Raw genomic sequence first — 57,671 nt, 5'->3', positions numbered from 1 at the left:
TACCTGTGATGGAGCTTTTTTTGAAGGGAAAACGGTCGCTGTGATCGGTGATTCCGAGGAGGCGCTGGAAGAAGCGCAGGCGTTAAGCAAGTTCACTAAATCCATCCACTTCGTAGTGCCGCGTCCTGAACTGCAAGGTGTTCATCACGTCCCGGAGTTGAAAGGCACGGATATCCTCTACAAAACTAAGCCGCTCGAAGTATTGGGAGACAAGCAGGTGCAGGGTCTCAAAATTCGTACAAGCTCTGGCAGCGAGGAAGTATTGGACGTGGATGGAGTCTTCGTTTTCCTATCTGGCAGTAAGCCAGGTACCGATTTCTTACAGGATCAAGTACCTCTCGATGAGGATGGTTTCATGATCTTGGATAGCTCCATGCAGTCGCCGGTTGCTGGTGTGTTTGGAGCAGGAGAAGTTAGACGTACCCCAGTCAAACAAGCTGTTGTTGTTGCTGCAGATGGTGCGATTGCCGCTATGGCTGTCGATAAATTTATTAATAAACGGGCTCAATTGATCCCCCAATACAAATAATCCAAACCTACTAGGAGATGACCAAACATGTCTAACGTAATCGTATATTCCAGTTCCAATTGCCCTTATTGCCAACAGCTGAAGAAATATTTAACGGAACAGCAAGTCGGTTTTGAAGAAAGAAACATCGATTTGAATGATCAATTTGGACAAGAGCTGCACGATATGGGCTTAATGTCGTTGCCTGTCACCGTGATCGGCGAGCATAAAATTCTAGGTCTCAACGTCACCAAACTCAAAAAAGCACTAGCCGAAATCGCTAGCTAATCCATAACACCAAAGGAGATTACACCATGACACAACAACTAACCGTTCAATCCAATGCTACTTTTGCTAAAATAGGGCTGCCAGCACCGAGCTTCTCCCTGCTCTCCACGAAAAATATGGACACGCTCGAGGAAAAGATCTCGCTCGAGGACTACCGCGGCAGATGGCTTGTGTTCTTCTTCTGGCCGTTCGACTTCACCTTCGTGTGTCCGACGGAAATCACGGCGTTCAGCGACCATTACGAGCAGTTCCTTGACCTCGACTGTGACATCGTCGGTGCGTCTGTTGACAGTGTCTACACACATCGTGCTTGGACACAAACGCCGCGCGATCAAAGCGGCATAGGCCCTGTGAAGTTTCCTTTGGTCAGTGACTTCTCCAAAGAAACAGCACGTGCCTATGGCGTCCTAGATGATGAAACGGGTGCTGCGCACCGCGGCTTGTTCATCATTGATCCAGAAGGCGTGCTGCGCTATCAAGTGGTCACGGACATGAATGTAGGACGCTCGGTTGACGAGACGCTGCGAGTGCTTCAAGCACTGCAAGCAGGCGGTCTTTGCCCAGCGAACTGGAAGCCAGGCGATCGTACGTTATAAGTTAATGAAGCCCCAATCGGCATGATGTCGGTTGGGGCTTTCCTGTATTCTGATCGCCGTTTGAAGTATAATGTATAAACTACAGTTAGATAGTGAGGTTGAGTGCAGCATGGCGTCCATTGCGGACAAGGTATTTATGGGTTCTTTGATTTTAATGATGGTATCCGTTGTCATAAGCGGGGTTGGTTTTCAATTCGTGAATTGGAAAACACAAGTGAATGATGAGTTAGAGGAAGAAACGAAAACGAGCAGTAATCGAAAGAAATCGGTTATGGAACGCCAAGATAAAAGTCTGAAACGAATCGGGCGCTCATACTTATTTTGGATTGCGTTTGCGGGTATGCTTATATCCATTGGTCTTAGTTATTTATCAAATAGGTAGTTGAAGAAAGCGTATAGCTGCTCATGTTCATGATGAGTGCTGTACGCTTTTTTTGGTAGGCGGTTAGCCGGAATCCCGTGCGATGAAGCGAGCGGATAACACAACCTTCTCCACTTGTCTGCCAGGGTGTTGCAGCCGGTAAAGCAGCGTTTCTACGGCTCGAATGCCGAGGGCTTCCTTTCCGAGTTCAATGGTGCTAAGCGAAGGTGTCGCGTAGGCGGCCGCTTCGATATTGTCCACCCCAATGACCTTGACTTGACTAGGTACGTCGAGGCCGTGACGCTTCAAAATAGGAAGTAGGGCTAGTGCTAGGTGATCATTGGCGCAAACAAAACCATCAGGCATAGTTTCCTCGGATAATGCCGCCACTTTGCGTTCCAATTGGTGAAGCATGTGAGACTGATGACAGTATGCGATTTGCCATTTCTTCAAATGGTAGGGCTCAGCGGGCCCGGCCATATCCTCGAGCGTCATGCGGCAGCCCCACCATCGCTCTTTAAAGCTAACGGCGAAATGATCATCGCCAATGAAAATTACGCGCTTCGCGCCAGCGGAAAGCAAGCGTTGACAGGCCATTTTGCCAGCGTCCAAATTATTATTGAGCACAATATCCACTTCGATGAGCGGTTCATTATGGTCTATGAGGACGAGCGGAATTCCACTTTGCTTCAAAGAAATGACGGACTGCGCGGGGAAGGTTCCGGCCAGCAGCTGCCCAATGCAATGCGATGGATCGAGATAGGACGGCATCTGCAGGCCAGACTGGTGGTGCGGTGAGATAGGAACGATGAGATGCTCATAGCCTAACTCTTTGCTGGCTGTGGCAATGCCGGAGAGCACCTTTCCCCAGAAAGGGTTGTCCTGCAAATAGGTAGACTGAATCCAAACCAAAATATAGGGAGTCGTTTCGTCTGTATGATGCGGACCTTCTTTGGCATGCTGGTTAGCTGCTTGAAGGCTCTTCTGTGAGCGCTGCGCTTGCTGGAGCGTATAGCCCATGGCTTTCGCTGTCTCCTGAATACGAAGCCGGTTCTCTTCACTAACGCTCGATTTACCTGATAAAGCTTGGGAGACTGTGTATTTGGACATGCCAAGTCGGTCGGCAATTTGCTGCATGGACACTTTTTTACTCATGGTAAACATCCTTTATGTTGAAGATACTTCTTAATTTCGAAGCGAACCTAACAAATCTATTGTTCCTGATCAGAGTGAGATTGTCAATGATCGCTTATTTTATGGATTTACTCAAAAAAAGATTGACCTCATCTAAGAAAGTGATTAAATTATGTTCATAATCAATGCCTGTTAGCCTAACAAAAATAACAATTTATAATTGAGATTTCTTTTGAACAAACACCCGCTTGGAGGATGAGAGCATGCTTACAACGATCATATTTTACGATCCAACGTTTCCATATGAAGGGATTCGTCCTGACGACAAAGCGGTTGCACAGTTAGGAGAAATAGGAAGATTGGTTGGAGCGGAGGGGCTGAAAGAGGCGCTGCAGCAAGGGGCGGATAATTTCATCCATCTACATGGGCGTTACTTTCCAAAGTCAGCTTGGCATGGAATCCTAGCTCATGCGCGTAAGGGCAAAGGATTCGTACATCTAGGCAGCGCACCCTTCCGCGTACCGGTTTACCAAGGCTCAGAAGGCTGGGAATTGGAGATTGAGCAGACGGCTTACCATCAGCAGCTTCAAATTCATGAAATCCTTTCCGTTGATGACGCACCCATTGCTCGATATGCCGCGAATGCTGAGTTACCATTGCTTGCTGGCATGGAGGAGCTGTTTGCTATCCAACCGACAGTTGGATTTGCCTTACATGTTACACGGACCAATGATCACCCGGGGCAAATTGGTTCCAGCGGTCCGATGGATGCTCACTTCACGCCACTTCTGAAGGGGATTTCAAAGGAGGGACGAGAGGTCGCGGCACCGATCGTGCTTCTTGAGAACACGAAGGGAGCCTATGCGGGCAGCCGTTGGATTTTCGCCAATGTGGTCACTGATGAGGACTTCTGGAGTAACGGAGGGGCTGCGCTAGTGGGCGAGCTGGCTGCTTATACTAAGCGCGGTGTGACGGAAATTTGGTTCAAGCCGAACTATGCCTGTTATGACCCTGGTGACCGTGCTGCCTTGACGGTTCAATTGCAGACGCTAGCGAATCGTACTGGGGGGACTTCAGAGAATGTTGCGTGGACGTTCTATGTCCGAGTATCCAAAGACGGTGCATCAACGCCGATCTGGACGACAGAATTCCAAATGAACGCGTCCCGGGAGCTCTCTTTTAAAAAGGTAAACATGCCTATCGATATTGAAGCGGGTTATTATACCGCGGTATGTCAAGCTGTTGCTAATACGGGGGAAACACGCACATTTAACCAAGGCTTCTGGGGGTATGATGCAGAGCTGCTTCGCGAAGGAACGCCGATGTCCTGTGATCGCGACTACTTCTGGAAGGACGGACGTCCGCTTCCGATCGTTGGGATGACGTATATGACGAGCGATGTGGCAAGGAAATTCTTGTTCCTGCCGAACGTTGCCGTGTGGGATCGAGATATTGCGCAAATGGTCAAAGCGGGCATCAACCTGCTGCGTACTGGCGTGTGGTCGGCGTGGCGTCAAATCATGTTCGTGGACGGGCATCCTTATGAGGAAGTGCTGCGCAGCATCGATGCTTTCATTTTGACATGTAAAAGACATGGGATCGAAGTCACTTTCAATTTCTTCTCTTTTACACCGGAGCTGTGGGAGGGCGTGAATCCGTATTTGGATCCGCGCAGTGTGGAAGCGCAGAAACGGTTTATTTCTTCCGTGGTGTCCAGACATAAGGAAACGACGAATGTGCATTGGGATCTGATCAATGAGCCATCGATGTTTAATCCGAGTAAGCCTTTCAGAGGTCCGCAGTCCGCTCATGATCCTTTTGAACGGGAGGCCTATGTAGCTTGGCTGGAGGAGCGTCATGGGGATATTCGCAAGCTGCAAGAGCGTTGGAATATGTCTCCTGCGGAGCTGCCTAGCTTTGCTAGCATCCGATTGCTTGATTCTTCCGAGGTGAACATGAGCACTACGGAGACCGTGGAGAAAAAAGGCGCACCATGGCTGGACTACACCCTGTTCACCATGGACATGCACAATCGGTGGGCGAAGGAATTGATCGCGACAATTCACAGTATTAACCCGGCCCAGTTGGCCACAGTGGGCCAAGATGAGGGCTTAGGGGCTCAGCGGCCATCGCCTTTCTTTTACGCAGAAGCTGTGGATTATACAACGGTGCATACATGGTGGTTGATGGATCAATTGGTGTGGGATGGGATTTTCTCCAAGGCACCAACGAAGCCGAGCTTGATTCAAGAAACGGGCATTATGTACGTAGAGACTGCGGATGGACGCGCGAAGCGTTCGGAGTATGAGCTGCGTAATATTTTGGAGCGTAAATATGCGTATGCATTCTCGACAGGTGGCGCGGGAGCTGTTCAATGGATTTGGAATATCAACTTCTATATGAACAATATCAATGAGTCGCATATCGGAGCGCTTCGTGCAGACGGTACAGAGAAACCGGAGGCGGATGTTTCCTATGATTTCGGGGCATTCATGGGGGAGATTCGTGATCTCTTCGTTGGGCGCAAATTAGAGGACGTCGTTGCTGTGTTCCCGTATTCGAATGATTTTTCCACGCGAAAAGTAGCCGGTGACGCAACAGCTAAGCTAACACGCACATTAGCTTATAGAATGAATGTACCTTTCCGCGGCTTGAGCGAATATCATCTGGAGGCGTTGGCGTTTGATCAGCCGAAGCTGGTAATCGTGCCAAGCGCACACAACTTCAGTGATGCCGCGCTTGAGAAGTTAACGGCGCATGTGCGTGAGAATGGAGGGACGCTCCTCTTTACTGGACCTCTTGGCTTGAATGAGTATTGGGCACCAACTGCTCGTTTGACGGATATCGTAGGCGAAACGGTGCTGAGCAATATTGTACGTGAAGAGGCGATGGTTCTGGACGGTGAGATGGTTCCTGTGTCTTTCGGTGGAGCACGGATCGCTCAGCTGAACAAAGAGGTAACGCTCTCCGATGACGGAGGCTGGAACTCGCAGCATGGTGTTGTTCGCAGCTATGGGCTAGGGAAAGGTCAGCTGATCTGGTGTCCACTACCAGTAGAGCTGGGGGAGCGCGGCGATGTACTTGAGAAGCTATATGCTTATGCCATGAAGCAAGCTGGCGTTGAGGCAGAGCTTACGTGGGTGAAGGGCGGACAGCTGCCGGGCGTTTATGGGCGGAAGCTGAGCTTCGATGCCGGCGCGTTGTTTATCTTCGTCTCGGAGTTCGGCGTCGACACGCAGATCGAAGTGACCGATCCGGCAACGGGTCGGAGCTACGCGTTCGAGCTGGAAGCGGAACGTACCGTGATGTTCGCCGCGAATACTGAGGGCGAGTTGTTGGCGGTGTATCGACCTGATCAGGTTCATGTGGAGCTGAAATAGCAGCTGGGTGGCATAAAAGCTAGGTTGATGATTACTTCAGAAGTTGTTACTTTGCATGGTCTCAGCACGCGAAGCTTTTTCGCCAAGATGTATAAGGAATACGAGATTAGGTTCGGCATAGAGGGAGGCGTCGTTGCTAGTTACGATCTTCTTTTGATCCAAGCTTTGGCAGATGGATAGCAAAGAAAAAGGGTTGCCGCAGCAACCCTTTTTTGTTTACTATTTCTCACGTGTATAGGGCGTGGCCAGCTTTCTTAAACTCTTCCGACTTTTCGCTCATCCCGTTTTCGATAGCTTGAGCTTCTTCAAGGCCTTGTTGCTTGGCGAAGTCCCGGATATCTTGGGAAATTCGCATGGAGCAGAATTTAGGACCGCACATCGAACAAAAATGAGCGACCTTGGCACCTTCTGCAGGTAGAGTCTCATCATGGTATTCAATGGCTCTTTCTGGATCTAAGGATAAGTTGAATTGATCATGCCAACGGAATTCAAAGCGTGCCTTGGATAACGCATTATCGCGATCCATGGCGCCTTTATGTCCTTTGGCTAAATCAGCGGCATGAGCAGCAATTTTATAAGTGATCACGCCTTCACGAACGTCATTTTTATTGGGCAAGCCCAAGTGTTCTTTGGGTGTTACATAGCAGAGCATGGCCGTTCCAAACCAGCCAATCATCGCTGCGCCAATGGCCGACGTGATATGGTCATAACCCGGAGCAATATCTATTGTAAGTGGTCCTAAGGTGTAAAAAGGAGCTTCGTTACAAATGTCAAGTTGTTTATCCATGTTTTCTTTGATTAAGTGCATTGGCACGTGACCAGGGCCTTCTACCATGACTTGTACGTCATGCTCCCACGCGATTTTGGTTAGTTCACCTAAAGTTTCTAGCTCTGCAAATTGGGCTTCATCATTAGCATCTGCAATGGACCCCGGGCGTAAACCGTCGCCTAGTGAAAAGGATACATCGTAGGTTTTCATGATGTCACAAATTTCTTCAAAGTGTGTATACAGAAAGTTTTCCTGGTGGTGAGCGAGACACCAGGCTGCCATAATGGATCCACCGCGTGAAACAATACCTGTTATCCTCTTGGCAGTAAGAGGAACATAACGCAGTAGAACACCTGCGTGAATCGTAAAGTAATCTACACCTTGCTCCGCTTGTTCAATTAGTGTGTCACGGTATACTTCCCATGTTAAATCTTCTGCTTTTCCATTCACTTTCTCTAGTGCTTGATAAATAGGTACGGTACCAATAGGAACAGGGGAATTACGAATAATCCATTCCCGGGTGGTATGAATGTTTTTACCCGTAGAGAGATCCATAATATTATCAGCGCCCCAGCGAGTAGCCCATCTCATTTTTTCCACTTCTTCTTCAATGGAGGACGATACAGCAGAGTTTCCTATATTCGCATTGATCTTCACGAGAAAGTTACGTCCAATAATCATAGGCTCACTCTCAGGGTGATTAATATTTGCGGGGATAATCGCTCTACCACGAGCGACTTCGTCTCTCACAAATTCCGGAGATACATTTTCGCGAATCGCGATATATTCCATTTCGGACGTGATGATACCTTGACGTGCATAATGCATCTGGGTTACATTACGACCTTTTTTCGCTCGCATAGGGTGACGATGTAAGCCTGGAAAAACCTCAGTAACGTACTCGCCCTTGGAATATCCGTTATCTTCCGGTTTAATCGTTCTTCCTTCATATGTTTCAACATCGCCGCGTTCTACAATCCAATTTAAACGATTAGGCCCAATACCTTCACGAATATCGGTTTGGATCTCCTCATCTGTATATGCGCCACTCGTGTCGTAAACACGAAAAGGAGCGTTTTCCTGTTCACCATAGGCTCCAGTGGTAGGATTCAAAGTGATTTCACGCATAGGGACCCTAATGTCCTTTCGTGAGCCCTCGACATAAACTTTTTTACTTCCCGGAAAAGAGGATGTTGATGAAGCGACGTTTTCTTTACTTGTTTCCATTTCCATTTTATTCCTCCTATTAGTTGATTTTGATCAAGCGGAGGATTCATGCAGCGAAAAAGAGACCGCATCTATATTAATAGAGGCGGTCTCCTGGTATACAAAGAGATCTTGTGTTCCTCCGCTGGCATTATCCAGATCAGGTTTAACGGTCGATAGTTATAACTATCCTCTCAGCCTGGTCTCACCAAGCTCCCGTGACTATGCACTTAGATATAAAATCTACAACTAATTCCCAAATTTTGCAATGGTTATTTTGTGAAAAAAAGCCCATCAGGATCATGGAACATCCCTGAAGGGGCTTACTGTTGACTGTGTGCCTTGCTTACGAGAACTGCTAAACAATCCCATCAATACAATTGCCGCAAATGAGCTTCCCTTTGAAATAGGTCATATCCTCAAAATTACCACAGAACACACAAGCAGGCATATATTTCTTAAGCGTAATACGTTCAGGATCCACATAAACCTCGATGGCGTCACCGATCTCAATATGGAGTGTCCGTCGCAGCTCAATTGGCAGAACAATCCGCCCCAGCTCGTCTACTTTCCTTACAATTCCCGTTGATTTCACACGTTAGCCCCCTCTTCGTCATTAACGAATTACCTTCATCACCAAGTCACTGAGCCTCTATTTCTGTATATACTTCTATTCCACATTTGCACTCAAATTCCTTTTATTTACTGAATCTCTTTTAGAGGAGGAACCCATGTCTTTCACCCTGCTGAAAGCGAAAAAAATGTAGCCTGTGGCAATTACCGTCAATGGTGGACGGATTGCTGAAGTGAAGCAGTTTGCTGAGTCACTCGCAGGGGGAATTGCCGATTGCCGCCCCAGGCTTGGTTGATCTACAGATCAATGGGTATGCGGGCTGCGACTTCAACCAGCTTCCATTACACGCGGAAACGGTTAGTCAGATTATCCGCCTGCTCTGGGGGGGACACTTTACACGCCTTCACACAAGGGTTGTTCTATTCCGCCAATTGGCATATGCTTGAATGAAATATGGCTTCGGACAGGTGGTAATCGTATGAACATGGAGAAGGGAATGTCCTATTTTCAACCGCTACTCCAGTCACACGCTGAAGCAGCCCTTGCATAGCTCATTCAGCGCAATATGCATACGATTACCCAGATTGGCTTTCAGGTCGGGTTTCATCATCTCAGCCATTTCATCCGAACCTTCAAAAAACGAACAGGCATCACGCCTACTGAATATAAGAAAACATTTGGACATACACCCTGAATCCATGAAAGAAAGAGGTAGTTGCGATGACTAAGAAAATTGTGAAGGTAGGTATTATTGGGCAAGGCCGCAGCGGGCGCGATATCCACGGTAATTTGCTCGTACAGCTTCCGGAGCATTACCGGATTATGGCGGTTGCCGACTCTATACCGGAGCGTCAGGAGCTTGCGACGAAAGAATACGGCTGCCATGCATACGCGTCCTGGGAGGATATGGTGGCTAATGAGGAGCTGGATCTGATCGTCAATGCCTCCCCGAGTCATCAGCATTTTCCGATTTCGCTGGAGCTGCTAAATCGCGGACTGCATGTCTTGTGCGAGAAACCACTGGCCAAGTCACCCGAGGAGGTGGACCAGCTGATCGAGGCATCCGAGCGCACCGGCAGCATTTTGGCGGTTTTCCAGCAGTCCCGTTACCAGCCAGCCTTCGTACAGCTTCGTAAAGTCATCGAATCCGGCGTGCTTGGACGCATCGTACAGGTTGATTTCAGTCTAAACGGCTTTGCACGCCGCTGGGATTGGCAAACACTGCAGAGCAATAATGGTGGAAGCCTGATGAACACCGGACCTCATCCGCTCGATCAGGCGCTGCAGCTGTTTGGGATAGATGAGCACCCAGAGGTCACTTGTATCATGGACAGAACGAATACCTTCGGTGATGCAGAGGATTACGTGAAGCTGCTTCTGCGCGGACGAGGCAGACCTACAATAGATTTGGAGATTTCATCCAGTTCCGCCTTTCCACATGAACAGTTTAACATTCAAGGGACGAACGGAGGACTTCACGGAACAGGAGATAGGCTGGAGTGGAAATATTTCAAGCCGGAGGAAGCACCTGAGCAAAAGCTGATCAAAGAACCGTTATTCACCATCGATGGAAAGCCCGCCTATTGCAGCGAGATGCTGCCATGGCAAACCGAAAGTTGGGAAGTTTCAATTCCAGGCGGGAAGACAGCTTTCGAGCATATGACAGAGAAGCTGTATCTCATTCTGTATGATACCTTAACAGAAGGCAAGGAGCTGGAAATTACGCCTCAGCAAGTGCGCAGACAGCTGTGGGTCATGGAGGAATGCCGACGCCAAAATCCACATATTTATGCGGAATGAGCGTAATTAGCAAATAGGATAAAAGGAGGCACTATGGATCAGATCAGATTGTTAAAACAGGATGAATTGAAGGACAATCTTGCCTTGTCGGAGTTTGCTTTTCAATTAACGGTATTGCCAGAGGAGCGGGAAGAACGGCTGGCTGTCATGAAGTCCGAGCAGATATGGGGATTTTTCGTTGAGAATCAACTAGCAGCCAAATTAATGATACTGAAGCTGAATATATGGATTAACGGTAAAGCATTTGAGATGGGAGGTATTGCTTCTGTTGCGACATGGCCTGAATATCGCCGTCAGGGAATGGTTGGGCAACTATTGTGCCAAGCGCTGAAGTCGATGAAAGAATCCGGGCAGGTCGTATCCTTTCTAGCGCCGTTTTCCTTCGCATTCTATCGCAAGTACGGTTGGGAGGCTTATAGCGATTACATTCGTTATGAAATTGCGTCCAACCAACTTCCCAAGCCAGAGGTTGCAGAAGGGAGCACACTCCGTCGGATTGAAGCGGATGCTGCGGTGCTGCATCCGATCTACGAGGCGTATGCGAAACGCTTTAACGGCATGCTTGTTCGGACTGAGGCATGGTGGCGCAGGAGAGTTTTCGATAGGAAGAAAGGGATCGTAACCCTATATCTAAATCCTGCTGGTGAGCCAGAAGGCTATATTATTTATCAGGTAAAAGAAAGGGTGCTTACCGTTCATGAGCTAATTACCCTAACTGAGGATGCCAATCGCGCTCTATGGCGGTTAATCTCCAATCATGACTCGATGATTGACAAAGTGGTATGCCAAGCGCCTCTTGGCGACCATCTGCCTTATTTGTTGGCAGATCCCCGAATCAAGCAAGAGATTATTCCTTATTTTATGGCACGGATTGTCGATGCTGAAGCCTTTCTACGGTTGTATCCATTTAACGCAGTTGCGGATGGTACTGAGGTAAGCAAGCCATTTTATCTTCAACTGCGTGATGGACAGGCTGATTGGAATAACGGGATATTCCGAATTCAACTCGGAAGTAGCGAGGGGAACGACATCGTAAAGCTGAATGAGGAACAAGTGTTCCACATCAGCGGAACCACCGAGCAGGAAGCGGAACGGGACGTCATTTCATGCGATATTCAGACGTTAGCGGCGCTGTTGATGGGCTACAAGCGAGCATCTTTGCTGCATCGCATTGGTCGCTTGCACGGTAACGCAGCTGAGATCGCGAGATTGGAGCGATTTATTCCAGAGCGAACAACATATTTGACGGATTTCTTTTAATTCTTTTAGCTTAATTGAGGTCATCTAGTTTGTTAGACATTCTTTCGCATGTTAACAGCCCCATGCCGCATACAATGATAATGCGGTATGGGGTTTCTGGCGTTACATACAGTGTGAATACTTACGTAGCAAGTTTCAAATGAAACTTTAAGGAGGATGTCGAATGAGTGACCGTTTGAGCATTCAAACGAATCGGGCAAATAATGTGAATCCTAGTGAATTTAGAATGCTAGCCCAGCGTTTGAAGGAGGAGCATGTGCAAATGCGTGAGCAGCTCTCCGACATTCGAACGCTAGCTGCAGCTTTGTACACCCTTGAAGATTGCTCAATTGGAATGTGTCGGCTGATCGAACTTCAGGATGGTATATTATCCCTGGTGGAGGAGTTGGAGCAGCATTCGGAATGGGAGGAGCAAGTCCTGTTCCCGAGTCTGCAGACCTATTTACATCCGACGATGGCCATCTCGGTCTCGCGGTCCATGCATGTATTAGAGCAGGATCATGATTTGGCCAAAAGAGTCGTACAGTCATACGTCAACGGTGTTAATGCCATGAGCGTGCCAATTGACATGGACTTCGTCCATGTGATGGCCTCTGAGCTGCTGACCGCTTGTCTCATTCTACTGAAGCACTTCACGTTGGAAGAAGAGCTTGTCTACCCATTAATTGATCGGATTATGGAACAGATCGCGGAGTAGCGTAGCTATACGGCAAAGAGGACCTTCCTAAGTCAATCGACTTTGGAAGGTCCTTTTGCACAGCTAGCGCCGCTTCTCTGTACTAACTGTAAATATTACATCTATTTCGGGAAAATCCGCCTAGCTCGACGCCTTTTCCAGCTTCCCACTAAGCCTCCAGCGAGCTCAACGTTTTCTCCTCGCACTCCTTGGAACAGAAGCTGTCATGCTCCTCTTCACAAGCCTCGCAGCAAATATGCTTCAAGTGGCACAGATCATTGGCACAGTTGATATAACGATCCTCTGCGGTTCCGCAGTGGTAGCATTTGCCTACAACGATATCTTCGTCTGTGCGGTTGATCGGCACAGAGATGCGCTCGTCGAACACGTAGCACTTCCCATCGAAGAGGCGACCCTGCACATCTTCGTCTTTGCCGTAGGTAACGATCCCGCCGTCGAGCTGGTACACTTCTTTGAAGCCTTCGTTGATGAGGAAACCAGAAAGCTTCTCACAACGGATGCCGCCTGTACAGTAGGTGAGGATAGGCTTGTCCTTAAACTCCTGCAGATTGTTGCGAATCCACTCTGGGAATTCCTTGGTCGTTTCAACCTCAGGACGAATGGCGCCACGGAAATGTCCGATATCATACTCATAGTGATTACGGCCATCGAGAACGATGACATCTTCATTTTTGAGCTTCTCATAGAATTCCTTAGGCTTCAGATGCGTGCCTGTCAGCTCATTCGGATTCACATCTTCCTCAAGACGGAAGGTGACGAGCTCCTTTTTCGGACGGACAAAAAGCTTTTTGAAGGCATGCCCTTCATGCTCATCAATCTTGTAAACCATATCTTTAAACAATGGCATGAGATTCATCATCGCCATGTAGGCTTCCGTTTGCTCTACGGTCCCAGAAAGGGTGCCGTTAATGCCTTCCGGAGCAATCAGAATGCGTCCTTTCACTCCGATCTTTTTACAATAAGCCAGATGTTCTCGCGCCAATGCTTCATGATCAGCAACAGCGACAAATTTATAATACAACAAGATGCGGTATGGAGCGCCATGTTCAGTCATAACAATTAACCACCTATACGTATAAAATGACACACTCCATCAAGATGGAGTATACGCATATAGTGACATAAATTTATGTTTTTTTCAATCAAGCAGCAATTTTTGGATCATTTGAAAAGCAGACTTTAGCTCATCCTCAATCAATTGAAGCAAATGGTTCATACCAGGGAGATCTCTTTCTGCTTGTTGCAGCTCCCCTTGCTCCTTCACATAATCCTCCAACTCGCTGGCCGCGGCAAACACTCGATTAGCGGAAAGGTTGCTAGAAGAACCGCGCAGGCTATGCAGCAAGCGAAGCGCTTGCTCAAAGTCCTGAGCATCAATGGCATCTTTCAATTGCGCCATGAGGGGTTTGGTTTGCTCCTGGAATTTGCGCAGTATCTCACGGTAAATCTCGGTTTTGCCGCCAATGCGTTTGAGCGCTTCCGCAATATCAAGATGAGGCACTTCCCGATTCTCCATATGCTGATAGAGCGTGGCTTCAATGGCCCCAAGCAGTCGTTCGGGAATAATGGGCTTGGAAATCATTTCGCTCATGCCAGCTTCCATACAGGCCAATCGATTGTCGAGTGTCGAATCCGCTGTTATGGCAATGATGGGAATGTGCGCCCATTTCGGCTCAAGACGAATACGCTTGGTCGTTTCTATGCCATCCAACTCAGGCAAGTGGATATCCATCAGAATCAAATCATACGTATGATTCTCCAAATCATTCAACGCCTCGAAGCCGTTGCCAGCCAATTGGATGCGGCAGTTCATCATACTTTCCAACAGAGAACGCGCAACAGTTTGGTTAATTTCATTATCTTCTACAATCAGAATGCGAAGAGGATCTTCATCCGGCGAGGATAAAGGGAATAACGTTGACGCATTTTCACTAGTTTGCTTACGCGTCTCAGACGGAGTGGTAGGAACGATCTCCTTTTCAGCATGAAGAGACTCTAGCGTCTTGTATAACAGACTTCGGGAAATGGGCTTGACCAGAATGGCATCTGGGGCTGCTTCGGCGGGAAGCTGTTCGAGCGCATCTCTACCTGATAAAGAGGTATAGATAATGGTTCTAATCCCTTGACGTTGACTAGCTGCCAGCATGGTCAGCCACACGTCCTCCCCGTACATATCATCGGCTTCCATATCTAACAAGAGGATGTCAAATGGTATATGGGCAATGACTTGCAGAGCTTCCTTCCACGAGTGGACGCCAGCCGCGTCCGTACACATGGACTGAAGGCTTTGGACGAGCACCATATTGAGTTCAGGATGGTCTTCCACGACGAGTAAGGCGAGCGGCAAGGGAATGAACGATTTGCTGATCGGTAGGTATAACGTGAAAGTGAGAACGACTAGAAATTCACTCCCCGTACCATGCGTACTGGATACAGAGATAGAGCCGCCCATATTTTCGATAATGTTTTTGGAGATCACAAGCCCAAGGCCGGTTCCCCCGTATTTGCGACTAGTCACTTCGTCACCTTGGACAAAGGGTTGAAACAAATTGACCATTTGCTTCTCATCCATACCAATTCCGGTGTCTGTGATGCAGAAACGGAGTGTAACCTCATTCTCTCGCAGCTGGTCCACTTGAACACGCAGCGTGACAGTTCCTTGCTCGGTGAATTTAATCCCATTGCTGGATAAGTTCAGGAGCACCTGATAGAGTCGCAAGGAATCTCCGATGAGTCCGACAGGCACATGGTCAGGTATGTCGCATATGAAATCCACAGGCTTATGACCGAGCAGCACGCTAAGTGTTTCACACACGCGATCAATGGTTTCATCCAGCTGAAAAGGGTGATGTTCAATCACCAGCTTATCTACCTCCAGCTTAGAAAAGTCCAGAATGTCGTTAATGATATGTGAAAGTGATAGGGAGGAACGCGAGATTTTGTGTATATAGTCCTTCTGTAATTCCGTCATAGCTGTTTTCTCAAGCAGATGAGAAAGTCCTACGATCCCATTGAGAGGTGTTCGTATTTCGTGGCTCATTCTCGCAAGGAACACGCCTTTGGCCAAATTGGCCTCATCCGCTTCCTGCTTTGCTAGAATTAACTCCTCTTTGGCGTGGACTTGCTCCGTTATATCTCTCGTAATTGCCGAGAAATACAGCTCTCCATTATCGAGGGGGACGTGAGGGACAATGATAAAAGAAACAATAATGCGACGTTGTTTCTTCGTCACGACCTCATCTTCGAATTCCCAGAAGCCATCTCGGATGGCCGTTTGAAGACCTGCTTCGAAATTAATGTCATTCAGAATTTCAACAATCTCATGGAAATGTGTACCTGCATAATCGGTGTCGTCCAACCCCAACGAATGGATGCCAGCTGGGTTTATATAGAAGATATACCCAGTCTGATCAAAGGTGAGAATGGCGTCCCGTGCGCTCTCCACGATGGTGAGTAGTCGATCTTTCGTCTCATTACTTTCTTTAATGTCACTAATGTCGCGTGCAATCAGGACGTATCCTTTTAAGTCACCGTTCGGATGCGTGATGCAGCTAACACTAGCTTGCACATAGATGCGAGTGCCGTCTTGGTGATACCAGGTCCATTCGGAATCCTCTTTCAGGTGGCGCAAGGAACGAATCACCAGTGTTGTACAGTCAGCAGGTATCGTCTCTCCTAGTTCAGCGGAATACTGCGCAGCTCTTTCGTTAAGTTGCTTTTGGTCCAACCAGATAATTGGAGAAACAATCTTCTGTACATCAGCTAAGCGATACCCGAGCATCTCAGTCGCTCTGCCGTTAAGATGGTTAATTAGAAAATTCGGATCCATGACGATCATGGCATATTGATTGTGCCTGATAAAAGCTTCAAACGGCTCGAAGAGCTCGCGGATATTCTCCATCATGCCATTAACAGAAAGGGCAAGGGCACCTAATTCATCTTTGCTGGTAAACACGATGGGCTTCGTGTGGAAATCACCAGCAGCGACTGCTTCGGTCACTTGGAGGATTTGTTTAATCCTTTTGATAATCAGGTTGTTCATTGTGAGATAAATAAGGAAAAAAATGAAAAGCGCTGTCATCGCGATTATGCTTACGGTCGACCAAAGGAGAGGACTCGTGGGGGCTTCAATCGCGGCGATCGGCATGGAATAAGTAAGGAACCAGTTTAATTGGGGGATACGTGCATAGAACCATCTAGTCTTGTGACCGCGAAGAAAGGATTCGTCAATAAAGCCACTTCCCTCACGTAATGCCTTTTGAAAAGAGGGTCCGAGTTCAGGATATTTAGAGAAAATGTTCATCTTTAGAATATTAACCGTGTCGGTAGCATGTAGAGTGAGGCCTTCTCGATTCACGATCAGCATCTCGCCGTTTTCAAAAGGAGCAACTAAATGTTCTTCAAACACAGGCGCGGCTTTCAGAGAAACATCGATGATACTAACGACATTATGTTGATCATCAAAGATGGGGACCGTGATCGAGATTACGTAGACGTCATTCATTTTACTAAAATGGGGATCGGAAATGAAGGTGTTTCCTTGCAAGGCTTGTTTGAACCTGGGCTCGTCTGAAATGGAGATCGTTATGCCAGATGTAAATTGAAGGGTACCTGACAAATCACCAATAGCCATAGCGTGATAGCGATTATCAACGGATTGTAACTCATGGCTCAGGAAATTAAGTCGTTCGGCTTGTGTACCCTGTTTCATAATACTTACCCGACTGATGAGCTCTACTTCAGCCAAACGAATGGACAAGAAATCATACAAATTTCGAGCAGAGTTAGATACAGAGGTCATGGATTGTGTATTTATTTGCTGTAACAGCTTATTTCTTGAGAGTGTATAGTTGGTAATTCCTACGACAATAAGGGAGATCGAGGTGATAAGAACGAGCCAGGCAACCAGTTTAAAGCGCAAGGATGATAACATGAATAGCCTCCGGAAGCATTGTAATTGTTAAAAAAACTCATAGTTTAAACATGTTTAGAACAGAACAAATTTAATGAATTCTTTCTATGATATATCCAACAGATGAAAGGGGTATACACGAGGCTTTCGATAAACATACAAGGTATAGGGGGAATTTAGAAATGCAATTTACCGTACGCACAAAATTAATTATGGTATTTACGATCATTTTACTGATGGTTGGGGGAATAAGCTGGACGGATATGAGTCGTATGGGCGCGCTTAAAGATAGCAATAAGAAGCTCGTGGAGAATTGGATGATGGGTATTCAAGTCATAGAGGAAATTCATTATAACTCCGAGCATGCACTAACCGTGTACAGGGGGAAGAGGCTAGAGCCTGATGTGAAAAAGCATGAACCTTTAGACAAGGAATTAACAGCAACACTTACACGAATCGACAATTTGTTAGGAAAATATAAGGGAACTTTAGCAAGTGAAGAAGATGCTGTGCATCTGCAAGAGCTTACACTGAATTGGGAAGCGTTTAAAGCTGCATTTCTAGCGAATACACAACAATCTGGTGATCCAACGAGTAAAGCAGCAACAGATAGTCAACTGGCCATGTCGGCTGCATTCGTGAAGGCTCAAAAGTCGATGTCTGACATGGTTTCCTTCAACCAGGAGGGTGGACTTCTAGCAGAGCAAGACAGTCAGAAGGTGTACCGTGAGAGTGTGAGAATGTCGGTAACTGTATTGTCAGTGATGATCCTGTTCATGATCGCAGCCTGTTATATGCTGGTAAGAATGATTTCCGTTCCTGTTCGCACAGCTTCCCTATCATTGAATCGTATTGCGAATGGTGATCTAACCGTTGAGCCCATTAGTGTCAAAAATAAAGATGAGATTGGACTGCTTGTTGGAGCTGTCAATCAAATGGTTCATCATTTGCGCCATTCTGTGGAGCAAATGCAGCAAGCCTCAACCAGTGTCGCAGCTTCATCACAGCAGCTATTCGCCAGTTCCGAGCAGAACACATCGGCTTCGCAGCATGTCGCGGTTTCGGTGCAGGATTTTGCGAATGGGGCTGATGTACAAGCTCAAAGCTCTGTTGAGTGCGGCAGAGCCATGGAAGAAATGGCAGCAGGGATCTCGCGTATTGCTGAAACGACCTCAGATGTTTCGGAGTTATCCATGACGGCTACGAATATCGCTGAGCAAGGCACACATGCAATGGGACGTGTAGTTAATAAAATGCAGGCCGTAAGCACATCTGTTGATGCAGCCAATCAGGTGATTCAAGAGCTGGAAAGACATTCACAGAGCATCGGTCAGATCTCAACGCTAATCGGGAATATTGCCTCACAAACGAATTTGCTTGCTTTGAATGCAGCGATTGAAGCTGCGCGTGCGGGCGAAAGCGGCAAGGGTTTTGCTGTTGTAGCTGGAGAGGTTCGTAAGTTGTCTTCTCAAACCGATGATTCGGTTCGTGAGATCTCAGAGCTCATTACTTCGATACAAAGAGATTCAGCACGTGCGGTTGGGGTTATGAACAATGGACGGACTGAGGTACAGGAAGGACTGCATGAGGTAAGCATTGCCGAGAAGGCCTTTGGTCAAATCGTACAAGCCTCGCAAGAAGTGGCGAGCAAGATTCAAGAAACAGCGGCTGCAGCGCAACAGATGGCAGCTAGCTCCGAAGAAGTGGCGGCCACAGTTGCCCAAGTAGGCTTCGTTGCACAGCAAACCTCAGGTACAGCGCAGTCCATCGCAGCAGTTACCGAAGAACAGCTGGCTTCTGCCGAAGAAATTACAGCGTCAGCCAAAAATCTTGCCGTAATTGCCACAGATCTGAATCAAGTGGTGGGTACTTTCCGCCTTTCATGAAAACTATTTGTGAACAAAGTGTGACGGTCGGACTTTTTCGAATGATGGTGCGTCTTGTTATCGTGAAGGTTAGAACAAGAGAGAAAAACACGATAACTTAGAAGGAGCGAATAACAAATGAAAAAAAATCCGTGGAACATGTTGAAAATGGGTGTTGTTGGTTGTGCGATGCTTGTAGGTGTGAGCGCATCTGTATTGCCTGTAGCAAGCCTTGCTTCGGCAGATACCGTAGTAGCCATTTCTGCTGATCTCGTCGCGTCAGTCACGATTAAAGAAGTGGTGCTTACTTCGAAGAATGCAGATTTAAAAACAAACATCAAAGTGCCGCAGCTGACAGGCATGCAGGATACAAGATATCAGGATGAGCTGAATGACATTCTGCTTTCACATGCCAACAAAGATTTAGCAGCTTGGGAAAAGGATGCTACAGAGGCTGCAGCTGCAGCGAAAGAGCATGGATATACGTATCGTCCTTACGAGCTTACGATCACGTATGAACTGAAATCCGACGGCACAGGAAACCCAGCAGGAGTTGTCTCACTTGAAGTTACAACATACGGCTCAACAGGCGGTACGGGCATGCCAAGAGTGGATACGTATAATGTCTTGAATGCAGTTGAGGCTCAACGTGTCACACTCCAAGATTTACTTGGTGCGGACTACAAGGCAACAATCGATGCAGGTGTTACTGCCAAAATAAATGAGAACCCGAAAAATTTCTTTAAGGATCAATTTAAAGGAATCAGCATAGAGCAAGGCTTTTATGTAGAAAAAGGGGAAGCAGTCGTGGTATTCCCGAAATATTCGATCGCTCCCGGTTCATCTGGAAGCCCAGAATTCCGCTTCAGCTTGCCTGAAAATATGACAATCAAGCCAAATCCTGTGCCGCTGCCTGGTGCAGATAAAGTGAAAGTGGATCTGGTAACAAGTGACGTTGTTCAAAATGCGGACGGAGTTTTACTCATTCCTTTCCGTAAAGTAGCCGAAGGGCTTGGCTACACCGTGAAATGGAATCAAGATAAGTACGCTGCTGAACTGACGAAGGGTGCGCAGTGGACGAGTGTGAGCGTGGGGAAAGACAGCTATTTCTTTGCCAAAATGGCGCCAGTTGCGCTAGGAACAGCTCCAGTCATTCTGAACGATTCCCTCTATGTACCTGTTAACTTCGTAACGGATATTCTCAAAGCCGATGTGACATCTGTTTCGACAGGACTTCATATCGAGCAATAAGAGGGAAATAGAATAAGTGAATCAAGGGGGTTGGTTGGTCGTTAGACTAACCAACCTTTTTATGTACGAACAATTCGACTAAATTGTAGGCGGCAGTGGCGAAATAGTTGAAAGAGCCTTAAATTGCTGCATATCCGCTGCGTCTGGCGGGATCACTCCCTTTACGCCCTTTTTGAGCGTAAAGGGAGTGATCTCAAGGCACGTGTGCGTCAATAAGGCCCGAAAAGGGCCTTAAAGTGCTGCAAACTCGCAGCGTCTGGCCAGATCCCAAGCTTTAACGACCTTTTTGGGCGTTAAAGGAGTGATTTCAAGGCACGTGCGTGCCAATAAGGCCCGAAAAGGGCCTTATAGTGCTGCATATCCGCATCAACGGTTGGGATCCCAAGTTTTTAGGGGGATTTAAGATAATCAGGTACTATTTCTGGCACACAACTTGTAAGCGTTTGCATATACTGTAACATCCCGCATTTAGGAGGTGTGATCGGTATGTATCTCAAAAATAGTTTGTCGGCGCTCATGGGTCTGTGGTTCTTGTTGACTCCTTGGGTGTTTGGATTTGGAGATGTAACCAATGCGCTTTACACCTGTGCACTGTTCGGAAGTCTACAATTCGTAAGCTCGATGCTAGCTCTGGGGAAAACTGGGAAGCATATGTGGCAGAACTGGGTTTGTGTCGCCACCGGCGCCATTTTTATCGTATTCCCCAATGTATTTCATCTTTCATTTATGGCATTTCTCTCATTCGTTGCACTTGGGTTTATGACGATTCTCATTAATTACGACAATCTGTACCCGGATTCGTAATAATTTCGCATATGTCTGTTGAAAAGCGAATTCTATTATGTCATAATGAAATTATCGAAATGATAATATGGAGCGAAGCGCCAGCTTTCCGATCCTGTGCCTCAGCTGTCGATTTACAGTTAGGCTTTTCTTTTTAGTTAATGATAAAGTCGTTATAATAATATTACATATACAATATAAGGAGTGGTGAACATGAAAGCTTTGATTCTCATTGATTATACAGTGGATTTCGTCGTTGGAAAGCTGCCCTGCGGGGATCCAGCTGTCGCAATTGAAGCTCGGATGTGTGAGCTAACCAATAGCTTTATTACACAAAAGGATTTTGTTGTGATGGCCATTGATTTACATGAGGAAGGGGATCCCTACCATCCTGAGACGGCCTTGTTCCCACCTCACAATATACGTGATACGGAGGGGCGGGAGCTCTACGGTCGGCTAAGAGATGTGTATGAAGATCATAAGATATCGATCTATTGGATGGACAAAACGAGATATAGTGCTTTCTGCGGGACAGATCTTGAGCTGCAGCTCAGAGCGAGAGGTATTCAGGAGCTTCATCTAGCAGGCGTATGTACAGATATTTGTGTCTTACATACGGCGGTGGATGCGTATAATAAAGGTTTCTCCCTCATCATTCATGAGGATGCGGTTGCCAGCTTTGATGCGCAAGGCCATGACTGGGCGTTGAGGCATTTTGAACATACACTAGGGGCTAAGGTTGTTCGGGATTGGGAAAATTAACTAACGAGGTAATGCGCAATGGAAGGGATGAATCCGATGAATTGGCACGCGATGCATGCAATGAATAACTTAACGCTGCATACCGATAAATATCAAATTAACATGATGTACGCCCACTGGTTACAAGGGACACATACGGAGAGAGCTGTGTTCGAGGTGTACTTCCGCAAGCTGCCTTTTGATGGGGGATATGCGGTCTTCGCTGGGCTGGAGCGGGTGATTCATTATGTGCAAAGCCTGCATTTCGGCGAGGAGGAAATCGCTTATTTACGCATCCAAGAGGAGAATTATCAGGAAGAATTCCTTGATGCGCTTCGTGCTTTTACGTTCAAAGGCGATATACAAGCCATCCCCGAGGGAACGCTTGTATTCCCCAATGTGCCGCTAGTGCGCGTTATCGGCAGTATTTTTGAGGCTCAGCTCGTTGAGACGGCGATTCTCAACTTCGTGAACTTTCAGACGCTCATCGCGACCAAAGCCTCGCGTATGAAAGGCGTTGCTCCGCACGATGTGCTGATGGAGTTCGGCACCCGGCGCGCCCAAGAGGCAGACGCCGCCATCTGGGGCGCAAGAGCAGCCTATATCGCGGGGTTCCACGCGACATCGAACCTCAGAGCCGGGATGCTGTTCGGCATCCCGACCAAAGGCACGCACGCTCATGCGTGGGTGCAGGCCCACGACACGGAAGCGGAATCCTTCCGTGCGTATGCCGAGGCCCTGCCCGAGCAGGTAACGCTGCTCGTGGACACCTACGACACGCTGCGCAGCGGTGTGCCGAATGCAATTGCTACGGCGCGGCTGCTCGCGAGCCGCGGCAAGCGCTTGAACGCCATTCGCCTCGACAGCGGCGATTTGGCGTACTTGTCCCAGCAAGCGCGGCGCATGCTGGATGAGGCGGGCTTTCCGGAGGTGAAGATTGTGGCATCCAATGACTTGGATGAGCACATCATCGCCGGGCTGAAAGCCCAAGGGGCTAAGATCGACAGCTGGGGCATTGGCACCCAGCTGATTACAGCGGCCGACCAGCCTGCGCTGGGCGGCGTGTATAAGCTTGTTGCCCGTGAGAAGGACGGCGTGTTCGTGCCGGTCATTAAGATTTCGGGCAACCCGGAGAAGGTGTCGAATCCGGGCTTCAAGGAAGCCTACCGGATCATGAACCTGACGACGGGCAAAGCGGAAGCTGATTATTTGGCTTTGCAGGATGAGGTGGATATTCGGGAAGGCATGGAAATAAAGCTATTCGACCCCATCCATCCGTATCTTTTCAAATATATCGAGGATTATGAGGCGATTCCGCTTTTGAAACCGATTTTCGAGAGCGGCAAGCTGGTCTATGAGCTGCCAACCTTGGAGCACATTCGTGACTACCATGCAGAGCAAATGAAAACGGTTTGGCCGCAATATCTGCGGATGCTGAATCCCGAGGTGTATCGCGTCAATTTGAGCGCAGCCTTATGGCAGCTGAAAATGGATTTAATTCATGCGCATCAAAATTAACTAGATTCAGCCTGCAGGCTTCAGTCGGTTCCGCTATCCTCTCTCCTGCTTCCTTCTAGCGTAGATTTTGGAAAATCCCGACTTGGGTGGTATGATTAATAGGAGCTACACGGTAAAGATGCGCTCATTCTAATCTTATTCCGATGGAGGTTGTTAGCAATGTCTACGCAAGCGAATCAAGCATTAACAGCTGGAGTTACACTCAACAATGGTGTACATATGCCTTGGCTGGGGCTCGGTGTTTATAAAAGCAAAGAAGGTCAAGAGGTCATTGGAGCGGTTCAAACCGCTTTGCAATTAGGGTATCGAAGCATTGATACAGCTGCTGTATATCGCAACGAAGAAGGCGTTGGTCAAGGTTTGCGTCAAAGCGGCGTTCCGCGTGAGGATATTTTCGTCACCACGAAGGTGTGGAACGCGGATCAAGGCTACGAGTCTACACTGCAAGCATTTGAAGCAAGCCGCAAGCGGCTTGGTTTGGAGACGATTGATCTTTACTTGGTGCACTGGGCTGTGTCCGCGACGTACCGAGAAACCTGGAAAGCGCTGGTCCACCTTTACAAAGAGGGGCATGTTCGTGCGATTGGCGTGAGCAATTTTCAAATCTCTCATTTAGAGCATGTGATCGAAGATACGGGTGTTATTCCTGCGGTTAATCAAGTGGAGTATCATCCGGAGCTTTCGCAAAAGGAGCTGCTCACGTTCACACGTGAACGGGGCATTCAATTAGAAGCGTGGAGCCCGCTTATGCAGGGTAAGCTGAATCAGCCTGAATTGGCGCAGCTCGCTGCTAAATACGGCAAATCAGCAGCGCAAATTGTGCTGCGTTGGGACATTCAGCATGGCGTCGTGACGATTCCGAAGTCTGTGACCGAGCATCGTATTCGTGAGAATGCGGACATTTTCGATTTTGAGCTGAGCGCTGAGGATATGGCTTTGATCGATTCGATGAATAAGAATCAGCGTATCGGTCCGGATCCGGATAACGTAACGTTCTAGATGGTTTTTCATAAATATCAAAGAGGAAACGCCCGCTTTCGTGGGGTTTCCTTTTTTTATTGCTTGGGAAGGTTTCTCCTCCCTCCGCTTATTTCAATAGAGCAATCATTTGATAGACCTCGCGATGATCGCCTGGCAGTAAGAAATTCGCGACCTTCAGCTGTGAGGAGCCGTCTCCATCAAGGAAAAGCCCATCGACGAGTTGATTCTCCCCTACTTGCTCCTGTACCGCTGTACGGAACTCTTCGCCTGTACATGGCGTTGGTGCTACAACAAGATACACATTGTTGAATCGATCATACACGATACCAGAGCGCATGCGCTTTTCGTTAATCACGGGCATTTCTTCTGAGATCGCTTGCTCGGCCCAGCCTAATGGGTTCGTAAGTCCCATGCTTACACCGCCCTGCGCCCAATATCGCGTGCGGTCCATCACCTTCAGCTCGCTCGCATTTTCAACCACTTGGACTGTAAAGGTTTGCGCCTTCTCGTCCCACACCAGTGTTCCTCGTTTCCGATCCGTATTGTACCAGCCAGAGCCGTAATCGCCGGGTTGCCCCTTTACAGGCAGATCATTGGTCACAGCGATGCTCAGCAAATACCCCTGCCAGAAAAAACCGCCATTAATCCCATTGTCCTGTCGATCGGTCACATTATCTTTAATTGCTTTGAGTCCTATGTTTTCAGGTGATGTTTGGATAACGTGAAGAAGGACGCCATTCGTTGCGGGTTTGATGCTGTACTCGGTCGTCGCTAGTGGAGGCGGTTGTGAAGTCGTGTGAAGACCCCAGATTAAGGTCCATACAAAGCTAGTTAACATGATGAGTAGATAGATTAGTAGCTGAGCAGCATGATCTTTGAAAAGGCGGATAACGTTCATAGAGTTCTCCATCCCAGCTGTAGTGGTCTCTTTCTATTAGTCTATGAATAGAGTAGAGGCAATATGCCTATTTATCTACGAAAAAAAAACGCTTACGAAGGAAACTACCATTCGTAGGCGTTGGTCACCAAACATCTATGTAACGACTTAAATTAGAAAATAGGTATACGTGCCTTATTTCCATCTGTGGCATATAAAATCGCTTCCGAGCTAAATAAATCTACACGCTCTAACGAATTAACTAAATTCATGGTGGTGAATTTGTTATGGCGAAGTGCGTTGATCAAGGAAGGAATTAACTTATGGTCCGTGCCGACGAAATTAACAGAAATCGGCTTTTTATTAAATAAAATATTCATTCTCACTTCAACACATCTCCTTCTGAAATTGATTAAGTAGATATTAAGATTATCATATCTTTCTCAATAAGTTCGTCGATTGACGGTGTCGGAATTTCACTAGTTCTGTCAGTAGAAGTTTGAGAGATAGTTGTTTTGGAGAGTGCTCCTCTATGAGAAAGTGTAACTGTGCGTTCATTTGTTATATAATAGGGTGAGTTAGTAAAAAATGGAAGAGAAGGGGGCTAGCTTGATGGAGTCTTCACATATTGTTATTGAAGCGGATGGTTTAATTAAAAATTATGGATCCTTCCAGGCGGTGCGAGGTGTTAATTTTCAGGTCTATCAAGGCGAGGTATTTGGTTTGCTTGGTCCTAATGGCGCTGGGAAAACGACAACGATGGAAATGATCGAAGGGCTGCGGAAGCCTGACGGCGGGCGCGCCATTGTGGCCGGATTTGATACGCAGAAGGATTTGAGCAAGGTCAAGGAAGTCATCGGTGTTCAGCTGCAGTCGACGTCATTATTTGAGCTGTTGACGGTTGAGGAAATCATGAGGATGTATGCTAGTTTCTACCCGAGCTCAGTTCCGATTAAGCCGCTGTTAGAAGATATGACGTTGGTTGATAAAAGAAACGGCCGCGTCAAGCATCTATCAGGCGGGCAAAAGCAGAGGCTTGCCATCGGTCTTGCACTTTTGAATGATCCTAAAGTTATTTTCTTGGATGAGCCTACAACGGGGCTAGATCCGACGGCAAGACGAACACTGTGGGAGATCATTCTGAAGCTGAAAGAGCGAGGCAAAACGATTGTGCTGTCTACTCATTATATGGAAGAAGCGCATGTGCTTTGCGATCGCATTTGTTTAATGGATCAAGGCAAGGTCGTCGCCCTGGATACGCCTCGTAATCTAGTGAGCAGCTTGCAATCCGATAGCGCGATCGAGTTCAGACTGCAAGAATTGGCGGAAGTAGACAAGGTATCAGTTCTTGAAGAGCTTCGCGATATCCGTGAAGTAAAGGGAATCGATGTGCGTAAGGACGTATTCGTCCTCTATACAGATAAGCTTCAGGAATCATTAATCGATCTCATTGAGAAAAGCGCTGGCGGTCGATGGCAATTGGCTGACTTGCAGACACGTACGGCTACGCTGGAAGATGTGTTTATTTCCATGACAGGAAGGAGCTTGAAAGAAGAATGAATGCCTATATCCAATTGACGTTAAGCCAGCTTCGGTTTTTTGTGCGTAATCGACAAGTGCTTGTATTTACCTTATTCATGCCGCTATTCTTCATGATTATGCTCGGCTCCTTTCTAGGCAAGGGGAATGATATCATCTTAGACGGCGTTGTCATTGACCAGGATCAAAGTGCGGAATCCAGAATTATGGTGGAGGCACTTCAAACCAATAGTATTCTGAAGCTAAAGCCCTCCGATGACATGGATAAGTCGCTGGAGCAGCTGAAGCATGGGGATCAGAAACTGGTTGTGATTATTCAGAAGAATTACGGTGAGGCTGTTGCTAAAAAAGGAGCAGATAACTCGAAGGCTAGTTTCCTTCAGGTTTACTATGATCAAACCAACCAGCAGAGTGCACAGATCGGATTGCAAACGGTCGGGCAGGTGGCTGATGGTGTTTCTAAGCAAATTTCTAACTACATCCCAATTGTTAAGATCGAGCCCGTGGGCGTTCAAGCTTTGCAGCTTCGCTACATCGATTTCCTTGTTCCGGGGATCCTGGCGATGATGATCATGACCAACAACTTAAACGGCGTCTCAGGGCAAATCGCTTCCTGGCGGGAGCGGGGGGTGTTGCGACGGATGCAAAGTACACCACTGAAGGCCTCAACGTTCATCGCCGCGCAGATTACCGCGCGCCTTGTGATGAACACGGCGCAAGCCTTGATCGTGCTGCTAGTAGGCGCCTTGATATTCGGGACGCAGGTGAATGGCTCGTGGTGGCTGCTTCTGCTGTTTATCGTCATGGGTACCTTGACGTTCATGTCCATCGGTTTCATCATTGCCGGTGTGGCCAAAACCCCTGAGAGCGCCGGGCCGATTTCCGGGTTGATCTCGTTTCCGCTCATGTTCTTAGGCGGCGTGTTCTTCTCTGTATCCAGCATGCCGGAGTTCTTGCAGCCGATCGTGAAATCGATCCCGATTACTCAGCTCAGCACTGCCCTTCGGCAGGTTATGAATGTTGGCGCAGGCTTCGGGGAGCTGTGGCAGGAAGGGCTGATGCTGGCCATCTGGCTGGTCGTGTCGTTCATTGTGGCTACGTTCACGTTTAAGTGGGAGTAGGAGTAGGCTGAGCCACTGGAACACCAATTTTAACTTGAATTTAATCGCCGTCCTGCTGCTGTAAGGATGTTTTTCACCGTTACAAGCAAGCTAACCGGCGGATTTCTCGCCGTATTCGAGCTGTAAGCGTGTTTTTCACCGTTACAGCAGGCTAATCGGCGGATTTCTCGCCGTATTCGAGCTGTAAGCGTGTTTTTCACCGTTACAGCAAGCTAATCGGCGGATTTCTCGCCGTATTCGAGCTGTAAGCGTGTTTTTCACCGTTACAGCAGGCTAACCGGCGGATTTCTCGCTGAACTCGAACTGTAAGCACGTTTTTCGCCGTTACAGCAAGCTAATCAGCGGATTTCTCGCCGTATTCGAGCTGTAAGCGTGTTTTTCACCGTTACAGCAAGCTAACCGGCGGATTTCTCGCTGAGCTCGAACTGTAAGCGTGTATTTCACCGTTATAGCAGCATTTCTCACCAAATTGCACAAATAGCGTATCTAAGGTTTGTAATTATCAACTACATCATTTATAAACGGAACCGATCAGCTTTGTTCAGCTCAGAATAAAGGAACGCCAAAAAGCCCAACCCTCCACGGGTTGGGCTTTCTTTCACAAAAACCGTCGATGATGCTTCTTCCCATCAAAACTAAACAAAACCGGCTTATCCTCCACAACCGTATGCATATGGACGGTTTTACCCCACAGCTTATAAATATACGGCAGCGTTCGCTCCACATATTTCAGATCCAGCTCCACGCCTTCAAAAGCGTGCTTCAAATACAATTCCCCATTGCGCTGATAGTCCCCATCCTCGACAACGATGTAGGGGAAACCACCATTCACCCTGGAGTAGATGAGCTGATCCCGCGTATTTTCCCACGTTTTATCGGTGATTTTCCACTCGGGTCCTTTCTTCTCAAACACGTAGAGGTCTAATTCTTCAACCAGGTTTTTATTCAAATAGTTGCGGATAAACGATGTATCGGACTCGTATTCGCGTACTTCGAAGATCTTCTTCCTGCCTTGCCCAGGCGACCGTCCGAATCTGCGGATTTCCTCATCCGTCGGTGCATCCCAGTGCTTCTCGATGTCTTCAAATATTTTGACACCCAAATAATAAGGATTCAAAGAATGGCGAGAGGGAACAACGACGGAAGAGTTCAGCTTGGAGTACTCGATCGTTTCTTCCTCGGTCAAATCCATTTCTCGCAGGATATGTTGATGCCAGTACGAAGCCCAGCCTTCGTTCATGATTTTGGTTTCGAGCTGTGGCCAGAAGTAGAGCATTTCATCGCGCAGCATGGTCAAGATATCGCGTTGCCATTCTTCCATGTAAGGGGCATTTTCTTCGATAAAAAGAAGAAGGTCTTTCTCCGGCTTCGGCGGAAAACGCTTCGTATCTTCCTTATCCAGAGAAACAATGGGTTTGTTTCGGCTATCTAAGTCCCATAAATCCTCATATCCGTATGTGGCTTCGCCTCGAACTGCTGGTGTAGCCGCTTTATTATTTTCTTGGCGCTTGCGAGTTTGGCCATACGTTAGCGTTAGTACAGGATCTATGTGCTCTTGGATGGCAAGTACGGCATCTATGAATTGTTCCACCTCATCGATCCCATGCTCAATTTCATATTGGCGTATACGTTCAGCCGTTGCGGACATGCTTTCCACCATATTGCGATTCGTTTTGGAGAAGCGGGCGTTATTTTTGAAAAAGTCGCAGTGAGCCAACACGTGCGCGACGATCAGTTTATTTTGAATCAGGGAATTTCCGTCCAAAAGGAAGGCGTAACAAGGGTCCGAATTGATGACCAATTCGTAAATTTTACTGAGTCCAAAATCATACTGCGTCTTCATGCGATGAAAGTTTTTGCCAAAGCTCCAGTGACTATAACGTGTTGGCATCCCGTAGGCACCGAAGGTGTAGATGATTTCTGCCGGACAGATTTCGTACCGCATCGGAAAGAAGTCGAGCCCAAAGCCTTTCGCGATCTCCGTAATTTCATCAATGGCATATTCCAGCTTTTGGATTTCGGATTTACTCACTGTGCAGGCACTCCTTCCTTTTTGGTAAAAAAGGTTTTCAAAGCTTTATACACTTCACCTTTTTCACGGATGACGTAATGCAGGAATTTAGGATTGTTAATATGACGGAAGGCAGACATCAGCGTAGAGCTGCGGTTATATTGATTCACTTCCCCGTAGCCAAACATGTTCGACCGTTCCATTAATTGCGTAATCAGCTTCACACAGCGCTCGTTATCTGAGGTTAAATTATCGCCGTCCGAGAAATGGAAGGGATAAATATTGAACTGAGAAGGGGGGTACCTTTTATCAATAATATCAATAGCGGTCTGGTAGGCTGAGGAACAGATCGTCCCCCCGCTCTCTCCCTTGGTGAAAAACTCTTCCTCCGTAACCTCTTTAGCCTCCGTATGGTGCGCGATGAATACAATTTCAACGTTCTCATATTTCGTGCGTAAGAAGCGGGTCATCCAGAAAAAGAAGCTGCGAGCTATGTATTTCTCGAATGAGCCCATGGAACCAGAGGTATCCATCATAGCGATAATAAGCGCATTGGAATGCGGCTTTTCGATTTCTTCCCACGTCTTGTATCGCAAATCATCGGGTGAAATATGATGGATGCCCGGTGAGCTAGAACGAGAGTTGCGGCGCATATTTTCGAGGATCGTCCGCTTCTTGTCGATGTTGGACATGATCCCTTTTTTACGAATATCGTTAAAAATAACTTCGGTGGTGGTCATGTTACGCTTCTCTTTTTGCTGCAAATTAGGAAGCTCCAGCTCTGAAAATAACATCGCTTGCAGCTCTTCCATGCTCACTTCCGCTTCGTAATAATCCTCGCCGGCTTGGTCCCCAGCTCCTTCGCCCTTGCCAGGACCTTGTGCAGGCTGCGGATCTGTTCCCAGCACATCGCCGACCTGAGAGTCGCCGTCCCCCTGACCAACATGCTTGCCTTTGTTGAAGTTATAGCGGAAGCGATATTCGTCCAAGCTTTTTATCGGTACCTTCACGACTTGTTTACCATTGGACATAACAATGCTTTCATCTGTCACCAGATCAGGAAGGTTCTGTTTAATGGCATCTTTGACCTTCTCTTGATGTCTGGTTTGATCTTGGTATCCTTTGCGGTGGAGTGACCAATCCTCTTTGGAAACAATAAATAAGGGCTCTGTCATGGGGACACCTCCTTGGTGTTTATGATAAGCGGAACGCTATCAGGCATAGGGAAATAAAGCTTGTTATTAAATATATTCAAGTGTGCGGGGGATATGTAGTGAATTGTGTTTGAATGTTTTGTTTTAGGGAAAAGAAGATGAGATGTTTGAATGTAGAAGCACATCTACTCTTTCCAGACTCCTGTAAGCAGGAGATCAGGCAGACTTTTATTTTTCATATCGTTCGATTGTACTATTTCCTTCATGTTCGCCAACTTTAATGATATGCTTATCATTATGGAGCAAGAGGTAGAAATAGGGATCCAAAGCATACAAGAATACCACATTAGATGCAGCAGGGTGATAATTTTTGAAAAATGTGTTAGTTCGTAATATGAAATCGACAGTTATAATCGGCATTCTCCTAGTCATTGCCATAGGATCTGGAGTATTAGGATACTTCGGACTGCACCGAGACAGCGATGGGGGATTTACGCTGCATACTCAAACTGCCTTTCAGCCAGATGTGGTTATTATGGGGACTGAGCTTGAAGGCATGTATCTCGCACAGAAGGCGAAACACGAAGGTCTCGATGTTCTGATCCTCGAGACGAAGGGGAGTCTAGGCGGCCAGCTCATCCAAGGGGAGATGCTTTATCTTGACGGAGTATACGATGATGATGGTAATCAACTCATGCAAGGCGGCATGAAAGAGCTGTTCCATCAGTATACGAAAGGGAGTATTCGCAAAAAAACAGAGTTTGCCCATTATTTTCACAAGCTTATTGACGGCATTCCTCTAGAGAAGAACGTTGTGCTGGAAGACTTGAAAGTGACGGATGGTAAAGTGGTTTCCCTTGCCTATCTAGGTGGAGATGGGAAAAAACGAATTGTGATGCCTTCCTACTTTGTTGATAATTCGGATGACGCGGCGCTGATACGCAAGCTGAATGTACAGCCGCTTCCAGGACTGGAAGCCCTTTATGGGGCGAAGGAACGCGAATATATGAGCGGCACGTACATGATGAAATTTAAAGGTGTCGATTGGGACAAGTTTCAGACTCATTTTTGGGCAATGGATAAGATCGAGCGCGCGCATAAATATGGACCAGAAAGTTACGTGAATTCACATATCGCCTATGGATTTCCGCCGATCGTATCGGCTTATAATCTGCGCAACAAGAACGAACTCAATCTCCGAGGTTTGAACATCCTCTATCAAGGCGACGGGGAGATCATTATTAACGCACTGCAGGTATATGGCATCGATCCGAGCAAGGAAGCAACGATTAAATGGGGGATTGAGCAAGCGAAAGCGGAAATGCCCTTCATTCGAGATCATCTACGAAAGACTATGATTGGCTTTGAGCAGTTGGAGCTTAATGGGGAGCCGAAATCCTTGTACATTCGGGAATATAATCATTATCCAACAGATTATGTACTGCAAGCCTCGGATTTGATGAGCGGAAGAATGTTCTGGGATAACGTCAGCATCGGTGGTTATTTCATGGACATTCAAGGCTCGCGCTCCAATAGGGAGGGTTTGGCCATTGGGCGGCCAGATAAATATGGGATTCCTCTTCGAAGCTACTTGCTTCACGATTACGATAACGTCGTCACCACAGGGAAGTTGGTAGGAGCAACTGCAGTAGCCTATGGAAGTGCGAGAATTCAACCGAACGGAACAATGGCTGGGGAGACCATCGGTGTGCTCATGGCGCAGATGCAAGGTAGAAGCTTGAAATCGACGACGCCGGAGGGAATGACTCGACTTCATGAGCGAATGGAGCATAAGTATCATATCAAGCTTCGTGATGTAATCGCAAAGGATAAGATTGCGCATCTTACTGCGACAGAAAAAGCAGAGTTGGACCAAGGCATGATCACATTGCTGAAAGGGACAAAAGTCGCTCATCACCTCCCTTTTATCCGATTTATCTTCGAGGGTCAAGCACTCACATACAACGGGATCAAGCCAATAGTCATTGGAGGCATCCCTTGGGTGCCACTTAGTCAAACGTTTGAGAAGCTCGGCCTTGGAGATGCTACGTACGACGAAGAAAACAAACGTATACTATACACGTCAAAGGGAAGTGCAGGAACGATTCCATCGGCAGACATACAAGTGCTGAACAATTTTGTGCTCGTTAGCTGGGCAAAACTAGCTGAAGTGCTGGGCTTTAGTTGGGAGTGGAACGAGGCTGGTGACGAGGTTATCGTAAGGCGATTATAGAAGCTGATAAGAAAGTCTGCTTGAGCATATGGGCTCAAACAGACTTTTTTCTTTCGGGAGCTTTACCCGCACATCCGCGCAGCCCACACACTCCCCCGACCTACGCAATAGTCTAGACTATATAGGTCTGGGGAGTGTGCGTAAGCATGGAGATCTACCGAACGGGTCATAGACGCGTAAAAATAAATTCGAAAGTTGCTTTGAAGGCTGCAAAGCCAATAAAACAAAGGGTGTTCGCAATCCGTAAGGTCGCTACGGTGATGTTGCCCTTTTACCGCAAGTTGGCAAATAACCGTACATTTTCCGTCCAATGGGCGAAGGCCGTACGCGAAGCTGATATTGCGCGCATGAATACGCTGCTGCGTTCTGTTATCGGCTCAAAACCACTGTCGGCCTTGGCGTCGAATGGGGTGGGTTGGTTTGTCGATTTTCCGCTGCCCAAACCGCTTCTCGTGATCACGAATGGGACGACGATTCGTCCTGGTCAAGTGCAGTTCACATTCAACTCTACGATTAATCGCGCGATCGCGAAGGCGGTCATTCCGCTATATCGGGAATTCATTTGCAATCCCAATTACGCGGCGCTTGTCGTGAAGGCGATCAATTCGCAGAATGAGGCATTGTTGAATCATTTGGTACGGAGTACGGTAACGAGTCGGAGATTAATCTCTGTTCACATTGATTTCTCGGGATTCTTTCTCGGTTTCAAATATCCAGCGAGTAAGTACGTGTATTTAAATGAAGTATTTCGTGAGTACGTGATGTGATAGTTTGTTCAAAAGCACTTCGATCCCTGCGTTTCCGAGGATCCTGGTGCTCGATTACAAACGCCATAAATTTCTAGGCATTCCACTAATCACTAAGAAGCATTTCGTAGTATAATGTTCCTATTGATTATTGGAGGCACACACATGACATTAATTAAACATTTACAAGCACCAGATGAATTTACAGGGTTTTACTTAATTAAAGAATTGGAAGTTAAACAAACGAATACAACTCCTGCCAAGGATTTCATGGATATTGTACTCTGTGACGCGACAGGGCAAGTTTCCGCTAAAATGTGGGATGTCAGCATTTCGGATAAAGAGACCTTTTTCCCGATGACCTTAGTCAAGGTACAGGGACTCGTTCAAATGTACCGCGAACGCTTGCAAGTAAAGATCGGGAAGATTCGCAAAGCGCTGCCGGAAGATGGCGTGCAGATCACTGATTTTATCCGCTCTGCACCGATCAGTCCAGCGGATCTAATTCATACAATCAATAGTGTTTTAGCGAGTATTACGAATCCAACGATTCAGTCGATCGTCGCGTTTTGCGTGGCGAAGGTTGGCGATAAGCTGGACCATTATCCTGCTGCCAAAACGCATCACCATGCGTACTTCGCTGGACTCGCTTATCATATTGTTCGGATGCTGGAGCTTGGTGAGTTTGTTTGCAAACAGCGGCCATTCCTTAATCCTGACCTGATCAAAGCGGGCATTATCCTTCATGACATCGCGAAGCCGGAGGAAATGATCGCGCAGCTGGGTATCGTATCTGATTACAGCGTGCAAGGGAAGCTGCTGGGTCACATCTCCATGGCGTCCAATTGGATTACAGAGGCAGCGCTGCATCTGGGTCTAGATCTCCAATCGGATCTCGTCATTGGATTACAGCATATTGTGCTGTCCCACCACAACTTGCCGGAGTGGGGAAGTCCTGTGCTGCCGCAGCTTCCGGAGGCCGTTGCGCTTCATTACATCGATTCGATGGATGCGAAGTTGCAAATGGTTGAGGATACACTACTCATCACACCGGAGTCCGAGGTATGGACACCAATGATCCGAGGGTTGGAGAACAAGGCGATGTATCGATTGAAGCTGTAGGGTTGAGGAAATGGGAAGCTGAACGGAAGATAGGGCCGTTTCCAAGTGGAGGGAATCTACTTGGAGATGGCTTTTTTGTTTGGAGTCAATGGTTTGGTTTCAGGCGGTGAGCTCGTGTGAATGCGACGGCCTGTGGGCGCTTTATTTTGTTTATATAATGTTTACCTTGGTAAGAAGGAAAGCTGCGAACCCCGTCGAATTAAATTAATGTAAATTACTTACAGTCATCTATGGGGGATGTGAATACATGCAACGATTGCTTCAAATACATCATTTACGATGGAAAACATGGTTGGTTATTATAATTGGCTTATTCTTCATGGCCAATCATGCGATTGCGGAGCAGCCAGAAAGCATGAAAACGATTTCGAAATGGGATCTTCTATGGGGGGGGCCCGATGATAAGATCCAAGATGTCATTGCTGCATCGCATTTAGCTGAGTGGAGGACAATAGAGAGCGGAGCAGAGGTGCCGGATAAACCAAAAGATACTTCTACTGCGTGGGTTCGAATCCAGCTGCCACCACAGCTTCCTAAGGATTACGGCATGTATATTGATGGTATATATACGCAGCAGATGTCGGTGTACATTGGTGATCGTTTAGTACGTGAAGTCAAGTTTGACTTTCCCTATGATGAGCAACGAAGCTTGTTACCGATAAGTTCAGAAGAAGGGGGAGAAATTGTTTATTTAAAGCTTCAGACATCCATGGGGCGGCTAGGTATACATTCGGACATTCGATTAGACCATTATGCTACCTTGACGCGCACATTCATTCTTCGAGATTTACAGAACATCATACTTGGATTTGCCTTTCTTTTTATCGCTGTGATCATGCTCATATGTTCGTTCTTTCTGAAGCAGATCCAACGGTCGAGTTGGATTTCACTTAGTTTAATCATACTTACACTAGGTACGATCTTTCTTACCTATTCCCCCTTCCTCTATGCTAACTTTGCTCGTTTTGGGGACTTATTCCTGAATATCTTTGATATTTCCTTAGCTGTGTTTTTACCTTCACTCATTTACTTTTTTGAGAAAATATTTGATAATGGGAAGTTTAAATGGATCCGAATTTTCCGTAAATTTCAGGTAGGGTATTCGTTTTTTTCCATTATCTTAATCTTATTTAATCAACTTAATCAGTATCGATTTATTGAAACGTATTTGTTTTTCACACTTACCTTGCTAAGTGTGATCATGATTCTCCAATTCATTCTCATTATTGGATTGTCCATCATTTTTGTGATACGCGGCAATAGAGAGGCAGTTATTTTCTCCTCAGGCTTCGCCATATTCGCGTTGATGGGGACATTTGACCTTATTCTTTACTACGCAAATAATCAAAAATATCAATTCTTCCTATGGAAGTTCGGTGTGGTTGGATTTATTATCGCGCTCATCGTTATTTTGGGCAGGCGGTTTGCAATTAATCAAGAGCAGATGTCCAACTATTCGAAGGAGCTTGAATTTTACAATCATCAGCTGCAGCTTTCCGAAAAAATGGAGATGATTAGCTCCTTAGCAGCTTCAGTTGCCCATGAGGTGAGAAATCCTTTGCAGGTCACACGGGGGTTTCTACAGCTTGTAGCGGCTAGAACAGATGACAAGAACAAGGAGTATATGACCATTGCGATCGAAGAGTTGGATCGTGCTTCTGTCATCATTACAGATTTCCTTACATTTGCTAAGCCACAGCTGGATGAAATCGTGCAATTGAACGTGAGTAAGGAAATTAGTCAAATTGAAGGAATCATTATGCCCTTAGCCACATTGAATGGTGGACGGATTACAGTCAATGTGCCGTCTGAATTGCATATCAATGGGAATTCTTCGAAGCTCAAGCAAATCTTGATCAACATTATCAAGAATAGTATCGAAGCGTTTCAAGTCGATGGGCAAATACATGTTTGGGCCTATGAAAAAAATGACGAGGTATTCATCCATGTTAAGGATAATGGTGAGGGAATCGAGCCCATGCAGCTGACAAAATTAGGTGAGCCTTACTATTCGACGAAGACGAAGGGTACAGGACTAGGCTTGATGGTTACTTTTCGGTTGATCGAGATCATGAAGGGGCATATTGAGTTCAAAAGTCAAAAAAATTTGGGGACAGAGGTCATTATGCGTTTTCCTAATGCGAGTGTTGAATGAGGATTGGATCCTGCTGGAAAGAAAAAGGTGTTCACGCGAACTTAGCGGAACACCTTTTTATATTTTACCAAACTGCTTGTAAGCCATTAGATGTTACCAAAATTTTAGCAGGATTTGTAGGAATTACAAGAACAAACTCTGTCGATGTTTCTTCAACTGCTGTTACCTTAATGTCATTAGGAAGTGAAATGTTAAATGCTTGTTTTAGCGCTGCTTTAGGATCGGATAAAAGTTGTTGTTTAAAGGCTTCATCTTCCCACGCTTTTTGAATAATTTTGGCTTTTAAACTTTCATTTGTGGACACTAGTAATCACTCCTAGTCATTTGGGTAATTTTTCCTACATGTATGAGTATACCATGGAAATACCTATTAATCTATCAAAATCCATCAGAATTAGACAAAAAATAGTAGAAGCCGCCAGAGACTAACGCTGCTCTCCGTTCTTTAATTTCGTGGGCTACACGATGGATATTTTTAACAAGTGAATTATGGAATGCTTCGAGCTGATCCATGCCAACAGTGAGGCATAACAGATGCTCATGATGGGTGTCAGCTATAGCGCCATAAGCGGTCAAATAATCGTGGACATAGAGCTGCTTCTTGACCATTTCATGGCTGAGGTCGTCTGCTGTAGAATGCTGTAAATGCTTGCGGATAGAGGCAAGTAAGCAGTTATACGCCCCTTCCTCTAGATCCTCTTCCCAGTCCGACAAGTCATCTAGCATTTGAAGGGTAACAAGTGTTTGTTCAACAGCTGCGGTGACAGCTGGGATGAGATGAGCTTGATTGGCGAGGAGAAGAGCCCCGGTGCTGGCATTTTTGACAGGACTGGCCTTCTTGGCAAGTTGCAGCTTGTCATGATGAAAGTAATCGGATTGCAGCTCATTGGTAACACTCTGGGACCATTCTAGAATGTATGTTTCATAATAGTTCCAGAAAGGGGAATTGGAAGGAAAGAGTTCCCGGTAAATGGACAGAAATTGGAGGTGAAATAAGTTGGCTAGCGGCAGCTTGCTCGTGTGTTCTCCTTTGGCGGCGTCCATAATATCGTCTTGAATGAAGTAATAGAGCATGACGAATATATTCGCCAATGATAGCTTGTTGAACTCCTCGATAGTCAGCTCACAAACATCTTCCATCCAATACGGAAGGAGATAACAAATATAATTTTTGGTGCTTCCTTCATGACTCGCATCAAACTTAGCTAAATAGGCAAGCCCTAACTGGTCCAGTGGCGCAGGATATTGGTGTACAGCTTCCTTTGCTTCGGCAAAAATTACATTCAGTTGGTTTTCGTGAGCACTTAGCCACTTCATCTTTCTTCCATCCCTTTCTGGATGAGGGTATTTTCGTATTTGAGCTGCTTGCGGAAATCATTAGGAGTGATGCCATTGTATTTTTTAAACAATCGATAGAAGTAAGAGTCACTCGTAAAGCCGGTCTTCTCTGCGATTTCTGCAACGGAAAGCTGTGTGTGTAATAGCAGATCTTTGGATTTATTCATGCGGACATCTTGAATCACATCGGTAATAGCGACCATCGTATGTTGTTTATATAAGCGGCTAATATAAATGGAAGACATCGCAAGTTCATCAGCAATGGAGTTGAGTGACAGATTTTGATTCGCATAATCCCGATCAATGATGTCATTCATTTTCTTGATGAGCTCTACATGCTTGGAGCTTCGTTTCTCATCCAGCTTTTTCTGAAGCTGCTTGAATAAGTCAATGAATTGCGTGTTAACTTCTTCAATCGTCTCTACATGGGTTAGGGAAGCGACAGCTGCGTCCAAATAGAGGGGAAAGGCATGCGCGTTATTCTTGTTGATGGTCGTAAGTACGTTATTGACGGTTAACGTCAGATGGGAAATGGCCAAATGAACGACCGTGTATGGATATAGGGATGTTTCATTAACGATTTCGGTATAAATGATTTCGGCTTCTTCCGCATCACCTGTCATGAGGCAATCGACAAGCTGTTTTTCTTTCTGCGACGGGAACTTGTACTCTTTGGTGCGGTACGCAATGATTTCGTCTGACCAAATGATACATCCATGGCCTCTAAACAAGCGATGGTAAGAAGCTTCTAGCAGCTGTTTATATAGCTGGGAGCACTGTGTCGCTTCGTCCTGAAGCGGGCTTACCGTTATCGATACAGATAACTTAATGAAGGAAGAGATCGAGGCTTGCATATTATGAAGCAGCTCGGTGAAAGCATCAGGCTGCCACTGGAAATCAGCTTCCTTCGCGGAAAGCAGCAAAATGATATGATCATCTCCCATATCAATACCTTCCGCGTGGAAGGTGAAGGAGCTGATTTCGGTACAAATGTTCATGACCGCATAGCGCAGCAAGGTGAGCTGATCCTTATAGGTTCGAATGTTTTCTTCATAAGAATCGATTTTAACCATGAGAAGTAAAGAAGGATGTCCAATGGTGATTTTGGAGCCGAAATAGGTTAATTTCGATTGCAGGGCTTGAGGGTGATAGGCATCTCTTCCCAGCATAATATTTCTCAGGAAATTTTGTCGTAAAATTTGAAGATTATCACGCTTTTCGATTTCTAACGTTTTTAGGCTTCGAATGACTTTATCAATGGGATCGAATAATCGTTTGGACATGAAGAACGAAGTAAGCAGCCCCACAAGAAGAATGCTAAGCGAGATATAAATCGTCTTGGCACGCATGTTCCTGATCTCTTTGGTGATTATCGTGTAGGGGGTCGTGCGAACGTAACGCCACCCTAGAGAGTCAGGAGCTGTATACGAAATTAAAGATTTCGTCTCATTCACGTTGTCTACCAAATAGCCCGGTGAAGAAGCATTGGCGATAATTTTTTGGATATAGCTTTTATCTGCATAATTGGATAGTACAGGATTTGTCCCATCTGTGGAGATCAACATGCCTTCTTTATTAATAATAAATTCATTGCTTGCCCGATTGTTTGAAACGTTTTTCAATGATTTATTGAAGAACGATTCTGAAATATTGACGACAACGGCAGAATTCAAGGAATTATTCAAATTGATGGCATCATAGCACAAATAGGAATAGATCCCGATAGACGTGGATTGGAGTGTACTTACATCAGTTGTCTTGAAAGACCTTGGGATCGGTAAAAAAGGAATATAATCCTGAAAATGATCAAGGATATTGACCATGCTAGGATCGCCTAAAGTCGCTTTGGTTTGAATACCGCTCTGAAAGTTGTTCGAACTGACATAGAAAAGCTCTGATTTTCCGTTATACACATAGATGGATTCGATAAAAGGCATCGCTAGCCGATATAAATTCAGTTGTGACATGCTGCCCTGGACATCATAGATATCTGGTTTATCGTAGAACAACAATTTACTGATTACGAAATCACGATAAATTTGAAAGGACAGGGAGGTTGCGGTCTCCGTTATGGTCCGAATTTCTTGGCTAGTTTGCAGCAAGGAGTTGGAGTCAGATCCATACACTTGCTTGAGTGCAATATTATCAAAATTGACGTAGAGGATCGTAGAGGAGACAAGCAGTGTAATGACAATGGACAAAACAATACTAAGAAGTATGTTGCGATACATAAATTTGCTCTCTTGATTTCGAAGCATCATGTCAATCGTCTCCCCCTTTGGTAGAAAAAGTATATCCCAACTATATACTGCATGCAATGGAATCGGATAGCCTGGAGGCTGAAAAAAGTACTAGAAAAGCCAGATTATCCATGAAAGTTTAATTTGTACATATGTGAATTGGGCTTTTTCTAGTCGGTTCGTTCATAAATGTTAGCAGATATTCAGTATCCGAGTGGGAACCAATCTGTTTATAATTCGAGTATGGCAACCGACAAGCTAGACAGGACATATTAACGCAGGGAGGTTTTACAGCATGATCCGGAAGAAAGGATTCTTCTATGAGTTAAACAAAAATAAATTGTTGTTTCTCATGATAGCGCCAACATTGATCTTCTTCTTTATTAATTCGTACGTACCGATGGTTGGGATCTACTTCGCATTCACCAGGTTTGATTTCAATGGAGGACTCTTCGGCAGTCCATTTGTAGGATTGGAGAATTTTGAATTCCTATGGAAATCAGGTGTTTTGTGGACTTTGACACGAAATACAATCGCATACAACATTGCATTTATCGTTTTCTTAAATGTGACTGCTATCTTTTGTGCGATTCTATTAAGTGAAATGGCAGGCAAGTTTTTCAAGAAATTAACGCAATCCGTGATGTTCTTACCTTATTTTATTTCATTTGTTCTACTGAATGCAATCGCTTACAACATGTTTAATTATGATACTGGTTTTGTGAATGCAACGCTGAAATCATGGGGTTCCACTCCCATTGATATTTATAACACACCATCTGCATGGACATTTCTGCTGGTGATGTTCTACGTGTGGAAAAATGTCGGCTATACGATGGTCATTTATCTGGCTACGATTACAGGCATTAGCGATGAGTATTACGAAGCGGCCACGATCGATGGAGCGAACATTTTTCAACGGATTTGGTACATTACAGTTCCAATGTTGAAGCCAACTTTCATTATATTGCTCTTATTTGCACTAGGAAGCATCATGAAGGGGCAATTCGATCTCTTCTATCAGCTAATCGGAAATAACGGCATCCTGTACAATGCAACGGATATTTTAGATACGTATGTGTTCCGCTCCTTGAAGGTGACATTCGATATAGGGATGGCGACATCTGCTGGATTGTATCAATCCATCTTTGGCTTCGTACTGATTATGACAGTGAACTATTTTATTAAAAAATCAAATGATGAATATGCACTTTTCTAGGAGGTGACAGCACTTGCGAACCAGAGGAATTGATTCCGTTACATTCAATATAATTGCCTATCTCGTTATTATCGCGATTTCTATAATTTGTATATTTCCCTTTCTACTCATCATTTCGGGCTCCTTAACAGACAATGAATCCATAATACGTGATGGTTATCACCTCATACCAAAAGATTTTTCAGTAACAGCTTACAAAGCGGTACTTACCTATCCTGAAAAAGTATTGACAGCCTACGGCGTCACCATCTTCGTTACCGTGGTTGGGACGGTTCTTGGATTGTTCATGATGACCATGGCCGGCTACGTGCTCCAAAGGAAAGATTTTAAATATCGCAATAAGCTTTCCTTCTATATTTACTTCACCACGCTGTTCGGTGGAGGCCTTGTCCCATGGTACATCATGATAACGAAATATCTGCAGTTAACAGATACCTATGCGGCACTGATTTTCCCAGGGCTTATGTCTCCCTTTCTTATTATATTAATGCGCAGCTTCATTAAGTCTTCGATTCCTGAAGAGCTTACCGAGTGTTCTAAAATTGATGGCGCGAATGATTTTACGATTTATTATCGTGTCGTGCTGCCTCTGGCGATGCCTGGGATTGCCACAGTTGGATTATTCCTTGCCTTGCATTATTGGAATAGCTGGTTTTCGACATCGCTCTTTATTAATGATCAGAGCAAATATGAGCTGCAGTATTTCTTGTACAACATCATCAACACAGCAGCAGCAGTTTCTTCACTGGGAATTAGCACAGGTGCAACGATGAGTCAGGAAATACCGACGGAATCTACGAAATTAGCAATGGCTATTATCGTAACAGGTCCAATTCTATTCTTATACCCATTCGTTCAACGCTTCTTCGTAAAAGGCCTAACCATAGGCGCTGTCAAAGGTTAGAACTGTAACGGAATCATTCCGTCAGCTAACATAGATTGTTTCATCCATTTTAAATTTGCACAAATAAAGGGAGGATTTACATGAAAAGAAATGCGAAGAAGATGTATAGTGTGTCTATGGCAATTGCACTTGCCGGCTCCGTTGTTGCAGGGTGCAGCAGCTCCACATCCACAAGTTCTCCGAGTCCTTCCGCAGCAGCAGAAGCAACGAAAGCACCTGAAGCGACTGCAGCAGCGTCAGTAAAGCCAGCAGGTCTTGATACATCCAAGAAAGTAGAATTGCAATTTTATATGCTAGGACCTGCACCGAAAGATCTTCCTGTCATTGAAGAAGAAATTAACAAGCTGGCTTTGAAGGATTTGAACGCGACAGTTAAATTCAACTTCACAACATGGACGGATTGGGATCAAAAATATAAGCTTCTGCTATCATCGGGCCAAGCGGTGGATCTGATCTTCACAGCGGAGTGGACACAATACCAATCCTATGCCAAAAAAGGAGCCTTCCTGGCACTGGATGAGCTGCTTCCTAAAGCAGCCCCTAAATTAAATAGCTTCGTACCGAAGGATATGTGGGAAGCTGTCAAAATTGACGGCAAGATCTTCACTGTTCCTGCCACATATAAAGAGTATGTAACGACAGGTTTCATCTGGCGTGAGGACCTCAGAGAGAAATTCAATTTACCGAAACCGGATTCCCTTGCTAATTTCGAAGCGTATCTAGCTGGTATCAAGAAAAATGTGCCTGATATGGTACCATTGGCAGCGAATAGTGATGTAAAGGGCAGTCTTTCTGATCAATACAAAAACTTGACAATCGATCCAATTGGAGCCGTTCCTTACGGGTTGAACATTGGATATAAAACGCCATCAGAGGTTGGCTTGTATTGGGGCTCCCCAGAGCACTTGAATGAGCTGAAAGCCATGAAGAAATGGCAGGATGCCGGCTACATTACGAAGAACGTCCTGAATACGAAGGATGCCATGACAGACCTGATTACAAGCGGAAAAGCAGCAGCGAACTTAGGTGATAATCCTACTCGTTTTAACGATCAAAAGTTGAAAATTGCTTCTACACACCCAGATTGGAAGCTTGAATACTACCCAGCACCAATGATCAAAGGCCATGCGGAGCCGGTTCACCCGATTCACAACGGGTTCGCGATTCCAAAAAGCAGCAAAAACGCTGAGCGTGCACTTGCGTTCTACGAAAAAATGGTAACTGACAAAACTTACAATCAATTGACAGAGTACGGTATCTTAGGTAAAAACTATTCAGTTGATAATGGCTATTATTCCATGATCGGTGACAGCAACAGCAACGGTTTCCCTAGAGAAGCTATGCAAGGCTGGGCTTGGAGAAATCCTGAGTTTATGTTGTTTGACAAAGGTTATGATGGCGTGAAAAAGATCTTCACTGATCTGGATAAAATTGCGACACCTGATAAATACACAGGCTTTGCAGAAGACTACACAAGCTACCAAGCTGAAAGAGCGGCATTAGAGCAAGTGGAGAAACAATATCTGTATCCACTTCAAGCAGGTCTAGTTGCGGATGTTGAAGGCGGACTGAAAACATTTATGGAAAAAGCCAAAGTAGCAGGACTAGATAAAATCCAAGCGGAATACAAGAAGCAATGGTTGGAGTATGTGAAAAGTCAAAATATTAAATAAGTAAGCGTAATAAGAGGAGGAGCGCCCAACGTAGGGGCGCTCTTTTCACTTTGTATTGACAGTCGGAGGCATTTTGTTTAAATTGGAAGCAAATCGATTGTTCACAATATGACGGAGGGAAAGGAAACGACAATGAGCAGCAGTGAATTTTTGAAGCTGGAGAATCAGCTTTGTTTTAGCTTATATGCGAGCTCCAGAGCGATTACTCGCATGTATCGCCCTTTTCTCGAAGAGCTCGGCATCACCTATCCGCAATATCTCGTTCTCCTTGTGCTCTGGGAGCAAAAGGAAAGTACGGTTAAGGAGCTTAGCGAGAAGCTTGATTTGGATTCAGGGACGCTGACTCCGATGCTCAAGCGGATGGAAGCGCAGAAGTTGCTTGTTAGGAACCGCTCACAGGAAGATGAGCGGGTCGTACTCATCCGCATCACGGAGTCGGGTCTAGCACTCTACGAGCAGGCGCTCTGCATTCCACAGACGCTGTTTGCTTCAAGTGGATTGTCACCAGAGGAAATTGCGAATTTCAATGAGCAGTTGAAACGAATTATTACTAGCGTGAATGCCTCAATGTAAGGAGCATCATGGGGATTCTCGATGAATCGAGGCTTTGAAATGAATTATTTCGTATATATTCTTATCAATAATATTGTACCAATTTGCATTATGATCGCGATTGGCGTGACCATGTATCGCGCCTTTCGTATTGATATTCGAACATTATCGAAGCTCAATTTCTATGTGTTTTCCCCTGCGCTTGTTTTTGTGAAGCTCTATGAATCCGAAATGAGTCTATCGATCCTTATGCAGGTGCTCTTATTTTTTGTTATTTTCTTCAGCTTGTTATTCGCGATCATTGAACTGATCATTCGCATTCAGAAGCTGCAGCGCGGCATGCGGATTGCCATGCGGAATAGTGTTATTTTCTATAATAGTGCGAACTATGCTCTGCCGCTGAATCAAACCGTATTTGGCGGCAATGCCTATACGTTAGCCATTCAAATTGTTATTATGATTATGCAGACACTCATCCCGAATACCTATGGGATTTATACGCTAAATGCACATAAAGCCTCTTGGAAAGCTACCGCGAAAACGATACTATCGTTACCAGTTATTTATGCGATTCCCATAGCCCTGTTGCTGCGTTATTACCATATACCGGTACCATCGTCCATACATATACCGTTGACTTACATAGCGAATGCCTTTATGGCAACTGCATTGCTGACCTTGGGTGTACAGCTTGGAGCTATGAAATGGGAATTTCACTTCTCGAATGTGCTTCTATCGAATATGCTGCGCTTGGCGATTGGGCCGCTGCTAGGTTTCTTCGTAGTTTGGATGTTGGGGATTGAAGGCTTGACGGCGAAAGCGTTAATTCTGTCCTGCGCAGTACCTACATCACTGAGTAGTGTACTTCTTGCCATTGAATATGAAAATGAGGCCGAGTTTTCGTCACAGGCGGTCTTTACATCAACACTATTTAGCATGTTTACAATCCCAGTTGTCATATATTTGTTGGATTTTATTTGAACATTGTAGGGTATCATGAAACTAGCAGGAATATCGACAATTTTCGGCGAATGGGTACTTATACCTAAACTTATCCAATTCAAGGGGGATACATGCCATGCGCTACGAATTTTGCCAGTATGTTACGATTGTCGATATGAATGATGAGATTTTGTCTGAGGTGCTCTTTGAACATGGGGAATATGAGTCTAATGCAGTTGCCATTGGTTCCTCCGTTCTAATTCATCAGCTGGGGTTGAGGCAGTTCGATGTCGTCTACGACAAGCGAGAAGGCAAGACGACTCGGTATAAAATCGAAGATATTGAGGTTAATTTAATTGAGCAGCCCACGGTGACACGTGTTTTCTTGGAGCCTGTTCAATTGATTGTAGGCCAACATGATATTGGTGAAGTCGAGTAATCCATTTTAGCTGTGAAAGGAAATAAAGTCTTATGATGAAATTGTTTATGCTGATTGGAAGCTTGAATGCTTTCCTATCCGTTGCTTTAGGTGCTTTTGGAGCCCACTATTTAAAAACGAAAATTCCCGATAAGATCGATGTGTTTCAAACAGGGGTTCATTATCACATGATTCACGCGGTTGCGTTACTTGTGATCGCGCTACTGTCGGACAAGCTGGGAAATACTTCACTGGTGAATGCCTCTGGATGGGCAATTTTCATCGGAATTATCTTGTTCTCAGGTAGTCTGTATGCATTGAGCTTGACAGGACTTAAGGTCTTCGGACCTATCACACCGCTAGGTGGATTGAGCTTCCTAGTAGGTTGGATCCTACTTGCTCTAGCTGCGCTTAAAATAAGATAGGAAGAAGAGCCGGAGAAATCTGGCTCTTTTTCGCATTTTATGGCAGGTTAGCAGGAAATGGCACAACCTTTGTAGAAAGAAAACAATGAATGGAAATGAGACCGTGATTAAAGAACTACATCTGGGAGCAAGATCGGAGATCAATGAAATGCTTCCCTAACGAAGATTGAACAATATAAGGAGGCCAATTTCGTGAAAAATCGGCTCTATATTGGCGTATATGTCGTTGCAGCCATATTCGTTAGCCTTTTCGTAAAGCCGCATGCCCCGTGGATTTGTCTATTGGGCGCACTCGCGCTGCTTTACCTGCTGCGTGCTAAAAGGATGCTGCGACGACAACCTACTCCCAAGGAACTACCAAGGGATCATGCTTATCTTAGTGTGTTGGATTCCCTTTTTGAACATAATCCCAATGCGATCGGTATCTTTAATGATGAAGGCAAATTCATTCGTATGAATAAAACGGCGGAATCAATTCTGGGGTATACGGTCGAAGAGCTCATGCATCAACCATTTACGAATATTGTAACGGAAGAACAGTTGAAGCGTACAGAGTGGCAATTGCTACAAAGCCGTAATGGGATCCCTTATACCTTTGAGACTTCTGTACATCATCAGCGTGGTTATCGCGTAGATTTGCATGTAACGGCTGTTCCTGTTGATATCGATCACCATTCCAAAGGAAACATTCTGATTTGCCAGGATGTAACAGAACGTAAGCGTGGCGACGAGCAAGTCCGTTATATGGCTTATTACGATGATATGACTGGACTTCCGAATCGGCGGTCATTTAAAGATCATCTCAATGAACGACTTCGTGCTTTCAAAGCGGATGGGCAAAAAGTCGCGGTGTTTTATTTGGATATTGACCGATTTAAGCTAGTAAATGATAGCTTTGGACACGACTATGGGAACATGCTGCTGCTTCAGCTAGCCGAGCGTTTCACGCGATGCATAACCGCGGAGGATTTCCTAGCGCGTACGGAAGGTGACGAGTTTGCCTTTTTCTATTCGAATGTTGAAGATGTGAATGATGTTATGACCGTCATTGCGGAGATCAATCGTGTATTGGAGAAGCCGTTTCTCCTAGAGCAGTATGAGCTTCATGTCACAGCAAGTATAGGCGTCGCGATTTCCTCAGAAGATACGGATGAAGCGGATCTGTTGATGAAATATGCGGATATTGCACTGGCTAGGGCCAAAGAGAAGGGCAGAAACGATTTTCAGATTTTCAATACAGATATGAAATCCGTGTCAATTAATCGTTTGAGGCTGGAGAATGAGCTGCGAAGAGCGCTAGTCAATGATGAATTCGTACTGTACTACCAACCTCAGGTGGATATTGAATCAGGGCGAATTGTTGGGGTAGAAGCCTTAATTCGTTGGAATCATCCGGATAAGGGCATGGTTATGCCAAATCATTTTATCCCATTAGCTGAAGAAAGCGGTTTGATTGTACCTATCGGTGAATGGGTACTCCGTGCGGCTTGTAAGCAGAACAAGAAATGGCAGTCAGAAGGGTATTCCCCTATTCCCATCTCGGTGAATTTATCGATGCGACAGTTTTTCCAGCATAATCTGAAAGGGAAGATCAGCCATGTTTTAGAGCAAACTGGGCTGGAACCGCAATATTTGGAGCTGGAAATTACCGAAAGTATGACGATGGATGTTGATCATGCGATACAATCACTGCTTGAATTGAAAGAACTTGGTGTAAATGTGAGTATCGATGATTTCGGGACGGGCTATAGTTCCCTCTACTATTTGAAAAAATTTCCGATTGATAAGCTGAAAATAGACCGGTCCTTTGTGCGCGATATTATGGTGGATCCGAATGACGCGGCCATTGTTGCGACGATTATTGCTATGACGCACCATTTGAATCTGAAGGTGATTGCTGAAGGTGTAGAGACTGAAGATCAATTGAAATTCTTGTATCAAAACCGATGCAACGAGGTTCAGGGCTATTGGTTTAGTCCTCCCGTTGATAGCATGGAGCTTGAGCATATGCTGAGAAATGGCATTTCCGTTACAACGGTTACGACTGCAGCTGCGTCAGGTGAATAGAAAAAGGTACCCTTGCTGGCTGGTCAGCAGAGGTACCTTTTGTTAATTTGATGTCACATAATCATCGATTTCATTCAGCTTGAACAAGTATACCTTCTTCTCATCGACATGATACACAGTAACATTCTGGCTGCTAGTATCAAAATTAAGGATCCGACAAGGGAGATTCAGCTTGATGCCTTGCGCTTTGATCACTGTCAAACGGATCAAGGTATTATTGGCTTTGAATGTCTCTAACTGTTCAACAATGTGCATGGCAGCTGCTGAATCGGTTGATTTCCCTGCCTGAGTTGGCGAAGGAGCAGGAGTTGCTGGCTTTTTATTTGAATGAAGGGAAGCTGAACTTTCTTGTTTCGTGTTCAGTTCAATGAGTTGACCAAGTTGAATACCCTTAAGTATTTGATAATCTTTAACGTTATCAACATTTAACAAATGAAGGAGCTTTTCCATTGCAAGGCCGTTTGTGTCTTCTTCAATTAAAATCTCTACGGTGAATAAATGTCCATTCTTCGGACTTGTGTTTGAATTCCGCTGGTTCATCATAGCCTCCATACTGCATTGAAATCGCACTTATCTTAACTATATCATGATATTCTAACCAAATGTAGCTTCCTTTTGATAAAAGGTATTTTCATAGGTAATATTTGTATTGCCTACTATTCACTGGAGAAGTACTATTATTTTAATGAACGATTTAGTTGGATTCGGAGGAATAGCAAGCTGTCACCTCCAATAAAATTTGAAGTAGATATAGAAGAAGGAAGGTTGAGCTATGAAGTGGATCGTACTCGTTATTATCCTATTTGTTGTCCTTCTTTTGGGTTATAAAATTATTTTGAAAATTAGAGACAGGGTTGCGACTACGAAGGTTATTAAAATGTCTTTACAAAGCAAAAAATCATCGAGGATAAATAAGCAAATGTGTTCGTTTTGTCGGAAGAAGGAAAAGAAATTGTCCTTCTACTCAGATGAACAGGGGAGAGTCGTTGGTGTTTGTAAAGTATGTAAACCACAAGCTGAGCGGAGAGCTTTAATGAGGTTATAAGTTATAATAAATGTCCTTTTCACAACAAAATGGAAAATCACACAGAATCTTTACAGTGACCTCACACCGTACTAGCCGCGGGCGCATATACTACCGTAAGACTGCGAAGAGGAGCTGTGCAGAGCATGATGCGCGTAGAACCCATTCTTCTTGAAGGACATACAGCAATCGCGATAGAGGTTAAATTGCCGAAGACGACCTTGCTAGTTGTGACAACGGATAAAGGTTACATTATGTGTGGAGCGCTCGATGTGGCGCTGCTCAACGAGCGATTAAGTGACAGGAATATTGTAGCGGCACGAGCCACTGGGGTTCGAACGATCGAGGAGCTTTTGGAAGCACCGCTTGAATCAGTAACTCATACGGCTGAAGACCTCGGCATTGTAGCCGGGATGACAGGTAGAGAAGCTATTTTGAAAATGATGTAGATCAGCTCAATTGGCAAGATGGAACGCTTGGGTCTTTAGGACCTTAGCGTTTTTTGCATTGTGCATGGCAACAAAGCAGCTTAAGCATTTCGTGCATGAGACTAAAATTCTATAAAAGTTCATACTTCCTGCAATTACCTTGCCGATTTAATGAATAAAGGTGTTGTTATTTTATTAACCAAGTGTTAATATATGATTCGTCCATTACATAGAACGGGGGAAAATAAGTGAAAAAGTTAATGATTTCTGTCGTAGCAGCAGCTTTGGTTTTGACAATGGCAGGGTGTGGCTCAAAAGATAGCGGTGGGACAAAAATTAAATTTGCAACAGATGCAGCCTATGCACCGATGGAATATATGGATAAAGACAAGGTGGCTGGTTTTGATATCGACTTCCTTGCTGAAGTGATGAAAGAAGCAGGTCTTTCTTACAGTGTTACAAACACTGGCTGGGACACCATGTTGACAAGCGTTCAACAAGGTAAAGAGTACCAAGCTGGGATTTCCAGTGTATCTATTACAGATGAGCGTAAACAAACGTATGATTATTCCGCTCCTTACTTCGAGTCAACGAACATGATTCTTGTTAAAGAAGGCAGCCCGATCAAAAGTGCAGTCGATTTGAAAGATAAAAAAGTAGCGGTTCAAATCTCTACTACAGCGGATACGCTTATGACGAAAATCATGGGTGGCGATAATAAGTCCCTGAAACGTATGGATAATAACACGCTTGCGCTTATGGAACTTGAGAGTAACGGTGTAGACGCAGTTGTTGCGGATATTGCTATTATTCGTGAGTATGTTAAAAATAATCCGAACAAAAAATTCGTTTCGATTGCGGATGCGAAGAATTTTGAATCCGAGTACTACGGAATCTTGCTTCCGAAAGGCAGCGACCTTAAAGCGAAGCTTGATCCAGCGATCAAAAAAGTAATCGAGAACGGTAAATACGCGACTGTGTACAAAAAGTGGTTCGGTCAAGAGCCAGATACGAAGAAATTGCTCGATCAAAAATAAAAAGTTCAAAAGCATGCGTGACTTAACCTTACGCATGCTTTTCTTCTGTAAGTAGCAGAATAATTGATAGAAAGGAAGTGTGGAATGGATTTTCGTTTTGATATCATTCTAGATTATGTTCCCTTGCTGCTGAAAGGTACGCTATGGACGATTGGTATTTCCATTCTCTCCATCTGCTTCGGTTCCGTATTGGGGCTGGCAGTTGGTTTAGGCAAAATGTCACACCGCGGCTATTTGAGATGGCCAACGAGTATTTACGTTAACTTTTTCCGCGGCACACCGCTGCTTGTTCAAATATTGCTTGTCCACTTTGGTGTTGTGCCCTTATTCATAGGCTCTACCAACCCGATCATTGCATCGATTGTTGCATTGTCCTTAAATTCAGCAGGATATATGGCAGAGATTTTCCGCGCAGGGATTCAATCCATTGATAAAGGCCAAACAGAGGCCGCGCACTCACTGGGAATGACACATTTCCAAACGATGAAATCCGTCATTTTACCGCAAGCGATTAAGCGAATGATTCCGCCTTTCGGAAATGAATTTATCGTTTTGATCAAGGATTCCTCGTTATTTGCGATCATTGCTGCACCTGAACTTATGTATTGGTCAAATGCGATGCGCAGCCAATATTTCAAGGTTTGGGAGCCATATTTAACAGCTGCACTTATTTATTTCATTCTTACCTACTCTCTTAGCAAGCTTCTTGGCTATATTGAAAGGAGAGTATAACTTATGACAGCTTTGATTGAAGTAAGGAACCTGAAAAAAGCGTTCGGAGATAACGTTGTTCTGCGTGACATCAGCACGGAAATTAAGCATCAAGAGGTGCTGGTTGTGATTGGACCTTCGGGTTCAGGGAAATCGACATTTTTACGATGCTTGAATCTTTTGGAACAGCCTGATGGCGGAACGATAACCATTGAAGACCGTAACCTCATGGATCCTACGAATAAAATTAATGAGATCCGCATGGATTTGGGCATGGTATTCCAACGGTTTCATTTATTCCCGCATATGAAGGTTATTGATAATATTATGCTTGCGCCTATCCAAGTGCGGAAATGGCCAGAAGATAAAGCGCGGAAGAAAGCGCTGGAACTATTAGCTAAAGTAGGACTCGCAGATAAAGCCAACGCGCTTCCGGACTCATTGTCAGGTGGTCAGGCGCAGCGTGTTGCGATTGCTCGAGCACTTGCGATGGAGCCGAAAATTATGCTGTTCGATGAGCCGACCTCAGCGCTTGATCCTGAAATGGTTGGTGAAGTGCTTAACGTCATGAAGCAATTGGCTAAAGAAGGCATGACGATGGTTGTGGTTACCCATGAAATGGGCTTTGCACGTGAAGTTGGTGATCGCGTCATGTTCATGGAGCAGGGTGTTATTGTGGAGGAAGGCAAGCCAGAGCAAATTTTTGAGGCGCCGACCCAAGAACGTACAAAATCGTTTTTGTCTAAAGTGTTATAGTACTACCCCAGATAGAGTCGCTTAAGCGGCTCTATTTTTTTTGTCCAAAAAAACAACATCTAAGCGTAGTGAGGTGAACGCTCCAGCGGGGAACCCGGTGCTGCGAAAGGGAACTACGTTCCGCTATTTCGCGATAAAAGGGTAATCCGATAAGCTAACGGAACATGGTTCCGCTAATCTCTTGATTTTAGGGGATTTAGAGCACGAATCGACTAAATAGCGGAACCACGTTCCGCAACCTTTCGATTTTGAGCTATTTTAGGCAAATAGCGGAACTACGTTCCGTAACTTCGGCGTGATACGGAGATATCGCGATCCAGAGCGGGAGTAGTATGTTCCGCTCAGCTTCTTTGCAAGGCTAGTTCACCAAACTCCTCTTTTAGACAAATTAGCACACTCACGTTCCCTAATGTATACGCGTCCTCTCTGTTCGCAATGTTTCTCTAACGTATGCTTTCTGGGGACGGTGGATGGTGGAAGCAGATTTCGGTGAGATGGGGGGATAAACAAATGGCTGATCTTAATAAGTAGATTCATCTACTTTTACCAAAAAAATGAGATGGAAAAAATTCCAATATGCTATGATGGAAGTTAAGGTAACTAATCTATTCGAAACGAAAGGTGACGTATGCCATCGTTGTTCACTCATCTCTTTAACCGATACCAATTACGTGTGTTTCTTTTTATACTCTTGGCGATTACCTTGCCATTATTCTTTTTACTTTATGTTGGCAATCAGCAGTTTTCATCGTATATGGAGAAAACATTTACGAATGCCGTGGATCAGCAACACGATCAAATCATTACGGGATTACAACAAGAATTGCACGCTATTGCGGAAATGACCCATCGACACGCCGAGGATTATGGTCTTATCTCATTAGCCAAGCTCAGAGATTCATCTTCACAGACTGCCAAAGAACTAAGTAACTATGCGAATGGCTTATTATCTGAGCAAACGTTTCAAAATCGTTATATCGAGCAGGTTTGTCTTACGATTCGAGCATCTAACCGAACGCTATGTGCGCATAGTGGAGAATCGGAGGGGGCGCTAGTTTCTCGAGTGGAAAGTATGAACAAACGCTTTGAGCCTATTGGAGAAGAGTCTAGTCGTAATAATGCTTATCTGATGACGTATTCGGAGTCAATTATTGACAGTTTAAGTACGCAGGAGCTCGGTAAAGTTACCATTTGGATAAATATGAACAAGTTATGGAAGGAGTTCAGTATGAAGAGCTCTCCTCATGCCTACATGTTGATGGATCCGGATAAACGGGTGTTTTATCGAGATGGCGTTTACTCAGGGGAATTACAAGGAGTCGGCCAGGGAACGAGTAACATACGAAAGAATGGAACGATGATTGATTCTGTGAAACAGGTAGAGGTCATCGGAGAAGTCTCGTGGCTGTCTTATTATGAAGCTCCGTTGTCCTTACTTAGCGTTGAAGTATTTCCACATTACCGTACTTGGCTTATCGTCATAATCGCTTTAGTTATTGCGCTTAGCATAGGGGGGTTATTCCTTTTTATCGGATCGGTGACGAAGCCGCTCTATGTTTTGAAGGCATTAATGAATCGGGCGGAGCGTGGCGATCTGAGAGCCTATTGGACCTTCAAAAGCTCGAGCGAGTGGATGCAAATAGGCCAAAGCTATAATCAAATGTTGAATCGATTGGAAGATCTGATTAAGCAAGTGAAGAGGGAAGAATCCCTGAAAAAAGAAGCTGAAATGGAAGCGCTCCATTATCAGTTGAATCCGCATTTCCTCTACAATACATTGAATACGATAAAATGGGTGGCCAAGATCCATAAGACACCTCAGATCTCTGAAGTTGTAAGTGCGTTAGTTCGACTTTTGCAAGCTAGCTTAGGGAAAAAGGGTGATTTTATCACATTGCGTGATGAAATCGGGCTGACCCATGATTACATGGAAATTCAAAGATTTCGTTATGGGGATCTTATTCAGATCGTAACCCATGTGGATGAGATCACTTTAGGTTGTTTAGTTCCGCGGATGCTCTTACAGCCGCTTGTGGAGAACGCGATTATTCACGGTATTGGGCCAACGAAGCGTGAAGGTATCATTACGATCCGGACATGGTTAGATCGGGACTCTTGTTTTGTCAGGTAGAAGACAATGGCATTGGGATGCAGGTAGAAGAGGGCAGCTCAGGCTGGCAAGCCATGCATGCAACAGGAGGAGCGCAAGCTGATCGAATGCTGAAGGAGCGGATGAGCGGTGTAGGGATTTCACATATTCGGGAGAAAATTAAGTTGATCTATGGGCCTGAATTCAAGATGCATATTAGCAGTAAACCGGGTGAAGGAACCACGATTAGGATGTTTCTTCCCATCCATCAGGGGGAGGAGTGAAGGATAGATGAATGTGCTTGTTGTGGATGATGAACCTATCATTCGGCAAGGTTTACGTGAGTTGGTGGATTGGGAACTGCATGGCTTTACCTATGTGGGTGATGCAGCGGATGGCTTTGAGGCTTGTGAGCTACTAGAAGCATTGAATATCGACATTGTGATCACCGACCTCATTATGCCGCGAATGGATGGTTTAGCCTTAATACGTAAGATAAAAGATAGTCCAAGACCGATAAGTAGTATCGTACTGAGCTGTATGGATGATTTCACCTATGTGAAAGAAGCGATGAAGCTGGGCGCCAAGGATTATATTCTAAAACCAACGATGGAGCCTGAGACATTAATAGACATTCTGCTCGGCGTGAAGCGAGATCTCGAAATTCACCGGAATGAGCGAAAGGAACAAGGAATTAGAGAGCTTGAACTTGCATCGACCCTGCAGATGCAGCTTTCGACCCGATTGCAGGCGTATCTGCAATCGGGTCATGGTGAAGCTGAGCTGCAGGCGGAGCTGTTTGGCGCTGAAGCAGGCAGACCAGGGTCAAATGCTGCACCCAGCAGCCTCATCAGCCTGCTGCTGCACACCGGCTCCAGCGCAGCCGCAGGCTGGCGCTGGACCGGCTGCCTGGCGGCGCTGCCGCTTGCCGAAGGCAGCGTGCTGCTGCTGATGCCGGCAGCAGCCACAGACGGCGGCGCCATCGCCGCAGCCGCCGCGCTGGAGCGCGCGGCGCAGGTCCGGCTCGCAGACGCGCCGGACTGGTTCATTGGAGCCGGCGTCGTCCTTCGGCGGCTCCAAGATGTGCAGCCTGCTGCGCTGCTCCACGCGCAGCAGCTGCATGAGCGATTCTACGGCGTGAGCCGGAATCGCCGAATCGTGCTTGCGCCGGAGGCTGCAAGCACGCAGACCCTGCCGCTGCCGTATGACATCCGCAGCGATCTGCTGCGCTGTATCGTGCACGATAACAGCGAGGGGTATCTGCATCATGCGGAAATCCTTTGCGCCAGATTGAGAGAGCAACGCCACGAGAAGGATAAGGTGTTGTCCTTTATGCAAGAGCTGCTTGCGCTAGCCGCTGGTTATGCGCGTGAACGCGGATACGCAGAGATTGAACGCTACGAAGAAACGTTCGTTTATAACAAAGCATTGAGTCATTGCGTTAGCTTCGAACAGGTGACGGAACTTCTCCTGCAAGCGATGAGCATGCTTATGCAGAACACAGCGGCGCTTGGGAATGATCAGAAGAATCGCTCTAACAATACGTTTATCCGCAAAGTTCTAAGCTATATGAGGGAGAATTATGCATCCCCCATCAGTACATCGGACATGGCAGACCATGTTAGACTCAGCCGCAGCTATTTAAGTGATTTATACAGTAAAGAAATGGGAGAGTCCCTGAGCGAAACGCTGACTCGAATTCGTATGGAGGAAGCGAAGCGGAGATTGCGAACAGGAGAAATGAAGGTATACGAAGTAGCGGATGCGGTAGGGTTTCCTGATGCCAAAACGTTTGCAAAGACATTCAAGCGGGTTGTAGGTTGTTCGCCGAAAGAATTCGAGAAGCCTAATTAGGACTCTCTTCCTTACAATAAGTTGAAACCGAACAAACAGACACCTTTTCCAACAAAGGTAGTCTGTTTATTTATTATGTAAAGGTTTACATTTAAAGAGAAGATGCAGGATTAGCGTAAAAAGATGAGGTGTTAACTTTGACTATGCATGAGTATCAAGTGCCCATGGTGCAAGCCATTGGTGTAACGCGTGTATTTGGGAAGGGACAAGGGGCGGTTCATGCCTTGCGTGGAGCGAATCTCTCGATTCCCAGAGGCAGATTAGTGGCATTGCGTGGAAGGTCTGGTTCCGGTAAAACAACCCTGCTGAACATCATAGGAGCCTTGGACCATCCATCGGAAGGTGCCGTTTATCTAGATGGGATGGAGATCAGCACAATCTCCGAGTCCAAGCGTAATGAACTCAGACGGAA

51 protein-coding genes and 1 riboswitch (2 of these 52 running past the window's edge) are annotated in these 57,671 nt (G+C 45.7%); of the genes, 38 read left to right on the top strand and 13 right to left on the bottom strand.

Annotated features, from left to right (window positions below; genetic code table 11):
* The 4 genes from AC58QC_RS04580 to AC58QC_RS04565 all read left to right on the top strand — a co-directional run.
* Positions 1-529, top strand: partial view of an NAD(P)/FAD-dependent oxidoreductase gene (locus tag AC58QC_RS04580; protein ID WP_497413996.1) — the 3' portion only. 395 nt of this gene lie to the left of the window's left edge; 529 of the gene's 924 nt are visible here — the last part of the coding sequence; its start codon lies beyond the left edge, outside the window; the stop codon is at positions 527-529.
* 27 nt (positions 530-556) lie between these two features.
* Positions 557-796 carry a glutaredoxin family protein gene (locus AC58QC_RS04575; protein WP_497413995.1) on the top strand — a complete coding sequence of 80 codons (240 nt, stop codon included), beginning with the start codon at positions 557-559 and terminating at the stop codon, positions 794-796.
* 26 nt (positions 797-822) lie between these two features.
* Positions 823-1,392 carry a peroxiredoxin gene (locus AC58QC_RS04570; protein ID WP_497413994.1) on the top strand — a complete coding sequence of 190 codons (570 nt, stop codon included), beginning with the start codon at positions 823-825 and terminating at the stop codon, positions 1,390-1,392.
* Between the two features lie 109 nt (positions 1,393-1,501).
* A complete protein-coding gene (locus AC58QC_RS04565; RefSeq protein ID WP_497413993.1) occupies positions 1,502-1,774 on the top strand; it encodes a hypothetical protein in 273 nt (90 codons plus the stop codon).
* A 63-nt stretch (positions 1,775-1,837) separates the two neighbouring features.
* Here the strand turns inward: AC58QC_RS04565 and AC58QC_RS04560 are convergent, their stop codons facing one another.
* Entirely contained in the window at positions 1,838-2,908 is a 1,071-nt protein-coding gene (locus AC58QC_RS04560; protein WP_497413992.1) for a LacI family DNA-binding transcriptional regulator, read from the bottom strand.
* A 242-nt stretch (positions 2,909-3,150) separates the two neighbouring features.
* Here AC58QC_RS04560 and AC58QC_RS04555 point away from each other — a divergent pair, with 242 nt between their 5' ends.
* Positions 3,151-6,267, top strand: a complete 3,117-nt coding sequence (locus AC58QC_RS04555) for a glycoside hydrolase (protein WP_497413991.1) — start codon at positions 3,151-3,153, stop codon at positions 6,265-6,267.
* A 24-nt stretch (positions 6,268-6,291) separates the two neighbouring features.
* Positions 6,292-6,447 (top strand): hypothetical protein, encoded by a 156-nt coding sequence (locus AC58QC_RS04550; protein ID WP_497413990.1) that lies wholly within the window; start codon positions 6,292-6,294, stop codon positions 6,445-6,447.
* 46 nt (positions 6,448-6,493) lie between these two features.
* Here AC58QC_RS04550 and thiC read toward each other — a convergent pair whose 3' ends face one another.
* Positions 6,494-8,269, bottom strand: a complete 1,776-nt coding sequence (thiC, locus tag AC58QC_RS04545; RefSeq protein WP_497413989.1) for a phosphomethylpyrimidine synthase ThiC — start codon at positions 8,267-8,269, stop codon at positions 6,494-6,496.
* A gap of 93 nt (positions 8,270-8,362) precedes the next feature.
* A riboswitch (TPP riboswitch) is annotated at positions 8,363-8,472 on the bottom strand.
* A gap of 128 nt (positions 8,473-8,600) precedes the next feature.
* Positions 8,601-8,837 carry an AbrB/MazE/SpoVT family DNA-binding domain-containing protein gene (locus AC58QC_RS04540; RefSeq protein ID WP_497413988.1) on the bottom strand — a complete coding sequence of 79 codons (237 nt, stop codon included), beginning with the start codon at positions 8,835-8,837 and terminating at the stop codon, positions 8,601-8,603.
* Positions 8,838-9,381: 544 nt separating this feature from the next.
* On the opposite strand from AC58QC_RS04540, the gene AC58QC_RS04535 reads away from it, so the two are divergent.
* From AC58QC_RS04535 to AC58QC_RS04520, 4 genes are all read left to right on the top strand, one after another.
* On the top strand, positions 9,382-9,510 hold the full coding sequence (locus tag AC58QC_RS04535) for a helix-turn-helix domain-containing protein (RefSeq protein ID WP_497413987.1): 129 nt from the start codon (positions 9,382-9,384) through the stop codon (positions 9,508-9,510).
* A 26-nt stretch (positions 9,511-9,536) separates the two neighbouring features.
* Positions 9,537-10,616: a Gfo/Idh/MocA family protein gene (locus AC58QC_RS04530; RefSeq protein ID WP_497413986.1), complete on the top strand. Its 1,080-nt coding sequence runs from the start codon at positions 9,537-9,539 to the stop codon at positions 10,614-10,616.
* A 33-nt stretch (positions 10,617-10,649) separates the two neighbouring features.
* Positions 10,650-11,876: a GNAT family N-acetyltransferase gene (locus AC58QC_RS04525; RefSeq protein ID WP_497413985.1), complete on the top strand. Its 1,227-nt coding sequence runs from the start codon at positions 10,650-10,652 to the stop codon at positions 11,874-11,876.
* A 163-nt stretch (positions 11,877-12,039) separates the two neighbouring features.
* The gene (locus AC58QC_RS04520; protein ID WP_497413984.1) at positions 12,040-12,573 is read left to right on the top strand and encodes a hemerythrin domain-containing protein; all 534 of its coding nucleotides are present in this window, start codon (positions 12,040-12,042) and stop codon (positions 12,571-12,573) included.
* Between the two features lie 148 nt (positions 12,574-12,721).
* On the opposite strand, the gene trhO is transcribed toward AC58QC_RS04520, so the two are convergent.
* Together trhO and AC58QC_RS04510 are read right to left on the bottom strand one after the other, a co-directional pair.
* Positions 12,722-13,627, bottom strand: coding sequence for an oxygen-dependent tRNA uridine(34) hydroxylase TrhO (trhO, locus tag AC58QC_RS04515; protein WP_497413983.1), 906 nt, complete (start codon positions 13,625-13,627; stop codon positions 12,722-12,724).
* An 84-nt stretch (positions 13,628-13,711) separates the two neighbouring features.
* Positions 13,712-17,506: a response regulator gene (locus tag AC58QC_RS04510; protein ID WP_497413982.1), complete on the bottom strand. Its 3,795-nt coding sequence runs from the start codon at positions 17,504-17,506 to the stop codon at positions 13,712-13,714.
* 161 nt (positions 17,507-17,667) lie between these two features.
* Here AC58QC_RS04510 and AC58QC_RS04505 point away from each other — a divergent pair, with 161 nt between their 5' ends.
* The 6 genes from AC58QC_RS04505 (at position 17,668) to AC58QC_RS04480 (ending at position 24,642) form a co-directional block, all read left to right on the top strand.
* The gene (locus AC58QC_RS04505; protein ID WP_497413981.1) at positions 17,668-19,371 is read left to right on the top strand and encodes a methyl-accepting chemotaxis protein; all 1,704 of its coding nucleotides are present in this window, start codon (positions 17,668-17,670) and stop codon (positions 19,369-19,371) included.
* A gap of 117 nt (positions 19,372-19,488) precedes the next feature.
* Complete coding sequence (locus tag AC58QC_RS04500) at positions 19,489-20,601, top strand: stalk domain-containing protein (protein WP_497413980.1); 1,113 nt, start codon at positions 19,489-19,491, stop codon at positions 20,599-20,601.
* A 486-nt stretch (positions 20,602-21,087) separates the two neighbouring features.
* On the top strand, positions 21,088-21,405 hold the full coding sequence (locus tag AC58QC_RS04495) for an SPW repeat domain-containing protein (RefSeq protein ID WP_497413979.1): 318 nt from the start codon (positions 21,088-21,090) through the stop codon (positions 21,403-21,405).
* A 192-nt stretch (positions 21,406-21,597) separates the two neighbouring features.
* Positions 21,598-22,146 (top strand): cysteine hydrolase family protein, encoded by a 549-nt coding sequence (locus AC58QC_RS04490; protein WP_497413978.1) that lies wholly within the window; start codon positions 21,598-21,600, stop codon positions 22,144-22,146.
* 18 nt (positions 22,147-22,164) lie between these two features.
* Entirely contained in the window at positions 22,165-23,643 is a 1,479-nt protein-coding gene (locus AC58QC_RS04485; RefSeq protein ID WP_497413977.1) for a nicotinate phosphoribosyltransferase, read from the top strand.
* Between the two features lie 159 nt (positions 23,644-23,802).
* Positions 23,803-24,642: an aldo/keto reductase gene (locus AC58QC_RS04480; RefSeq protein WP_497413976.1), complete on the top strand. Its 840-nt coding sequence runs from the start codon at positions 23,803-23,805 to the stop codon at positions 24,640-24,642.
* Between the two features lie 88 nt (positions 24,643-24,730).
* On the opposite strand, the gene AC58QC_RS04475 is transcribed toward AC58QC_RS04480, so the two are convergent.
* Both AC58QC_RS04475 and AC58QC_RS04470 read right to left on the bottom strand, forming a co-directional pair.
* Positions 24,731-25,522, bottom strand: a complete 792-nt coding sequence (locus AC58QC_RS04475; RefSeq protein WP_497413975.1) for a hypothetical protein — start codon at positions 25,520-25,522, stop codon at positions 24,731-24,733.
* 152 nt (positions 25,523-25,674) lie between these two features.
* Complete coding sequence (locus AC58QC_RS04470; protein ID WP_157257133.1) at positions 25,675-25,887, bottom strand: hypothetical protein; 213 nt, start codon at positions 25,885-25,887, stop codon at positions 25,675-25,677.
* Positions 25,888-26,113: 226 nt separating this feature from the next.
* Here AC58QC_RS04470 and AC58QC_RS04465 point away from each other — a divergent pair, with 226 nt between their 5' ends.
* Both AC58QC_RS04465 and AC58QC_RS04460 read left to right on the top strand, forming a co-directional pair.
* A complete protein-coding gene (locus tag AC58QC_RS04465; RefSeq protein WP_497413974.1) occupies positions 26,114-27,061 on the top strand; it encodes an ABC transporter ATP-binding protein in 948 nt (315 codons plus the stop codon).
* Entirely contained in the window at positions 27,058-28,161 is a 1,104-nt protein-coding gene (locus AC58QC_RS04460) for an ABC transporter permease (RefSeq protein ID WP_497413973.1), read from the top strand. The genes AC58QC_RS04465 and AC58QC_RS04460 overlap by 4 nt, the downstream gene beginning before the upstream one ends.
* 598 nt (positions 28,162-28,759) lie before the next feature.
* Here AC58QC_RS04460 and AC58QC_RS04455 read toward each other — a convergent pair.
* Together AC58QC_RS04455 and yhbH are read right to left on the bottom strand one after the other, a co-directional pair.
* The gene (locus AC58QC_RS04455; protein WP_497413972.1) at positions 28,760-30,193 is read right to left on the bottom strand and encodes a SpoVR family protein; all 1,434 of its coding nucleotides are present in this window, start codon (positions 30,191-30,193) and stop codon (positions 28,760-28,762) included.
* Complete coding sequence (gene yhbH / locus AC58QC_RS04450; RefSeq protein WP_497413971.1) at positions 30,190-31,347, bottom strand: sporulation protein YhbH; 1,158 nt, start codon at positions 31,345-31,347, stop codon at positions 30,190-30,192. The genes AC58QC_RS04455 and yhbH overlap by 4 nt, the downstream gene beginning before the upstream one ends.
* A gap of 358 nt (positions 31,348-31,705) precedes the next feature.
* Between yhbH and AC58QC_RS04445 the strand changes: the two genes are divergently transcribed.
* The 4 genes from AC58QC_RS04445 to AC58QC_RS04430 all read left to right on the top strand — a co-directional run bounded on the left by AC58QC_RS04445 (position 31,706) and on the right by AC58QC_RS04430 (position 37,582).
* Positions 31,706-33,559 (top strand): FAD-dependent oxidoreductase, encoded by a 1,854-nt coding sequence (locus AC58QC_RS04445; protein ID WP_497414075.1) that lies wholly within the window; start codon positions 31,706-31,708, stop codon positions 33,557-33,559.
* Between the two features lie 146 nt (positions 33,560-33,705).
* The gene (locus tag AC58QC_RS04440; protein WP_497413970.1) at positions 33,706-34,326 is read left to right on the top strand and encodes a hypothetical protein; all 621 of its coding nucleotides are present in this window, start codon (positions 33,706-33,708) and stop codon (positions 34,324-34,326) included.
* Positions 34,327-34,470: 144 nt separating this feature from the next.
* A complete protein-coding gene (locus AC58QC_RS04435; protein ID WP_497413969.1) occupies positions 34,471-35,427 on the top strand; it encodes a 3'-5' exoribonuclease YhaM family protein in 957 nt (318 codons plus the stop codon).
* Positions 35,428-35,674: 247 nt separating this feature from the next.
* A complete protein-coding gene (locus AC58QC_RS04430; protein WP_497413968.1) occupies positions 35,675-37,582 on the top strand; it encodes an ATP-binding protein in 1,908 nt (635 codons plus the stop codon).
* Positions 37,583-37,646: 64 nt separating this feature from the next.
* Here the strand turns inward: AC58QC_RS04430 and AC58QC_RS04425 are convergent, their stop codons facing one another.
* The 3 genes from AC58QC_RS04425 to AC58QC_RS04415 all read right to left on the bottom strand — a co-directional run bounded on the left by AC58QC_RS04425 (position 37,647) and on the right by AC58QC_RS04415 (position 41,181).
* Positions 37,647-37,886, bottom strand: coding sequence for an NHLP leader peptide family RiPP precursor (locus tag AC58QC_RS04425; RefSeq protein ID WP_497413967.1), 240 nt, complete (start codon positions 37,884-37,886; stop codon positions 37,647-37,649).
* A gap of 74 nt (positions 37,887-37,960) precedes the next feature.
* Positions 37,961-38,899, bottom strand: a complete 939-nt coding sequence (locus AC58QC_RS04420) for a hypothetical protein (protein WP_497413966.1) — start codon at positions 38,897-38,899, stop codon at positions 37,961-37,963.
* Entirely contained in the window at positions 38,896-41,181 is a 2,286-nt protein-coding gene (locus tag AC58QC_RS04415) for a helix-turn-helix domain-containing protein (protein ID WP_497413965.1), read from the bottom strand. Before AC58QC_RS04415 ends, AC58QC_RS04420 begins: the two co-directional genes overlap by 4 nt.
* A 274-nt stretch (positions 41,182-41,455) precedes the next feature.
* On the opposite strand from AC58QC_RS04415, the gene AC58QC_RS04410 reads away from it, so the two are divergent.
* The 8 genes from AC58QC_RS04410 to AC58QC_RS04375 all read left to right on the top strand — a co-directional run bounded on the left by AC58QC_RS04410 (position 41,456) and on the right by AC58QC_RS04375 (position 49,360).
* The gene (locus AC58QC_RS04410; protein WP_497413964.1) at positions 41,456-42,379 is read left to right on the top strand and encodes an ABC transporter permease; all 924 of its coding nucleotides are present in this window, start codon (positions 41,456-41,458) and stop codon (positions 42,377-42,379) included.
* A 13-nt stretch (positions 42,380-42,392) separates the two neighbouring features.
* Entirely contained in the window at positions 42,393-43,283 is an 891-nt protein-coding gene (locus tag AC58QC_RS04405) for a carbohydrate ABC transporter permease (protein ID WP_497413963.1), read from the top strand.
* A 74-nt stretch (positions 43,284-43,357) separates the two neighbouring features.
* The gene (locus AC58QC_RS04400) at positions 43,358-44,956 is read left to right on the top strand and encodes an extracellular solute-binding protein (RefSeq protein WP_497414074.1); all 1,599 of its coding nucleotides are present in this window, start codon (positions 43,358-43,360) and stop codon (positions 44,954-44,956) included.
* Between the two features lie 132 nt (positions 44,957-45,088).
* Positions 45,089-45,529, top strand: a complete 441-nt coding sequence (locus tag AC58QC_RS04395) for a MarR family winged helix-turn-helix transcriptional regulator (protein WP_497413962.1) — start codon at positions 45,089-45,091, stop codon at positions 45,527-45,529.
* Positions 45,530-45,568: 39 nt separating this feature from the next.
* Entirely contained in the window at positions 45,569-46,489 is a 921-nt protein-coding gene (locus AC58QC_RS04390) for an AEC family transporter (protein WP_497414073.1), read from the top strand.
* A gap of 97 nt (positions 46,490-46,586) precedes the next feature.
* On the top strand, positions 46,587-46,889 hold the full coding sequence (locus AC58QC_RS04385; protein ID WP_497413961.1) for a hypothetical protein: 303 nt from the start codon (positions 46,587-46,589) through the stop codon (positions 46,887-46,889).
* A 35-nt stretch (positions 46,890-46,924) separates the two neighbouring features.
* A complete protein-coding gene (locus AC58QC_RS04380) occupies positions 46,925-47,293 on the top strand; it encodes a DUF423 domain-containing protein (protein WP_497265437.1) in 369 nt (122 codons plus the stop codon).
* Positions 47,294-47,485: 192 nt separating this feature from the next.
* Positions 47,486-49,360 (top strand): putative bifunctional diguanylate cyclase/phosphodiesterase, encoded by a 1,875-nt coding sequence (locus AC58QC_RS04375; protein ID WP_497413960.1) that lies wholly within the window; start codon positions 47,486-47,488, stop codon positions 49,358-49,360.
* A gap of 42 nt (positions 49,361-49,402) precedes the next feature.
* Here the strand turns inward: AC58QC_RS04375 and AC58QC_RS04370 are convergent, their stop codons facing one another.
* On the bottom strand, positions 49,403-49,900 hold the full coding sequence (locus AC58QC_RS04370; RefSeq protein ID WP_497413959.1) for a hypothetical protein: 498 nt from the start codon (positions 49,898-49,900) through the stop codon (positions 49,403-49,405).
* A 630-nt stretch (positions 49,901-50,530) separates the two neighbouring features.
* On the opposite strand from AC58QC_RS04370, the gene AC58QC_RS04365 reads away from it, so the two are divergent.
* The 8 genes from AC58QC_RS04365 to AC58QC_RS04330 form a co-directional block, all read left to right on the top strand.
* A complete protein-coding gene (locus AC58QC_RS04365) occupies positions 50,531-50,833 on the top strand; it encodes a YunC family protein (RefSeq protein ID WP_497413958.1) in 303 nt (100 codons plus the stop codon).
* 275 nt (positions 50,834-51,108) lie between these two features.
* The gene (locus tag AC58QC_RS04360; RefSeq protein WP_497414072.1) at positions 51,109-51,849 is read left to right on the top strand and encodes a basic amino acid ABC transporter substrate-binding protein; all 741 of its coding nucleotides are present in this window, start codon (positions 51,109-51,111) and stop codon (positions 51,847-51,849) included.
* Between the two features lie 84 nt (positions 51,850-51,933).
* On the top strand, positions 51,934-52,581 hold the full coding sequence (locus AC58QC_RS04355) for an amino acid ABC transporter permease (RefSeq protein WP_497264576.1): 648 nt from the start codon (positions 51,934-51,936) through the stop codon (positions 52,579-52,581).
* A 12-nt stretch (positions 52,582-52,593) separates the two neighbouring features.
* Positions 52,594-53,316 carry an amino acid ABC transporter ATP-binding protein gene (locus tag AC58QC_RS04350; protein ID WP_497414071.1) on the top strand — a complete coding sequence of 241 codons (723 nt, stop codon included), beginning with the start codon at positions 52,594-52,596 and terminating at the stop codon, positions 53,314-53,316.
* A 754-nt stretch (positions 53,317-54,070) separates the two neighbouring features.
* Positions 54,071-55,447, top strand: a complete 1,377-nt coding sequence (locus AC58QC_RS04345; protein ID WP_497413957.1) for a sensor histidine kinase — start codon at positions 54,071-54,073, stop codon at positions 55,445-55,447.
* A 17-nt stretch (positions 55,448-55,464) separates the two neighbouring features.
* Positions 55,465-55,689, top strand: a complete 225-nt coding sequence (locus AC58QC_RS04340; protein WP_497413956.1) for a sensor histidine kinase — start codon at positions 55,465-55,467, stop codon at positions 55,687-55,689.
* A 7-nt stretch (positions 55,690-55,696) separates the two neighbouring features.
* Positions 55,697-57,259 carry a response regulator gene (locus AC58QC_RS04335; protein WP_497413955.1) on the top strand — a complete coding sequence of 521 codons (1,563 nt, stop codon included), beginning with the start codon at positions 55,697-55,699 and terminating at the stop codon, positions 57,257-57,259.
* Positions 57,260-57,402: 143 nt separating this feature from the next.
* Positions 57,403-57,671, top strand: partial view of an ABC transporter ATP-binding protein gene (locus AC58QC_RS04330; RefSeq protein WP_497414070.1) — the 5' portion only. 421 nt of this gene lie beyond the right edge of the window; 269 of the gene's 690 nt are visible here — the first part of the coding sequence; it begins with the start codon at positions 57,403-57,405; the stop codon falls past the right edge of the window.

This window comes from Paenibacillus sp. J22P51 (assembly GCF_059692215.1).
The sequence above is the reverse complement of the archived record's forward strand: the minus strand, read 5'-3'. Positions and strand labels throughout refer to the sequence as shown.

What these genes read in the sequence shown, in the direction of transcription:
- AC58QC_RS04355 (WP_497264576.1), top strand. Translation starts at nt 51,934, where the DNA reads ATGGATTTTCGTTTTGATATCATTCTAGATTATGTTCCCTTGCTGCTG.
- AC58QC_RS04490 (WP_497413978.1), top strand. Translation starts at nt 21,598, where the DNA reads ATGAAAGCTTTGATTCTCATTGATTATACAGTGGATTTCGTCGTTGGA.
- AC58QC_RS04360 (WP_497414072.1), top strand. Translation starts at nt 51,109, where the DNA reads ATGGCAGGGTGTGGCTCAAAAGATAGCGGTGGGACAAAAATTAAATTT.
- AC58QC_RS04430 (WP_497413968.1), top strand. Translation starts at nt 35,675, where the DNA reads ATGCAACGATTGCTTCAAATACATCATTTACGATGGAAAACATGGTTG.
- AC58QC_RS04520 (WP_497413984.1), top strand. Translation starts at nt 12,040, where the DNA reads ATGAGTGACCGTTTGAGCATTCAAACGAATCGGGCAAATAATGTGAAT.
- AC58QC_RS04570 (WP_497413994.1), top strand. Translation starts at nt 823, where the DNA reads ATGACACAACAACTAACCGTTCAATCCAATGCTACTTTTGCTAAAATA.
- AC58QC_RS04345 (WP_497413957.1), top strand. Translation starts at nt 54,071, where the DNA reads ATGGAGAAAACATTTACGAATGCCGTGGATCAGCAACACGATCAAATC.
- AC58QC_RS04555 (WP_497413991.1), top strand. Translation starts at nt 3,151, where the DNA reads ATGCTTACAACGATCATATTTTACGATCCAACGTTTCCATATGAAGGG.
- trhO (WP_497413983.1), bottom strand. Translation starts at nt 13,627, where the DNA reads ATGACTGAACATGGCGCTCCATACCGCATCTTGTTGTATTATAAATTT.
- AC58QC_RS04575 (WP_497413995.1), top strand. Translation starts at nt 557, where the DNA reads ATGTCTAACGTAATCGTATATTCCAGTTCCAATTGCCCTTATTGCCAA.
- AC58QC_RS04480 (WP_497413976.1), top strand. Translation starts at nt 23,803, where the DNA reads ATGTCTACGCAAGCGAATCAAGCATTAACAGCTGGAGTTACACTCAAC.
- AC58QC_RS04475 (WP_497413975.1), bottom strand. Translation starts at nt 25,522, where the DNA reads ATGAACGTTATCCGCCTTTTCAAAGATCATGCTGCTCAGCTACTAATC.
- AC58QC_RS04460 (WP_497413973.1), top strand. Translation starts at nt 27,058, where the DNA reads ATGAATGCCTATATCCAATTGACGTTAAGCCAGCTTCGGTTTTTTGTG.
- AC58QC_RS04440 (WP_497413970.1), top strand. Translation starts at nt 33,706, where the DNA reads ATGGAGATCTACCGAACGGGTCATAGACGCGTAAAAATAAATTCGAAA.
- AC58QC_RS04385 (WP_497413961.1), top strand. Translation starts at nt 46,587, where the DNA reads ATGCGCTACGAATTTTGCCAGTATGTTACGATTGTCGATATGAATGAT.
- yhbH (WP_497413971.1), bottom strand. Translation starts at nt 31,347, where the DNA reads ATGACAGAGCCCTTATTTATTGTTTCCAAAGAGGATTGGTCACTCCAC.
- AC58QC_RS04370 (WP_497413959.1), bottom strand. Translation starts at nt 49,900, where the DNA reads ATGAACCAGCGGAATTCAAACACAAGTCCGAAGAATGGACATTTATTC.
- AC58QC_RS04415 (WP_497413965.1), bottom strand. Translation starts at nt 41,181, where the DNA reads ATGATGCTTCGAAATCAAGAGAGCAAATTTATGTATCGCAACATACTT.
- AC58QC_RS04565 (WP_497413993.1), top strand. Translation starts at nt 1,502, where the DNA reads ATGGCGTCCATTGCGGACAAGGTATTTATGGGTTCTTTGATTTTAATG.
- AC58QC_RS04495 (WP_497413979.1), top strand. Translation starts at nt 21,088, where the DNA reads ATGTATCTCAAAAATAGTTTGTCGGCGCTCATGGGTCTGTGGTTCTTG.
- AC58QC_RS04410 (WP_497413964.1), top strand. Translation starts at nt 41,456, where the DNA reads ATGATCCGGAAGAAAGGATTCTTCTATGAGTTAAACAAAAATAAATTG.
- AC58QC_RS04395 (WP_497413962.1), top strand. Translation starts at nt 45,089, where the DNA reads ATGAGCAGCAGTGAATTTTTGAAGCTGGAGAATCAGCTTTGTTTTAGC.
- thiC (WP_497413989.1), bottom strand. Translation starts at nt 8,269, where the DNA reads ATGGAAATGGAAACAAGTAAAGAAAACGTCGCTTCATCAACATCCTCT.
- AC58QC_RS04420 (WP_497413966.1), bottom strand. Translation starts at nt 38,899, where the DNA reads ATGAAGTGGCTAAGTGCTCACGAAAACCAACTGAATGTAATTTTTGCC.
- AC58QC_RS04500 (WP_497413980.1), top strand. Translation starts at nt 19,489, where the DNA reads ATGAAAAAAAATCCGTGGAACATGTTGAAAATGGGTGTTGTTGGTTGT.
- AC58QC_RS04365 (WP_497413958.1), top strand. Translation starts at nt 50,531, where the DNA reads ATGATGCGCGTAGAACCCATTCTTCTTGAAGGACATACAGCAATCGCG.
- AC58QC_RS04380 (WP_497265437.1), top strand. Translation starts at nt 46,925, where the DNA reads ATGAAATTGTTTATGCTGATTGGAAGCTTGAATGCTTTCCTATCCGTT.
- AC58QC_RS04435 (WP_497413969.1), top strand. Translation starts at nt 34,471, where the DNA reads ATGACATTAATTAAACATTTACAAGCACCAGATGAATTTACAGGGTTT.
- AC58QC_RS04505 (WP_497413981.1), top strand. Translation starts at nt 17,668, where the DNA reads ATGCAATTTACCGTACGCACAAAATTAATTATGGTATTTACGATCATT.
- AC58QC_RS04560 (WP_497413992.1), bottom strand. Translation starts at nt 2,908, where the DNA reads ATGAGTAAAAAAGTGTCCATGCAGCAAATTGCCGACCGACTTGGCATG.
- AC58QC_RS04485 (WP_497413977.1), top strand. Translation starts at nt 22,165, where the DNA reads ATGGAAGGGATGAATCCGATGAATTGGCACGCGATGCATGCAATGAAT.
- AC58QC_RS04525 (WP_497413985.1), top strand. Translation starts at nt 10,650, where the DNA reads ATGGATCAGATCAGATTGTTAAAACAGGATGAATTGAAGGACAATCTT.
- AC58QC_RS04340 (WP_497413956.1), top strand. Translation starts at nt 55,465, where the DNA reads ATGCAGGTAGAAGAGGGCAGCTCAGGCTGGCAAGCCATGCATGCAACA.
- AC58QC_RS04335 (WP_497413955.1), top strand. Translation starts at nt 55,697, where the DNA reads ATGAATGTGCTTGTTGTGGATGATGAACCTATCATTCGGCAAGGTTTA.
- AC58QC_RS04390 (WP_497414073.1), top strand. Translation starts at nt 45,569, where the DNA reads ATGAATTATTTCGTATATATTCTTATCAATAATATTGTACCAATTTGC.
- AC58QC_RS04510 (WP_497413982.1), bottom strand. Translation starts at nt 17,506, where the DNA reads ATGTTATCATCCTTGCGCTTTAAACTGGTTGCCTGGCTCGTTCTTATC.
- AC58QC_RS04465 (WP_497413974.1), top strand. Translation starts at nt 26,114, where the DNA reads ATGGAGTCTTCACATATTGTTATTGAAGCGGATGGTTTAATTAAAAAT.
- AC58QC_RS04530 (WP_497413986.1), top strand. Translation starts at nt 9,537, where the DNA reads ATGACTAAGAAAATTGTGAAGGTAGGTATTATTGGGCAAGGCCGCAGC.
- AC58QC_RS04535 (WP_497413987.1), top strand. Translation starts at nt 9,382, where the DNA reads ATGCATACGATTACCCAGATTGGCTTTCAGGTCGGGTTTCATCATCTC.